This window comes from Blautia glucerasea (assembly GCF_020537505.1).
Lineage (GTDB): Bacteria > Bacillota > Clostridia > Lachnospirales > Lachnospiraceae > Blautia_A.
Genome location: NZ_JAJBMO010000019.1, coordinates 1 through 57,671 on the forward strand (window position 1 = coordinate 1; position 57,671 = coordinate 57,671).

Here is a 57,671-nt window from a genome sequence, read left to right on the forward strand (position 1 = left end):
CCCATTGTCCGAATGCGTCCCTCTTCGACGAACTTTTCAACCCACAAAATAGCAAAAAATCACAGCCCCGCCAAAAACGGGGCTGCCTTTAATATACATTTTAGATCAGCTTCTTCACCATCTCCACAATCTCTTCCTTCGTCACCCTGCTGCTGTTAATACACAGATCATACTGCAGCATATCCAGCCAGTTAGTATCCGTAAAATATTCATAATAAGCCCGGCGTTCCTTATCCGTACGTTTCACCAGCTTCCTTACACTCTTTTCCTCCCGGCCGGTACGTGCAATCACCGTCTTCACACGGTCTTCAAACGGAGCATAGATAAACAGACTCAGATGCTTATCCTTATTATCCTGTAAGATATAATTGCCACATCGCCCAACAATCACGCAATTCTCTTTTTCGGCTGCCTCCAAAATGATCTTCTTCTGCAGATCGTAAAGCACATCATTCATGGGAACAAAATGGTACTCCGGATTCATCTGCAGCTCGTAATCCACCGGATACAGCCACTGGCTGGCTTTTCTCTCATCTACTCTGGCAAACTCATCAAAAGGAATATTCTTCTCCCTGCTGGCCATTTCGATCAGCTCCTTATCATAGAACTTAAATCCCAGTTCCTCTGCAAGAGCCTTTCCAATAATACGTCCGTTACTTCCAAACATACGATTGATTGTTATAACACGGTTACTCATAAACGGCGCCTCCTTTTGTGGTGGATTTGTAAATAATTTTGTTATAAAATAGTTTATGAGAACTATTTTCTGTTCTTTTTAGCATTATAACACAATTGTATGAAAACATCTATATAATTTGCATAAAATCAAAATAAAAAAATATTCTGAATACGTCATTTCGCTGGAAATTTGAACCCTTTCTTGTTATACTAAAAATAGCAATACGATTGCTGTTCACTGCATGTACAGATTGCAGAAAGCCTTTTTCAAACACGCTCTGTAAAAAGCGCATTTGGAAAACGATGAACAGTGATACAATATGAGAAAGGAATTGAATATGCTCAAAATAAAAAATTATGTGAAAGCAGAATCTCTGGAACAGGCTTATGAGTTGAACCAGAAGCGGACTGCCTGTGTGCTTGGCGGCATGGTGTGGTTGAAAATGGGTAACCGTATTGTAACCACAGCCATTGATCTTTCCGGGCTTGGTCTGGATACCATCACAGAAACAGAAAGTGAATTTGTGATCGGCTGTATGACCCCATTGCGGGACCTGGAACTCCATCAGGGACTTCATACATATACGAAGGGTGCCATAAGAGAAAGCCTGCGCCATATTGTAGGCGTACAGTTCCGCAATTGCGCTACTGTAGGTGGAAGTATCTGGGGACGCTTTGGCTTTTCTGATGTACTCACCATGCTTCTGGCACTTGATACGGAGGTAGAACTTTTTAAAGGCGGCAGAGTCTGTCTTTCTGATTTTGTGAAAATGCCAAAAGACAGAGATATTCTGGTACGCATTATTATAAAGAAAACTCCGTTGAAGGTTGTCTATTTAAGCCAGCGTAATAGCAAGACTGATTTCCCGGTACTGGCATGCTGTATCAGGCTGTCTGAGAATGGTGTGAGAGCAGTTTACGGTGCCCGTCCGGCGAAGGCACTTCTTCTGGAAGACGAAAAAGGTCTTCTTGCAGGTCTGGAAACCATGTCCGTGGAAGAGAAGAAGACAGCGGTTCAGAAATTTGCAGACTATGCAGCCCGGAAGGTTCCTACCTTTGGAAACATGCGAGGCAGCGCAGAGTACAGAACCCTTCTTGTGAAGGTTCTCACAAGAAGAGCATTAGAAGCAGTGGGAGGTATGACAGATGAAAATTAATTTCTGGCTGAACGGAGTCAAAAAGGAAGCGGAAATCAGTCCTGACACCATGCTTCTGGAGTTTCTTCGAAGCCTTGGCTGCTACAGTGTAAAAAGAGGCTGTGAAACTGCCAACTGCGGTCTTTGCACTGTTTTGGTAAATGACAAACCAATGCTGTCCTGCAGTGTCCTTGCAGCACGTATTGACGGCAAAAAGGTCATCACTATGGAGGGACTTCAGGCAGAATCAGAAGAATTTGGAACTTTTCTTGCCAATGAAGGTGCAGAGCAGTGCGGATTCTGTAATCCGGGATTTATCATGAATGTACTTGCGATGACAAAAGAACTGGAAGATCCGACTGAAGAAGAGATTAAGGAATATCTGGCCGGCAATCTTTGCCGCTGTTCCGGTTTTGTGGGACAGACCAGAAGTATCTTGAAATATCTGAAATATAAGAAGAACGAAAACAGCCAGGAGAAGGAGGTGCAGGCATGAGCTATGTAAATAAATCTTTGCAGAAAAAGGATGCCATGGCTCTGGTGACTGGAAAGCCAGTCTACACAGACGACCTGGCACCAAAGGACTGCCTGATCATCAAGATTTTAAGGAGTCCCTATGCCAATGCCTGGGTGGAAGAAATCAAGACGGACATAGCCATGAAGGTAGAAGGAATGGCACTGATCCTTACCTGGAAAGATGTTCCAAAGAGACGTTTCGCCTCTGCCGGACAGACCTATCCGGAGTTCAGTCCATATGACAGAATGATCCTGGATCAGCATCTTCGTTTCATAGGGGATGCAGTGGCAATTGTGGCAGGAGAAACAGAAGCTGCCGTAGACCTTGCCATGAAGCGCATTAAAGTGAAATACCGCGTGGAACCTCCGGTTCTGGATATGCATACAGCAAAGGATAATTCGGTTCTGGTTCACCCGGAAGAAGACTGGGAATCCAAGTTCCCGGTTGGTGCAGATAACAAGCGGAACCTTGCAGCAAAAGGCCATGAGGAAATGGGAGATATTGACAAGGTTTTGTCAGAATGCAAATATACAGTAGATGAAGTTTATCACACAAAGGCCAATCAGCAGTGTATGATGGAGACCTTCCGCACATATTGTACCAAGGATTATTTCGGCAGGCTGAATGTGGTTTCCTCCACACAGGTACCGTTCCACCTTCGCCGAATTCTTGGAAATGCCCTTGGAATCCCATCCTCCAGGATCCGCGTGATCAAGCCTCGTATTGGTGGCGGCTTTGGAGCTAAGCAGACAGAGGTCTGTGAAATTTATCCGGCAATTGTTACCTGGATGACAGGACGTCCATCCAAAATCGTTTACAGCCGTTACGAATCCTTAATCTGCGCTTCTCCCCGTCATGAGATGGAAGTACATGTAAAAGTTGGCGCAGATGAGAACGGAATCGTAAGAGGAATTAAAGTAGAGGCGCTTTCCAATGCTGGCGCATATGGAGACCACAGTCCTACAACCATCGGACTTACAGGCCATAAGGCAATTGCCCTGTACCGGAATCTGGAAGCCTATGCTTTTGACTATGAGGTTGTTTACACCAACGTGCAGGCATCCGGTGCATATCGTGGATATGGTGCCACACAGGGAATTTATGCAGTGGAATCCGCTGTTAATGAGCTGGCCCATAAGATGAATATGGATCCTGCAAGGATCCGTGAGTTGAATATGCCAATTGAAGGCGAGCCAATGTATGACTATGATGGAAACCTGACTCATACAGCAAGCTGTACGATGGATCGCTGCCTTGCCCGGGCCAAGGAGATGATCGGCTGGGATGAGAAATATCCATGCCGTGATATGGGAAATGGAAAGGTACGCGGTGTAGGCCTTGCCATGGCGATGCAGGGCTCCTCTATTGCCAATGTAGACGTGGGAGGCGCAACCCTGAAGCTGAATGAGGACGCATCCTATACACTTTCCCTTGGATGTGCAGATATGGGTACAGGCTGTGATACCATTCTTTCCCAGATGGCAGCCGACTGTCTGGAAACAGAATTTGAGAATATTGTTGCATTTGGTGTGGATACGGATGTTTCTCCATATGATTCCGGTTCTTATGCATCTGCCACTACTTACGCTACAGGCAATGCAGTTATTAACGCCTGCAATGAGCTGAAAAAGAGGATTATCCGGCTGGGTGCTGAAATGCTGGGTGTAAGTCCTGAGGAAGCAGACTTTGATGGAAAGAAAGTCTACGCAGGGGAAAAAGAGGTCAGTCTTCAGGAGGTTGCTTATAAGGGAACCTGCGGAAATACCCTGGAAATGCAGGTGACTGCCTCCTATTCTTCCCAGATTTCTCCGCCGCCTTATATGGTTGGGGCAGCAGAGGTGGAAATAGACAAAGAGACAGGAAATATTGATCTGATCGATTATGTGGCAGTTGTAGACTGCGGAACTCCTATTAACCCCAATCTTGCCCGTGTGCAGACAGAGGGCGGTGTTGCCCAGGGAATCGGTATGGCACTTATGGAGAATGTACAGTATTCCAAAGAAGGTAAGATTCGTGAAAATTCTTTCATGCAGTACAAAATCCCAAGCCGTGAGGATATTGGAAATATCCGGGTTGAGTTTGAGAGCAGCTATGAAAAGAGCGGTCCTTTTGGCGCCAAGTCCATCGGTGAGCTGGTAATTGATACACCTTGTCCTGCAATTGCGGACGCTGTTTACAATGCTTCTGGTGTGCGGGTGAGAGAGCTTCCAATCACCCCGGAGAAGGTGGCAATGGGTGTTCTGGAGAATCAGTTAAAAGGAGAAATTCATAAATGAGAGAGGTTTGTCTTGCGTGCATAGGATTTATTCTGGAAATGACGATATTTTTTGCAGCAGGCAGGCTTTTGTCAAAGGCATTAAAATTAAAAGAGGATATATCACTGCAGCTGATTTTGGGATATCTGGTATATTTTACGGTATTAGAAGTGGCAGTTGTACCAATGACGCTTTTATGGGTACCGCTTAACAGGGCAGCAGCCCTGTGGGTGGTGCTTCTGATAATCCTGTTGGCAGGTGGCTGTTTTCTTTTGGGACGAAACAGAAAAAAGGCTGCATCAGGAAAACAAAAGAAGATTCATTCGGTCAGACTGTTTGTGGGGGAGCTTTGGAATCGCCATTCCCTTATGCTTCTGGCAGTCGTTTTTGTGGTTCTCCTTCAGTGCCTGATCGTGATTTTATATGAGGATACCACCGTTGATGCCACTTATTATGTTGGAACTGTAAGCACATCTGTGTACACGAATACTTTGGGCCGGTATGATCCGTTTCGGGGCGGTATTCTGAAGCGTTTTCAGGTGCGCTATATTTTATCAGCATACCCAATGAACAATGCAATCTGGTGTAAGCTTCTGGGAATCCACCCCATTGTTCAGGCAAAGATTGTGATGTCCTGTGTAAATGTAATTGTTTCCAATCTTATTATCTACCAGATTGGAAAGCGCCTGTTTGATGAAAACAGAAAAAAAGCAGATCTGATGTTGATTTTTGTCTGTGTTCTTCAGTTGTTTTGCGGAACTATTTATACAGCAGGAACCTTCTTTTTTACAAGAAGCTATGAGGGAAAATCCATTCTGGCGAATATTGCGTTCCCGGCAGTTCTGATGTGTGCACTGTGGTTTTATCAGAAAAAGGACGAAAAGACCGTCTGGCTTATATTATTTCTCACAGCTGCAAGTGCACTGTCCTTTTCCGGATCTGCGATTATTTTCCCGGCAGCAATTCTGGCAGGGATGGTACCGGTAATGTTTATGAACCGGAAATTTTCTGCAATACCTTATTGCATTCTCTGCATGGTTCCTTCCGGTATATATGCGGCAGTTTATTTTGCATGTAAGCTTGGTCTTATCAGGCTTGCCGCATCATAGAAAGGAGAAATCGTATGGCAGGAGTGACAATTGAAGAGCTTGGTCTGAAATTCGTAAAGGTTTGTATGAAGCTGTACTGGGGGTCCTGGTGGTATCCGCTTCTTTTTGCTATAGGATTGTTATGCACCTTGATCTGGGGGCGAAAAAAAAGCTCTAGGATTTTTATTGGATATACCGCCTTCCTTTTTCTGACTGTATACAATCCTATAGTAGTAAAATATGTAATTGCCAGACTGGATTTTGAAAATGAATACTATCGGCTTATATGGATTCTGCCGGTAATTCCGGCAATTGCCTATTACGGAGTAACCTTTGTTTCGGCTTTTAAGAAAAAATGGCTGAAAGCAGCTGCAGTTCTTGCAGTTCTTGGTGTTCTGATTGTTTCCGGGAATCCGCTGAACCAAGTGGTGAAGAATTTTGCACTTGCAGAGAATATTTACAAGGTTCCCAATGAGTTGATTGAAATTTGTGAGATTCTGCATGAGAATATGAGCAATCCTGATGGACGCCCGAGGGTGGTATTTGATGCAAGTCTGAATAATGTTGTAAGGCAATATGATGCCCAGCTTCGTCTGACAATTGACAGAAATGCAAGCATCTACAGGGCAGGAAGTACAGTAGCAGGGGAATTTGATGAAAACAGCAGGCGCTATAAGCGCCAGAAAGCTATTTTGGATGTGATTGATTATCAGATTTATGATCATCCGAAAAAGTTTCGAAATGCACTGGGAAAGTCGAAAACAAAATTTGTAGTTGTTTTAAAAAATGAGGAATTACAGGCTTTTCTGTTAAAAAATGGTTGTGAACAAATTGCAGAAACGGAATCCTATAATATTTTTCGCTATAAAGGTCTGAAAAAGACTTAACAAAAAAATCGACGAAAAAGAAATAAAGGGTTGCATTTGCAGGAAAAAGCTGATACAGTGAGTTTGTGAAAAATAAATACGGGAAGTTATGATAGAGGCGCGGGCTTCATCAGTAGTTTCTGCTGTAAAGAGGATTACAGTGTTTATGACATTGCTCTTTAATCACCTGGCAGATTGGCTGGAATGAAAGGGGAGACCGCCGAAGGATTTTCTGCTTTGCCATGAGAGTGGAATCCTGGGCTGAAGCAGAATATGCGGCAGACTGTCACTGTTGTGGAGCGCTATCGAAGGTATGGATCCTGTGAAGAGAATAAATGCCATGAATGTGTCCCATGATGGGAATCGCATTCATGGCTTTTTTGTGTGAAAAGGGAGGAAAGAAAAATGAAGTACAATCGAAGAAAATTATCTGTACTCTTTGCGGCAGTTATGCTTTTTGTTCTGACATGTCCGGTAACGGTTCTGGCAGCTGCTGAAGAGGAAACAGCACCAGCACTGTATGCCACATTCTGGTCGTTGGTACCGCCTGTTGTGGCAATCGTTCTGGCACTGATCACAAAGGAGGTTTACAGTTCTCTGTTTCTTGGAATTTTAGTTGGAGCACTTCTGTACTCCGGTGGCAATTTTGAGAAAACGGTTAACCAGATCTTTTCCGGAGGAATGATCAGTGTATTGTCATCCAGCAGTAATGTAGGTATTCTGGTATTTCTGGTAATTCTCGGAACAATGGTCTGTCTGATGAACAGAGCCGGAGGATCTGCTGCATTCGGGCGCTGGGCAGGTAAGCATATCAAAACAAGAGTTGGAGCAGAGCTTGTCACTATTTTACTTGGTGTTCTGATTTTTATTGATGACTATTTTAACTGCCTGACTGTAGGTAGTGTTATGAGACCGATCACAGATCAGCACAATGTATCACGTGCAAAACTGGCGTATCTGATTGACGCTACAGCAGCACCAATCTGTATTATTGCACCGATTTCTTCCTGGGCAGCTGCAGTTAGCGGTTTTGTTCCGGGAGAAGATGGAATGTCTGTATTTGTCAGAGCTATTCCATATAACTACTATGCCCTTCTTACCATTGTTATGATGGTATCTATGGTTTTGATGAAAGAAGAATTTGGTGCTATGGGTGTGCATGAATCAAATGCCTTAAAAGGAGATCTGTTTACCACTGCTTCCCGTCCGTATGCCGCGGGGGAAGGAGAGGGATCTGTAAATCCAAGGGGAAAGGTCATGGATCTTCTGATCCCGATTTTTTCACTGGTTATCTGCTGCGTTATCGGCATGATCTATACAGGAGGATTTTTCAGCGGCACTGATTTTGTAACTGCTTTTTCCCAGAGCGATGCTTCCGTTGGCCTGGTGCTTGGAAGTTTCTTTGGTCTGGTCATCACAATTCTTCTTTACATGATCCGAGGGGTATTGTCTTTCCGCGACTGTATGGCATGTATCCCAGAAGGCTTCAAATCCATGGTTCCTGCAATCCTGATCCTTACTTTTGCGTGGACCTTAAAAAGTATGACAGACAGCCTGGGTGCTGCTGAATTTGTTGCTGAACTGGTAAAATCATCTGCAAGTGGTCTGGTGAATATGCTTCCGGCAATTATCTTTCTGGTGGCATGCTTCCTTGCGTTTGCCACAGGAACTTCCTGGGGAACGTTTGGTATTTTGATTCCTATTGTGGTACATGTATTTGAAAATACACCAGGTGACCTGATGATCATTTCCATTTCTGCATGTATGGCAGGTGCTGTGTGCGGAGATCACTGTTCTCCGATTTCCGATACAACCATCATGGCCTCTGCAGGAGCTCAGTGCGATCATGTTAATCATGTATCCACTCAGCTGCCTTATGCAATTGTGGCAGCAGTTGTATCATTTGTAACGTATATTTTCGCTGGCTTTATCCAGAGCCCGCTGTGCCTGATCATCGGAGTGGCATTGATGATGGGCGTTATGCTGGTGGTGAAAATGAAGTTCTCGGATTTGAAAACGGAATAAAGGCAGTTTCTTCTTGAAAAAAGAAGACGCATGGAAGCCAGAATGAATTTGACTGTGTGATATTTGCAGAACTGTGAGAGAACTCAGAGTGTGAGCAGAGGATTACCGGGAAATTCGCTCTGGCTTTTCTTTGGCTTTTCTTTGGGGAAGGTTTACCTTGCATCTGTCCGGGAAAAACTATATAATGGAAAAATGGACGAAAAAATTAGAATCAACAAATACTTAAGCGAAGCAGGATTCTGCTCAAGACGGGAAGCGGACAGCCTGATCCAGGACGGAAGGGTGACTGTGGAAGGCCACACGGCAGAACCAGGAGAAAAGATTACAGCAGATACAGTGGTATTCGTGGATGGCAAGCCAGTGAAAAAGGTGGAGAAGAAGGTTCTACTTTTGTTTCATAAGCCCCGGGGCATTGTATGCAGCACTAAGAAGCAGCGCCAGGAGACCACGGTCACCGAATATCTGAACTATCCGGTGCGGATTTATCCAATTGGCCGTCTTGACAAAGAATCCGAAGGGCTTTTGCTTTTAACAAACCAGGGAGACCTGGTGAATAAGATCATGCGCGCGGGGAACTATCATGAGAAGGAATATCTGGTGACCGTGAATAAGCCTGTCGATGGTGGGTTTGTAAGAAAAATGTCATCTGGTGTGCCCATTCTGGATACTATTACCCGCCCCTGTTTTGTGGAAAAAACAGGCGGGAATTCTTTCCGAATTATTCTGACCCAGGGCTTGAACCGGCAGATCCGCCGGATGTGTGAGTATCTGGGCTATCAGGTGCTTACCCTGAAGCGTGTGCGCATTATGGAGCTGACGCTGGATGGTCTGAAGGAGGGCGCGTACCGGGAAGCTACCAGGGGAGAGTGGGAGAAGCTGGAGCGAGGAATCTCAGGTTCTTCTCAGCAGCCTGCAGCCATGAGAAGCGGTAAATCTGTCTTTTTCAATTCCCCTAATAGAGGTAGATCAGAGGTTGGGGCGGTGGGAGAAAGGAAGCAGCATACTTCTACTGAAAATAGTTTAAAAAAACAGCAGCCTGCTTTACAGGGAAAGACTGCTTACAGCAATCATAACAGGAAAACAGGAGGACATCATGGAAAATTCTCTACAGCGAATGAAGGAACTGGTAGAAAAACTGGACCAGGCCGCGAAAGCCTATTACCAGGAAGACAGGGAAATCATGAGCAATCAGGAGTACGACGATCTGTACGACCAGCTGGAGCAGCTGGAAAAAGAAACCGGAACCGTACTCACAAATAGCCCTACCATCCGTGTAGGATACGAGGCAGTCAATGAGCTTCCGAAGGAAGAGCATCCAAGCCCCATGCTGTCCCTTGATAAGACAAAGGACAGGGAAGTGCTCCGTGATTTTATTGGAAGCCACAAATGCCTTTTGTCCTGGAAACTGGACGGATTGACTATTGTTCTTACTTATGAGAATGGGGAGCTTGCAAAAGCAGTCACAAGGGGAAACGGAGTAGTTGGCGAGGTGATCACCAACAATGCCCGGGTGTTTAAGAACATTCCCCTTCGCATTCCTTATAAGGGACAGCTGGTACTTCGTGGGGAAGCAATCATCACTTATTCTGAGTTTGAACGGATCAACGAGACCATCGGAGATGCGGATGCGAAATATAAGAATCCCCGAAATCTTTGCAGCGGCTCTGTGCGTCAGCTGAACAATGAGATCACAGCGAAACGAAATGTGAGGTTTTATGCCTTTGCCTTGGTAAGCGCCCAGGATGTGGATTTCTCCAATTCCAGGGAACAGCAGTTTCTGTGGCTGAAAAAGCAGGGCTTCGAGGTTGTGGAATATAAAGTGGTTACGTCTGAAACACTGGATGAGGCTATGGACTATTTTTCCACTGCCATTATAAACAATGATTTTCCTTCAGATGGGCTGGTGGTAACCTATGATGATATTGCTTATGGAGAGTCCTTGGGAAGTACGGCGAAGTTTCCGAGAAATTCTTTTGCTTTTAAATGGGCAGATGAAATGCGGGAGACCAAACTAGTGGATATGGAATGGAGCCCTTCCAGAACCGGGCTGATCAATCCAGTGGCAATTTTTGAGCCGGTGGAGCTGGAGGGTACCACAGTAAGCCGTGCCAGTGTACACAATATCAGTATTGTAAAGGAATTACAGTTGGGAATCGGGGATACCCTTAAAGTCTACAAGGCGAATATGATCATTCCCCAGATTGCAGAGAACTTAACCAGAAGCGGCAATCTGGTGATCCCGGACAAATGCCCGGTGTGCGGCCATGAGGCACGTATCCGCCAGGAAAATGACGTGGAAACTTTATATTGCATGAACCCGGACTGCGTGGCCAAGAAGATCAAGTCCTTCAGCCTTTTTACCAGCCGGGATGCCATGAACATTGACGGACTTTCCGAGGCAACCTTAGAGAAATTTATTGCTATGGGATTTATCCATAATTTCGGGGATATTTTCGAGATTGGAAAATATAAGGAGCAGATCGTGGAGATGGAGGGCTTTGGCCAGAAATCCTTCGATAATCTCATGGCAAGCCTTGAAAGGGCGAAGGAGACCACTCTTGCAAAGGTGATCTACAGTCTTGGAATCACAGGAATCGGTCTTGCCAATGCAAAGGTGATCTGCAAATATTTTGATGATGACATTGAGAAAATCCGTCACGCGGATGTGGAAGAAATCAGTTCCATTGAGGGAATCGGTCCGGTGATCGCTGGAAGTCTTGCAGATTATTTTAGCAGCGAAGAGAATAATAAGAAACTGGATCATCTGCTTGGGCATCTTCATCTGATCCATGAGGAGACTTCTGAAGAACAGGTATTTGCAGGAAAAACCTTTGTGATCACAGGAAGCGTGGAACATTTTTCCAATCGTTCTGAGGCAAAGGAATTTATTGAAGCCCGGGGTGGAAAGGTGACCGGATCTGTGACGAAAAAGACAGATTACCTGATCAATAATGATAAGATGTCTGCTTCATCCAAGAACAAGAAGGCACAGGAGCTTGGAATTCCAATTCTTTCGGAAGAGGATTTCCTGGAACTGGCGGGGGAGAAGTAGGGTGCGTTTGTTTTACAGTGCTGTTTTTCATTGTTTTTGTCTGACAGAGTTTCGTTAAGAATAGGATTGTTATGTGGATTTTATAAATGAAATCAAGTGCTTTATCCTGTGATGGAAAAAGTACTTATAGATACAGGAGGAAATGGTAATGCCAATTAAAATACAAAGTGATCTCCCGGTTAAGGAGATCCTGGAAAAAGAAAACTTATTCGTTATGGACGAGAATCGTGCTATGCACCAGGATATCCGTCCAATTTACATTCTGATTTTGAATTTAATGCCGTTGAAGGAAGAGACCGAGCTGCAGCTTCTTCGTTCCCTTTCGAATACGCCGCTGCAGGTGGATGTGAGCTTCATGGCCGTGGAGTCCCATCAGGCAAAAAATACTTCCAAGAGCCATCTGAATAAATTTTATCAGACTTTCTCTGAACTGAAGGATAAGAAATTCGACGGAATGATTATCACCGGAGCTCCGGTAGAGCAGATGGAGTTTGAAGAGGTGGATTATTGGGAAGAGGTAACACAGATCATGGACTGGTCCGAGACACATGTAACCTCTACGATTTTCCTTTGCTGGGCGGCCCAGGCCGCACTTTACCACTTCTATGGCCTTAAGAAACGGAAGCTGGATAAGAAAATGTTCGGCCTGTTCTGGCACAAAGTAATGAACCGCAAGATCCCACTGGTACGTGGTTTCGACGATGTATTTCTTGCTCCTCATTCCAGACATACGGAAGTACCCATCGAGGATGTACATGCCTGCAAAGACTTGACTGTTCTTGCTGAATCTGACGAGGCTGGCCTTTTCCTTGCCATGGCAGAAGATGGCCGCAAGATTTTCGTAATGGGGCATCCGGAATATGACCGTGTCACCCTGGATGGTGAGTATAAACGTGACCTTGGAAAAGGTCTCCCCATTGAAATGCCCGAAAACTACTACCGCGACAACAATCCGGAAAACGGTCCGCTGCTGCTGTGGAGAGCCCATGCCAATAACCTGTATACCAACTGGCTCAATTATTACGTTTACCAGAGCACCCCGTATGACCTGTACGGAACACCTGATTTTTCCCGCATTTCCAAGGATTGAGAGCGGTTTGTATCCGGTTGAAAAGTCGATTTGCAGGTATGTGGAAAAATCATAATCGTGTGATTGGCAATATAGTGGAAAAATATTGAAAAGAAAAATCACAGGGAATAAGGAAACTGGACTGCCACGTTTGGGGCGGTCCTTTTTTTTATATAAAAGAGAAAGGAAGGGATTTACGAAGCTGGTAATAGTATTTGATGTCAGCAGAGCGAAAAATAGAGATATAGACATTGCTGATATAGATATGAATAATGTTACAAATGATATGTTTGTATGTTTTTATACTGGATTTATTGAGGAAGAAGGATATGAAACGAAAAAATATTTTACAGAACATCCTCAGCTTTCCAATGAATTGCTTGAAGCACTTTTGCAGAAAAAAGTGTCTATTGTTGATGTGAATTTTGCAGGTGTGAGGAGAGGCAAAGAACATACACCTATGGATCAGTATTGTGCAGATCATGGGGCTTTTATTATTGAGAATTTATGCAAGACTTGCGACGCGAAATCATGCAAGGCATGATTTCTGTGCATCGCGAAGCGTGTAACTGTTAAGGTACTGAACAGTTGGACAAATTCTATAAACAGAATCTGGAAGCTGGTATTATCAGCATTATTTCACAATTAGGCACAACTATTCAACCAAAAGAAAAAACTTTACATCTTGTGGATATTGTGCTATACTTTTTAAGTCGAAGTGGTTGTACATTGATAATTCAACACTCGAATTTTTATGCACCTGTAGCTCAGTGGATAGAGCAGTGGTTTCCGGTACCATGTGCGGGGGTTCGATTCCCTTCAGGTGTATTGCCTGGAACGATCGGGCGTTCCGGTGCTTTGTATTAAGGAGGACAAGAACTTGGATAATTTCAGAGAATGGTTATCAGATAACCTTCGCTATTTTATGCTTGGCGGAGCGATTCTGTTAATCGTGGTTGTCCTGTTTTTTGGTGTCCGTGCATTTATGGGAAGCGGGAAGGGCGATTCCAGCAAGGATACAGCCGAGAATCAGGAGACAACAGACAACGACCAGGGAAATGTTCCTTCTTCTCCGGCAAATGATGGGGAGACTGACGGGAAGAAAGACGCCAATCCCATGGAAACAGCAAATGAAGAGATTACTTCATTGATCAAGAGCTATTACAAGGCTCTGGGGGATAAAGATATTACCACATTACGTACATTGGTAGATAATCTTGCACCAGCAGATGAGTCTAAGATTACCAATGCCAAGTATATTGAAGGGTATGAAGCAGGTGATATCTACACAAAAAAGGGGCTTGATGACGATTCCTATGTAGTATATTCCTGTTTTTACTACATCTGTCAGGGGATTGATGCAAAGGTGCCTGCGCTTGCTGAGTTCTATGTAGTAAAGGACACAGACGGAAATTGGAAGATTGATGGCGCTGCCCATAGTGACAGTGACGAGATAACGAAATATGAGGTTTCTCTTCGTCAGGATGATGATGTTAAGGAACTGAAGTCCAAAGTACAGAAACAGTACGAGGACGCCCAGAAAGCAGATTCTGCACTTGCCGCATTCCTTGAGGGGCTTGGGGATGACGTTGCAGGATCCACCCAGACAGCAGATGGAACTACACTGGTTGTAACAGAAGACTGCAATGTCCGCGCAGAAGCAAGCAGTGATGCAGATGTGATCGGTGGTCTTGCCGCCGGCACAGAGGTTGTCAAAGAGGGTGAAAGCGGAGACTGGATTCAGATTGATTATGAAGGAACTACAGCCTACGTTCACAGTAGCCTTCTGGAAGAGAAAACTGAATAATGTAGAAAGAAGAAAAGACCAGAAAACCTAAATTTACAATTCACAGTAAATTAGTTTTCTGGTCTTATTTTGGTTATTTATGAAAAAGATCCGTAAGAAACTCCATTTTCCAGTGCGATTCCCCTGGCAGCCGCCAGCTCACTGACCGTTACCAGCTGGTAGCCCTCCTGAAGCAGCTGTGGGATAAAAATCTCCGCTGCATCTACCGATTCTTTGAAAATATCATGCATTAAGATGATCTGCCCGTCGGCGGCATTGTCCATTACATTTTGTACTGTGGCGTCCACATTCTGCGTTTCCCAATCCAGGGTGTCTACAGACCACAGGATCAATGGCCTTGCAGCGATACCTGCTACAGTATCGTTAAAAGAACCGTAAGGCGGGCGGACAACTGTGGCAATATGACCTGTCAGATCCTTGATCAGCTGATCAGTACGGGAAAGCTGGCTTGACACATCATCTGCGGAAAGGGTGGCAAGATCGGGATGATCATAAGAGTGGTTGCCAAGCTCGCATCCAAGCTCTTCCATACGCGTTACTGGCTCCTGAAAATATTCCACTTCCTGACCGGCCAGGAAAAAAGTGGCTTTTACGTTATTGGCTTCCAGACAATCCAGAAGACGGTCGGTAAAATCACTGGGACCGTCATCGAAGGTAAGGGCGATCATTCCCTTGGGCTTAGGTGTAGCGGTAGGCTCAGGCGTGACCGTGGGAGTTGTCTGGAGTGCTGGTGCTTCCTGGGAGTTATCTGTTCCGTCAGAAGCAGTATCTTCCCCAGAGGAAACATCAGCTTCTGCGGCAGATGCCCTGGCATCTGCCACAGAAGCTGTGAGATTGTCAGCTGTAGAAGCTGCTGCAGTATTCATATAGAACACCAGTGCCTTGTCAGAACTGTCATCTGCTGCCGTAGGATCTCCCTGCTGGGCTCCGTCAGCACCAAAATGATAGATTTTACCATCTATGGTCATATGACCAGTCTGCAAAACACCGTCTGCATTGAAATAATAGCGGTTTCCATCAAGCTCAAGCCAACCGGTGTGCATGACACCATTTTCATCGAAATAATAACGATGTCCATCTGTATCTGTGAGCCAGCCTTTGTATCCCTCACCATTTATCATGAAGTACCAGCTGCTGTCGACTGGTGTCCATACACCCTGGGAAGCTTCCGGAGAGACTTCAAAAGAAGTATCCTGCGCTTGGTCAGAAGTGTCTGGGACAGGTGAAGGTGTATAAACAGGCGTTTCCGTAGGAACAGCTTCCCCGGGTGTAGTCTCACCCTCTGTATTGGTAGTTTCAGCTGCCACACCATTTGATTGAAGCTGAGAATTATCTGTATTTCCAGCTACGAACATATCAGGAGTCTGGGTGTCAGCAATTGGTGAGTGGGATGCGGAAGACTGGGTAAATGTAACTCCGCAGGCCAGGCACATGAGAACTGCAGCCACTGCCAGCCCCTTATTTGTCCGAGGTTTATGGCCAGGCATATAATTCCTCCTTTATGTAGCGATTTCATGATGGCGAAAGAACAGTAATTAAAATCTGATTTCTTTCCTGCCATCTCATTCTTTTTAATCATACAATATATGACAGAAAAAAACAAGACCGGCTTAATTTATGACAGAAGATAATCTGCCGAGAAGAGTTTAATAAGACTGATAAAAGTTAGCTCAATATTGTGCAATCTGCATATTTTATGACAAATAATTCACAGAAAATCAGGAAATGTTCATTTGAAATTTACGCAACATTCTGCTATATTAAATTATGATAACTATAATTCAAAAAGCATGTACAAAAGCTTTTTACAGTTTAGTGTTTCTTATTTGCTACAATAGATAAGAACAGGAAAGAAGAGGAAGCGGTTGCGTAAAAAATCCCATATACTGGTAGCCAGATATCTGGCAGACCAGATGCCTGCTGATAAGAGTCTGCAATCCCACAGAAAGGCATTTTGCCTTGGAAATATCCTTCCAGATATCAAGCCCTCATTTCTGACCAGGAAGCATGAGTACTTCGGTACCTTTGAGGAAATTCAGGAGAAGATGAAGGCGCTTATTAACAGCAGTCCCCAGGAAGGCAAGGAACGCGTTTACTGGCGTAGATTTGGTGAAGTCATGCATTATATGGCAGATTATTTTACTTTTCCACATAATAAGAACTTTACCGGTAATCTGTATGAGCACAATAAATACGAAAAGCACCTTAAGAATCACCTGAAGCGCTACATAGAGAGCGGCGCTGCATGCCAGATGGTTATTACATCTGTGTATTTTGAGAGCTTTCAGGATCTTGTAGAATATATTCGGAAGGTTCATGAGAGATATCTTCTTAAGGAGCGCAATATCGCAGAGGATGTTCAGTATATTCTCAGAACCTGTTCACAGGTGATTCGTGGAATCCTGCAGCTGTCTGCAAGGCGGCTTGGCAGGGAGAATATTCTGTTTCCGGCTGCATGCTGATATGAGGAGAAGCCAGTGCCGGGAGACCACAGCATGAGATCTGTGGAGTCGGCACTGGTATTTTTTTGCTCTGAAAAGCAGGGGGCAGAGGAATGACTGCAGTTGCTGGCCAGGTTCTGGACCGTAACTTATTGCTGCTTAGATCGTGGACAGTAACGGTTGATTTAAGCAGGTGTTTATGCTACAATAATGTATGTTAATGATTTAATACGAACTGCCTTTGAGGTAAGAATGCATACCTTTATATAGGGGAGTAAAGGGATGTTCATAGATAGAAGGGAGCATCTTTTGAATATGAAGAATAAATATCTGACAAAGTGTTTATGTATCACCATGGCAGCTGCCGTGTCCATGAATGGTCCGGTAGGAATTTTTGCCGCAGACGAGGCATCCTTGTCAGGAACCGAAACAGTTATACAGACAGATGAGACACAGGGGAAGACCACAGCAGACGAGACTGCACCTACGGTTTCGGAGGCTCCAGCAGAAGCAGACGAGCCATCTTCGGAGCCAACAGAAGCACCGTCAGAACCGGCGGAGCCAACAGAAGCGCCGGCAGAGCCTACGGAAACACCAGATCCGTCTGAACCAAGTGTGACACCGGAACCAAGTGACACCCCAGATCCAAGCGTGACACCGGAACCAAGTGACACCCCAGATCCAAGTGTGACACCGGAGCCAAGTGACACCCCAGATCCAAGTATCACTCCAGAACCAAGTGATACCCCGGATCCCAGTGTGACTCCTGTCTTGCCGACAGAGAGCCAGCAGAAGGTAGAGGCTCTGATCAAGGAGATTGATGCTGCTTACGCGCTGGAGTTTAATGATGCGAAGAAGACCAAGGTGGAAGAACTTCGCAAGACATATGACAGTTTTTCCGATGAAGAGAAGGCGGCTGTTACGAACTATAAGCTGCTTACGGATATGGAAAAGACCATCAGCCATATGTCAGAAGCAGCAGATGATCCGGCCAATGGTTTTACAGATGGAACGGATATTCAGGCAATTAACGGTGTGCCGGTTTATTATGCATCCAATCTTCATGCAGGTAAGGAATTTTATCTGAATAGCCTGCAGGAGAATTATCAGCTGTCATTTTCGGATGATTTTGCAGATATTATGGATCAGATCGAGAAGGAGTATAAGGAACAGAATCAGCTTACAGATGTATCAGACACCACAGGCGGTGTTACCACATCTGCAGATTCCCTTCTTGTGCGCAACTGGCAGGATATTCTGGCAGTATATGTTTATGAGCAGAGCCTTAAGGGAGTTACTTCTTATACCCTGGATGCCTCCTGCAAAGATGACCTTGCAGCTATTTTTGCCCAGATGAATCCGGTTATCCGTGATGAGAATGATTCCAGCAGGGTTACGTATGGAAATTACCATATTAATCATTACATTAAGAAGAATAAGATTCCCAAGTCAGAGAGAGGAATCCTTAAGAAATATCTGGAAACAGACTGTGAGCTTCTCTGTGCCACAGTTACAGCTGCCAAGGGCTTTGTAAGGCAGAGTGTGGGAGAAGATGTATCAGAGGAGCGTGTAAATGTGATTGCCGCTGCATATTCCCTTGTGGGAAAGATTGGTTATTTCTGGGGCGGTAAATCTACTGTGATCGGAATGGATCCTGAATGGGGAGCTGTTGAACAGGTTACTGCAGAGGGAAGTCAGAGTACCGGATCTTTGCGGGCATATGGCCTTGACTGCAGTGGTTTTGTTACCTGGGCAGTGATCAATGGATATCAGGATCAGGCTATGATCGCAGCGGTTGGAAGTGGTACTTCTGATCAGTGGGAGAGAGCCAATGTAGTAAGCGAAGCAGATGCGCAGCCTGGAGACCTTGTTTTCCAGCGCGGTCCGGAAGCTGGAAGCTCCAATCATGTAGGTATTATCTGTGGTAAGACAGATGCAGGCGACTGGATCGTTGTGCATTGTTCTTCCGGTAAGAATGGTGTTACAGTAGGTGAGGCTTACAGTGCAAGCTTCCGCTATATCCGTCAGCCATCCTTCTATCCGAACGCAGATCAGGTAGCACAGATGCGAGGAAGCGGTGAGGCGATCACCACAGCACAGTTTATTACTGGTATTGATGTAGCCAATAATCTTCAGGATCTGATCAATGCGAACCTGTCTACCTCAGGAGATATGGATACGGTTACCATCGATCCTTCCGGAAATGGAACTGTTTCACCGGGAAGCCTTTATGTTGCAAACAGCCTTCAGGAGCTGTTTGAGGCTGGACAGCATGTAAGTGTATTCAGCCAGGTGTCTTATGGAGATGCAGCAGAGGTTGGCAGCCAGGATGGTGGAATAGCAGGCAGCGCGAAGGCGGCTCAGACAGCAGAGACAGACTTCTCGGGAATTATGGTTACCAATTCCCTTCAGGAACTGTTATCTGCCACAATTGGAATTCAGTGACGTAAAAAGTGCTTCCACACCCGGTTTCGGGCAGGAAGCACTTTTCATATACTGCGTCAATATAGCAGATACTTAATTTTCCACTGTACCAGAGCTAACGGTTGATTCCAGACAATACATCCTCAATCCATTTGTCTGTATTGTAATTATCATCAAAGAATTTTACAATTACCCCATAAGGCTCCCTTTCATTGGAAAAAGCATTGGCCTCGTCTGTATCTACATGCATGGCAAGACGGTAGCTCCAGTCCACACGGACAACCACATCTGCGTAAATAAGGGCCCGGCCGAAGCTTTTGGTGAGGACAAAGACTTCGTCGTTATCTTTTACCTTAAGAGTAACTGCATCGGCAGGTGTCATGTGGATGTGGCGCTTAGCGACGATCACTCCATGGGAGATGGTGAGTTCGCCTTTGGGACCGATAAGGGTACATCCCGGAGAACCGGCGGTATCACCAGACTGGCGGATCAGACCGGGAAGTCCGATTTTGCGGGTGTCTGTGAGGGAAAGCTCAATCTGGGTTTCCCTACGGAAGGGACCCAGGATGGCCATATTCTGATATTCGCCTTTTGGACCTTTTACCGTGAGCCGTTCCTGACAGAGATACTGTCCAGGCTGGCTTAATTCTTTTATGTAATGAAGCTGGGCATCCTCTCCGAAAAGAAAATGAAAATCTTCCTGGGAGATGTGGATATGCCGGGCTGAGGTTTCAATTGGGATCTTGATGCTCATGGGAATTCCTCCAATGTAAATTATGATTTCATACAAGTTTAATCTTAATGAAAAAAAATATCAAGCATTTTTTACGTTACTGTGCACAGAGTGAACAGTAACCAGTAGCCTTTTTGCAGGAGTATACATAGGAGCGTGTAAAATGAAAAAGCATACAGACAACGGTTTTACCTTTGACATTAAGGAAGATCATGCTGTAGTAACAGAAATTGAGGGAGATCCGCAGATCGTAGAAATTCCGGAACTGGTGGATGGAGTGCCAGTGACAGAACTTGGGGAATATTTGTTCTCGGGGAAGAACTGCCAGCTGATTCGGATTCCCTCCGGTGTGAAGAAGATAGGAAGGTATGGATTTTATAATTGCCGCAATCTGGAAGAAATCTGGTTTTCCAGTGACTTTACAGATCTTGGAAGTGGAGCCTTTACAGGCTGTCACAGGATCCGCAGGCTGGAGGTGCTGATGAACAGCGAACAGTCCGGACTTAAGGAGATCCTATCTGAGGTCGGGGAAGAACTCAGGGTACATCTTTATGGGGACGTGGAGGCCATGCTCTGGTTCCCGGAATATTATGAGGAAGGTGTGGAGAACACACCTGCCAGAATCCTGATGACGGAGGTTCATGGAAGCGGTTTATATTACCGGAACTGTTTTCAGGGAAAAGTATTCCACTTTCTGGAGTATGACAAGCGGTTCGAAATGGCAAGAGCCCAGGAATCTGCTGATTTTCTAAGAGAAATGGTTTACGGCAGACTGCACCTGCCAACCGGACTGACTAACCAGGCGAAGGTACAGTATGAGCAGTATCTAAGAGCACATACGGAGCAGATCGCCTCCGATTTTATCCGACAAAAAAGAGAAGAGGAGCTGGAATGGCTTCTTCATACCTATCCTCTTACAAGTGACCAGAAAGAACTGTTTACAGGGCTTGTGACCCTGGCAGACACGGTGAAATCACCGGAGATCCTAAGTATGCTTATGGAATATCAGAGAGTGCATTTTCCATCCAGAAGGAGAAGTTTTGATCTATGAGTGATCCACAGGAAAGAGAATTGTATAAAGTGAATCCGGTTCATGATGCGCAGGAACGGGCATTAGCTGCGGAAACGATCTGTCAGGATATTTTATCCAGTTCCAGAAACCGGCTTTATCTGAATATGCGGTTTATGGACTGTGCCCTTTCATCCCTTGGCTTTCAGGGGGATATGGGAGTGCATCCTGTGGGAACAGATGGCATGGCTCTGTATTATCAGCCAGAAGAGCTGATGGAACTGTTTCGGCGAAGCCAGGAGAAGGTGAACCGGATTTATCTTCACAGTCTTTTGCACTGTATTTTTCTCCATTGCTTCCCGGAGCGGGATGGGGAGGGAAATCCAGCTGTAGATGTGCAGTACTGGAATCTTGCCTGTGACATTACGGTGGAAAATATCATCGACGGGCTTTATCTGAAATGTGTGCACCTGCCAGTGTCCATGGTGAAGCGCCAGGCATTGCAGCTGATCCTGGAGGAAGGAAAGGTCCTGACAGCTCAGAGAGTATACCGGAAGCTTCAGTCTCTGCATCTGCCTGAGAACAAAATGCAGGAGCTGCGCAGGGAATTTGTCCAGGATGACCATGTGAAGTGGTACGAAAATCACCCAAACAGTCCCCGGATGTCCCAGCGGAAAAAGAACTGGGATGACATCCGGAACCGCATGCAGACGGAGATGGAGACTTTCTCCAAGGAAGCGGGAGAGGGCGGTGAGACTCTTGTAGAGCAGCTTCGTGCCCAGAACCGCAATCACTATGACTATAAGGAATTTTTGCGAAAATTTTCTGTTTTAAAAGAAGAAATGAAAGTGGATATGGACACTTTCGATTATATATTTTACAATTATGGAATGAACCTGTATGGCAATATGCCGCTGATCGAGCCGTTGGAGACAAAGGAAGAGCGGAAGGTGGAGGATTTTGTGATCGTCATCGACACTTCCATGTCCTGTAAAGGAGAACTGGTCCAGAAATTTCTGGAGGAAACCTACAGTGTGCTAAGTGAATCGGAGAGCTTTTTCAGACGGATCCATGTGCACATTCTTCAGTGTGATGAGAAGGTCCAGTCTGATGCAGTGATCGAAAATGCCATGCAGTTAAAAGAATATATGTCCCATTTCACTGTGAAAGGAGGGGGCGGCACTGATTTTCGCCCTGCTTTTACTTATGTGGAACAGCTTCTTAGGGCAAAGAAGTTTACAAAGCTTCGGGGACTGATTTATTTTACAGATGGGTATGGAATCTATCCAGCGAAAATGCCGCCTTACGAGACCGCTTTTGTGTTTATGAAGGAGGATTACCAGGATATTGATGTGCCGCCATGGGCGATCAAGCTGATTCTTGGGGAAGAGGATTTAAAGGGAACAGAAATCCTGTAGGGAAACAAAAAGGGCTGTTTTAAAAGAAATGCCAATCTGTAAAGACGAGGAGAACATTATGAATATCAAACGAGCAAAAGAAGAGATACGCAACACCATAGAGGCCTATCTTTTAAAAAATAAATATGGGGAATATGAGATCCCCACCATGGCCCAGCGTCCGATCTTCCTCATTGGAGCGCCAGGAATCGGTAAGACGCAGATTATGGAGCAGATTTCCAGAGAGTGTAAGGTAGGGCTGGTGTCCTATACGATCACCCACCATACCAGACAGAGTGCCATTGGCCTGCCTTTTATTTCAAAGAAAGAATTTGATGGTAAAGAGATGGCTGTGACAGAATATACCATGAGTGAAATCGTGGCATCCATCTATGAGAAAATCCAGGAATCCGGCCTTCGGGAAGGAATTCTGTTTATTGATGAGATCAACTGTGTTTCCGAGACACTGGCTCCTGCCATGCTGCAGTTCCTTCAGTGCAAAACCTTTGGAAGCCATAAGATCCCGGAGGGATGGCTGATCGTGGCAGCAGGAAATCCGCCGGAATATAACAAATCTGTCCGGGAATTTGACGTGGTGACCATGGACCGTGTGAAGAAGATTCTGGTAGAGCCGGATTTTGACGCATGGAGAGAATATGCTTATGCAAGAGGCATCCATCCGGCGGTGATCTCTTATCTGAATACAAGGCCCTCTAATTTTTATAAGATGGAGAGCACAGTGGATGGCAAGAATTTTGCAACGCCCCGAGGCTGGGAAGACCTGTCCAGGCTAATCCAGGTTTATGAGAAGCTGGACAAGACCGTGGATAAGGACGTGGTAGTCCAGTATATCCAGCATCCCCAGATCGCCAGGGATTTTGCCAACTATCTGGAGCTTTTCTATAAGTATCGTACCGATTATCAGATCGATGAGGTACTAAATGGCCATATTGATGATATTCTGGTGAAAAAAGCAGCGCATGCTTCCTTTGACGAAAAGCTGAGTGTTACCGGACTTCTTCTTTCCAGACTGAATAAAGTCTTTGGAAAGGTACAGGCAGAGGAAGAGAAGCTTGCCACTGTGTTTGATCTGTTAAAAGAAGCCAAAGAGCCTCTTATGGGCGTTCAGAAGGACCAGCCGGTTGTTTATCTGGAGGATGTGAAGAATGGTTATCTGGCAGATTCCGGGATGAAGAAAAAGGCAGGACTTTTGTCCAGAGAGGATCTCCATCATGACCAGCAGGTCCTGGATACTCTGGAGAAGTATGTGCTGAACCTGAAAAAAGAGAACGTTCAGGCTGGCGAAGCTGCCTTTTCCTTTCTCAGAGGCTGGTTTAATGAGGAAAAAGAAGGCTATGAGGAAGACTTTGACCAGGCAGCAAGGCAGCTGGAATACGCCTTTGACTTTATGGAGAGTGCCTTTGCAGGCGGTCAGGAGCTGGTGGTGTTTATCACAGAGCTGAATACCAGCAGCCCGGCGGTTTCTTTCCTTCAGGAGTATTCCTGTGAGAGATATTACCGCTATAATAAAGAGCTTCTGTTTCGGGAAAATACCAGAGACATTCTGGAACGGATCCGCCAGCTGGGATAAAAGTGATTGTTTGCCGGATTTGCAGCAATGATAAGGAGACGGAATGAGAAAAAGAAAACCCTGGAAAATTATTTTTATTATTTTGCTTGTGCTTGCAATTTCCCTGGGCGTATTTATTTATCAGCAGCAGTATGAGTCTTCTGATCTGCTTGTAAAGGTAGGAGAGGGGCTTTTGGACAACGCTCCTGAGATTTTCTCCGGGGAGCCTAAGGAGGTCCGGGATCTGCGGAAACAGGAGGTGGCAGATACAGATACGGAGGGAACCAGTCAGGAATACTATTTTGGGCTGCTGAACGAAGAAGAGCAGCGGGGCTACCGGGAAATGATAGATGGGATCAAGGCAAGGAAGAAGGAATTTTATCTTACCATCTATGATGACGATACGGTCAATAAGGTTTATCATGCAGTTTTGATGGATCACCCGGAGCTGTTCTGGGTACATAACCGGAAGCAGGTGTATAAAACCACCTTCTCAGATGCCAATTATTGCATGTTTTCGCCTGGTTACAGCTATACGGATGAGGAAATACAGGAGATTCAGGCAGCAGCAGAGAATGCCTGTCAGAATGTAAGCACACTGCTTCCGGAAGGCGCCGATGATTACGAAAAGGCGAAAACGGTTTATACGTATCTCATTGACAATGCAGAATATCAGGAATCTGAGGATGACCAGAGTATGGCTGGAATCTTCTGGAAAAAGCAGGCGGTCTGTGCCGGATATGCAGGGGCAGCCCAGTATCTGCTGGAATATCTTGGAGTTCCCTGTATTTATGTGGAGGGAAGTACCGCAGGAAGTACAGAAGGACATGCCTGGAACATTATCACCCTCAATGGGGAGTACTATTATTTTGATGCTACCAATGGCGACCAGCCGGAATTTCTGGAGGGAGATGCGGTTCAGCTTGCAGAGCATAAGACGATCATATATGATTATCTGTGTCCGTTTCCTTCTGAGTATGAGATGACGTACACACCATCTGAGGAGTTTCCGGTTCCGGAATGTACTGCCACAGCCATGAATTTCTATGTGCTGAACCAGGGCTGCTTTGACAGCTATGATTATCAGGAAATTCTTGCATACTGTCAGATGCGGTTAAATAACGGGGCGGCAGTAGTGCGGTTTAAGTTCTCCAGTCAGGAGGCTTTCGACCAGGCGAAGGCAGAATGGATCAACGGAGATGCCATTCAGGAGGCAGCCAGATATTATATGACCTTGTATGGTATGAGTCAGGTAGAGTACCATTATGGAATTCTGGAAAATCTGAAAACGATTTATTATATGTTTTGAAAATCTATCAACCATTAAAAGAATGATTTGCCAGGCGGATTCTGGCAGATGAAGGCTGAAGTGGAATGTGACTTCAGGGAGGAGGTAAAACTATGATTGATATTTTGAAAAATGTGATGAACATTGCAGGAAGAGTACATGACATGCAGATTGCAGGCACCTTATTCATGGTGATTTTTGGAGTGGTGCTTGTGTTTGGAATCATGAATTGTGTTCTTGGTTACCGGCTGCTTAGATTCTGGATGATGATCTTTGGATTTCTGATCGGAGCAGGCATTGGTCTGTTTGCCGTCTATCAGATCGGATTTGGAGAGAAGCTCTACTATGCAGTGGGAATGATTGGTGTGGGATTGATCCTTGCGATCCTTTCCTTTGCGGTGTTTAAGGCTGGTATTTTTATTATGGGTGCTGGAATCGGGCTGACGCTTACGGTTTATATTATCCATCCAACGACCTCCTTTAGCTTTTTTATCTGTCTTCTGGCAGGTGTGGGGCTTGGAATGCTGGCTCTTCGCTATGAGCGGGAAGTGATTATTGTGGGAACCAGTATCTTGGGCGGTATTTTAAGCGGCTTTGCCACAGCCAAGCTGGCCAATATGGAAGAAATCCCCTTTGGAATCATCTTTTCCGTTGGTTTTGCCCTTGTAGGAATGCTGATCCAGTTTACGATCAATAAACCGAAATATGAGGATGATTACGACGAGGAAGAGGAAGAAGTGCTCCAGGGAAAGAGAAGAAAAAGAGAAGCTGATGGGGATGAGGAAGAGACAGAGCCAAGGCGCAGATCTTCTAAAGAAAGAAACGAAAAAAATGCAGATAATCGCAGCGGAGAAAAAAGGGCCAGCAGAAACTCTGCAGGTGGTAAAGCTTCCAGAAAGAAACCAGACATGGAAATGGAAACTGGAAAAAGCGGCAGAAGGAAACGTGCAGCTTCTTATGATAACGAGGAATATGATTTCGATGATTCTCCGGCTGCAAGAAGAAAATCCCGTGAGCAGCGCAGAAAACGTCTGGAAGATTACGAACAGGAAGAGGATTACAGCTATGAATCTCCTGAGGAAGAGGCTGACGGCAGATACGCCAGAAGGAACCCGGTAGAGGATCTGGATGATGATCTTTCCAATGCGGATGACGAAGAAATTGATGAGATTCTGGACGAGTATGGTGTGGATGAGGATGATGTGATCGAGGAATATCTGGAAGACTACTATGGCGAGAACAAGAAGAAAAAACAGAAAAGCCAGAAAAAACGAAAAAACGGCGCCAGTCCCTATCAGAAGAGAAGATAATAAAGATTAAAAAACGCAGCTGATTTCAAAATGTTAAAATTGTTATAAAAACAATGCATTTTGAAACCAGCTGCATTTTATTATGCGATTTATGTGAGTGGCGAGCCAAAGTCCATGCCTGCATGAGACCCTTGCGGCTGCCGTGCTAACGAATCCTAAAACTCAATCTCTTTCAGATATCTTGCCAGTGCATCCTGCCAGGTTGGAAGAGGTGTGAAGCCGTTTTCTACCAGCTTCTTCTTATCCAGGCGGCTGTTAAATGGACGGGCAGCCTTGGAAACACCGTACTCAGCAGTGGTAACTGGAAGAACTGTCACTTTATCCTCGGCATACTCGGTATGTCCAAGCTCTACAGCCTGGCGGAAGATTTCCTTTGTGAAATCGTACCAGCTGATATAACCACCCTCATTGGTTGCATGGTAGTAACCGTATTTGTCCGTGAGTATCATATCGATCATCAGGCGGGCAAGGTCATAAGTATAGGTAGGAGTACCGATCTGGTCGTTGACAACCTTTAAGGTATCGTGTGTTTTGGCAACGTTTAACATGGTCTTGATAAAGTTCCTGCCGTTTTTGCCAAATACCCATGCAATACGGATGATGAAGAATTTGTCAACATTGTTATAAACTGCGAGCTCGCCGTCCAATTTGGTCTGGCCGTAAACGTTAAGCGGTTTATAGGCTTTGCAGTCCGGCTCCCATGGAGTGGTGCCCTGGCCGTCAAATACATAGTCTGTGGAAAGATACATCATTTTGATGCCAAGTTTTTTGCAGACCTTTGCAATGTTTTCTGTACCAAGTACGTTTACCTTGCGGACGATTTCCTGCTTGTCCTCATCTTCAGCTGCATCTACAGCAGTCCAGGCTGCACAGTGAACTACACCATCCACACCAGCTTCTGTAATGGCTTTTTCCACGGCAGCAGCGTCTGTAATATCCACAGACACATATGGCATTGTGGTAACTGCAGTTCCGTCCTGGATTCCGCTATACTCCGGGGCAAGGTCAGAGCCTACCCCCTTGTATCCGCGTTTGTTAAGTTCGTTCATTACATCATGACCAAGCTGACCGGCCACACCTGTTACAAACAGTTTCATAAAAACAGCCCTCCTTAGCGGTTGCCGTACATTTTCTCGTAATAATTCTGATATTCTCCGGAAATGATAGTCTCCCACCACTCCTTGTTATCCAGGTACCACTGGATGGTTTTCTTGATACCGTCTGCGAATTTGGTCTCCGGCAGCCAGCCAAGTTCATTGTGGATCTTGGTTGGGTCGATGGCATAACGCATGTCATGCCCCTTACGGTCTGTGACATATGTGATCAGGCTCTCTGGTTTGCCAAGCTCTTTGCAGATAATCTTAACAATGTCAATGTTCTTCATCTCGTTGTGTCCACCAACGTTGTAAACCTCGCCTACACGTCCTTTATGGATGATCAGGTCGATAGCGCGGCAGTGATCTTCAACATACAGCCAGTCACGAACGTTCTCACCCTTTCCATAAACGGGAAGTGGTTTGTCGTTTAATGCGTTGGCAATCATAAGCGGAATCAGTTTTTCCGGGAAATGATATGGGCCGTAGTTGTTGGAGCAGCGGCTGATGGATACTGGAAGTCCATAGGTTCTGTGGTAAGCAAGTACCAGAAGGTCAGCAGAAGCCTTGGAAGAGCTGTATGGGCTGCTTGTGTGGATCGGAGTCTCCTCTGTGAAGAACAGGTCCGGTCTGTCAAGAGGCAGATCTCCGTAAACCTCATCTGTGGAAACCTGATGGTAACGTTTGATTCCGTATTTGCGGCATGCGTCCATAAGAACAGCAGTACCGATAATATTGGTGTTCAGGAACACTTCCGGGTTCTCGATGGAACGGTCAACGTGGCTCTCAGCTGCGAAGTTTACAACCATGTCCGGATGTTCTTCTTCGAAAAGCTTGTAAACAGCCTCGCGGTCTGTGATGCTCTCTTTTACAAAACGGAAATTCGGGTTGTCCATAACTGGTGCCAGTGTGGAAAGGTTACCTGCATAGGTAAGGCAGTCCAGGCAGATGATCCGGTAATCCGGGTATTTTTTTAACATGTGGAAAATAAAGTTGCTTCCGATAAATCCGGCACCGCCGGTAACGATAATGTTCATTTCTTGTTTCTCCTTTGCTTTTTATAGAGCCTGAATATGGTGTGCAGATGGACCATGGTTATATGACAAGCTGCAAAGGCTGTTCAGGCTGTCAGGGGGTCGATAAAAAAATAAAGTGTATAAGTGAATTATTGCTTAGTGCAGCACATCCATATACTTGCCATCCAGTACATCCTTCAGATACTGGCCGTACTGGTTTTTCTTCAGCACGTTGTAAACTTCCATAACCTCTTCTTTGGAAATCCAGCCGTTTAAGTATGCAATCTCCTCCAGGCAGGCAATCTTACGATGCTGATGTGTTTCTACCGTTTTTACAAAGTTGGTAGCATCTACAAGGCTTTCGTGCGTACCAGTGTCAAGCCATGTGAAGCCCTGTCCCAGAAGCTCTACATTTAACTGGCCTTTTTCCAGGTAAATACGGTTCAGGTCTGTGATCTCAAGCTCTCCGCGGGCACTTGGTTTTAGGTTCTTTGCATATTCTACCACCTTGTTGTCATAGAAGTAAAGTCCGGTTACACAGTAGTTGCTCTTCGGTTTCGCTGGCTTCTCCTCGATGGAAATTGCCTTGCCTTCCTGGTCGAATTCTACAATACCGAAACGCTCCGGATCGTCTACATAGTAGCCGAATACAGTAGCACCTTTTCCTGTGCTTGCATTTTCAACAGCGGCTTTCAGACGTTTTTTTAGGCCGTGTCCTGCGAAAATATTATCTCCGAGAACCATGGCTACGGTGTCATTTCCAATAAATTCTTCACCGATGATAAAGGCCTGGGCAAGTCCATCCGGGCTTGGCTGTACGGCGTAGGTAAGATGAACGCCGAACTGATGTCCGTCACCAAGAAGATCCTTGAAACGGGGAGTATCCTGTGGTGTGGAAATGATCAGGATATCGCGGATTCCTGCGTTCATAAGAACGGAGAGGGGATAGTAGATCATTGGTTTATCATAAATTGGAAGCAGCTGCTTGGAGGTAACCATGGTTAACGGGTAAAGTCTGGTACCGGATCCACCGGCTAAAATAATTCCCTTCATAATATCATTCTCCTTTTGTGGAATTATGTTACGGCTTATATAATATAGAAACCGTAACAGATCTGATGGTGTCAGGGACGTAATTGCTCAGCCGTCCGTGAATACTGTTGGTACAGCGATTCTATTGCCCTGACCGGTGTCTGTGAATGTATTATAAAAGGTTACCTTACGTCACCTTCAAGGGCTTTTTCAAAATTATTTTAAGTTTGTTACTTTTTCACAAAGAAATACTCCGGCATCCTTGGTAATATGGAAGCCATTTTCTGTTTTCTTCTTAACAAGAGCCCGAAAATCCTTGTAACGGTCCGGCAGGTACTGATTTTGGTTGCCGTGGCAGGATAGAATATAGGAGATAAGCGGCTCTGCATCGGTGACGATCAGCTCATCTTCATATGTCTTCCATGTGATCTGCTGAAAATAAGGGGAAAGGATCTGGGCTCCGTTTTCCCGTCCGAAGCGCTCGTACAGTTTGTCTGCAGAAAGAGCGATCCGCTCGTCAAAGGACTGGACCAGAAGACTGACCTCCCGCATGTGCCGGGAACCATAGGTGCTGCAAAGAAAACGGCCTCCTGGCTTCAGCAGCTTCTGGACATTCTGGCAGACCTTTCCAATATCCTCACAGTAAAAGAGAACATGGTTGGCGATTACCAGGTCGAAGGTTCCAAGTCTTGCCGGAATGGTATGGCAGTCAAAGGCTTTGAAGGAAAAACGGGAATCGCTGCCTCCGATGGCACGTCTGGCGTCACGAAGCATGCCCTGTGAAATGTCGGACAGGGTGATATGTACCCCCTCAGGCAGCCGTTCCAGATTCTGGGTCCACAATGCACCATCTCCGCAGCCCAGCTCCAGGATGTTCATGCCCTCATGGATCTGGCACTGCCGGAAGATCCATGGAAACCAGCCCTCCTGATTTACGGAATACAGGCTGTGCAGATTGATCCTGGAAGAAATATTGGAAGCGTTCTGGTATTGATTTTTCAGGCTCTTTTCCATAACTGTCAGATGGATCAGATCTAGCATACGGCTCCAGTCTACGGTGTGTTCCTCGGAAATCGCCCGAGCGGTGTCCTTTAAAGTTTTTTCTACCAGCTGCATCTGCTCGATCCGGTCCTGCACCAGCTTCAGCTGTACATTCAGGGCGTTGAGCATAAAGTGGCTGTCCGGATCCTCAATGGTCATCTCCCGGATGTCCTCCAGGGAAAAGCCAAGGTACTTCAAAAGCAGGATCTGCTGAAGTCTGGCGAAATCTCCATCTGTATAAAATCTGGCTCCGGAACCGGAGACAAGAGATGGTTTCAAAATATCGTGCTGATCATAGTAGCGGATGGTCCGCAGGGTTACCCCGGACATCCGGGCAAACTGACCAGAAGAGTAGTAGCCCTCTTTTTTCACAAAAATACCTCCCGGGCGGAATGCTTTGATGCGGTGTTCCAACCCTGTATATGCAATTTATTATAGGTGAAAAATTGCCTGGATGCAATGAAAATTGAATGGCTGCCATTTACACCCACGGAATGTTTCCAGTGAACCGTAATGGCTGTCATCTTCTGTCGGAAAGAGGCGAACGCTTTTTCTTGTACTTTTGACGGGCGTGTGCTACCCTTTAAGCAAGGTCGGTGAGACCAGAGAATATTCTTGGTTACTGGTTCGCTGGTGGACCGTAACGATTCTTGTAAACTGGCAGTTCTGCCAGCTTTTTTCCACAATAAAATGTAAAGAGGAGAAGAAAATGGACAGGAGGTTAAAATGAACCTATTCGATTTTACATACTGCGGAAACTATAACCGCCAGATACAGAATCTGGCCAGGATATCCCCGGAAAAGTGGAGCTTTGGAGAATCCGGGGATTATGGGATTTTAAAAGGATATCTGGAAAACACATTCCGCAGACTGTATGAAGAAGGAAAAGTGACAGAAGAAAAAGAATATGCACTTTTTCACACAGGACTCTTTAATCAGTATTATCAGCCGATTTACGCCTATTTCGTACCCAATGTTGTGCCAGACAGACAGAAATGGTATCTGGAAGGATTTTATACCGACTACTCACTTTTAAAAATTAAAATCAGAGATCTGCCTCCCAGGGCAAGTTATGTGGAAAATCCTTCGGATCTGGTGTTTGATACAAAGCTGCCGGTGGTTCCCCAGTATGAGCATATATTTGATGATGAGGAGAATGTGAGAAGACTGCCAGGCGCAGTCCGGGAAAGCGGCATGCGGGTGCAGCTTTTTGACGGAGCCCTGCAGCAGACCAGACGGATTCTGGAGTCTGACTATAAGGCTGCCATCCCCCAGTATTACAATCATTCCATTCAGCTTCTGATCCCCATCTGCCTGCAAAATCCCGGTATTCCGGATCTGGCGCTGGCCTGTATGAAAACTCCAGACGGGACCAAATATCTTGGGCGTACCTGCCTGACACTTCGGATGGCGTACCACAATGCAAGACTTCTGGCCCGGCTGGATGGGAGCTGGCTGCGGGCGTAGCCGTTGTAACTGTGAAAGAACTGTGACTTTATCCTGGAAAGTCTGTTCAAAATATGAAAAACGTGTTACAATTAAAAAATATTACGGAAGAGAAGCAGAGCACGGGAGAACATATGAGAATCGAGTTAAAAGACGAAAACCAGGAAGAACCGCAGAAAATCGACGAGAACGACATCCGGTACAAGCACGAATCGGACCTGACCAAGAAGGAGAAGCGGGAGCTTGAGAAGATGAAGCTGTCCAGCATGGGACTGGGAGGCAGGCTTCAGTATATCTGGGCATATTATAAGCCACAGATGGCAGCTGTGGTGGCGGTGATCGCCCTTGCCTTTTTTGTAAAAGATATGTACCAGAATTCCAAGATCCACACAGCCCTTACCGTTATGGTAATTGATTCCTACGGAATGAAACAGGAAGAAGCCGAGGAAAAGGTGCAGGAAGCCCTGGAGATCCAGGACGATCCCTATGAGGTTGTCACTGTGGATGAAAGCCTGCGCACCGGCGAAGACGGAGTGGCGCTGGAATCTTACAGCCAGATGGCATTTACCACCAAGGTGGCGGCTGGGGCAATGGATGTGTTGATTGGTTCTGAGGATTATATGGCTGGATTCCAGAATAAGGATGAGTATTTTATGGATCTGACAGAGCTTTTGCCAGAGGACGTTTATCAGGCTTTTGGCGAGCAGGAGGATAAATACAGCATCACCATCACTTCTGATCAGCTGGCAAGCGACCTGGAAGTAGCCTATGAACCGATTCAGATCGGTATCCTGGCAAATTCCGGGAATGTAGAAAATGCAGTGAAATGGCTGACAAAGCTTGCATCTGAACTAGAGCCTGTTTGAAAAATCATTCCTGCAATCTGCACGCCCCACTTTGCGGTATATTTTGCAGAAAGCCTTTTTCAAACATACTCTGGCATAAAGAAAGAGGGAACGTGTAAAAAGTGACACGTTCCCTCTTTTAAGGTGTTAACAGTTACCTTTTCCCTATCATTTTTTCAGATAATGTTTTTCAATAAATGCGAGAATCCCATAAAGGATCATGGCAATCATACACAAAATCACAATGGACATCAGTACCCAGGTAAGCTTGAAGAAGCGAAGACACATTCTGAAAGAAAAAAAAGAGGGATATGAGAAGTTGCTTTCGAATATGGGGTACCGTTTGTGGATTTCAGAGGCTGTCTGGAAAAATGAGGGACAAAGGGATTGCCTGCGGCTGAGCTGGAATAACGATGGGGTTGCCCCGTTTTATCAAAACTGGCCGGTATATCTGTATCTGGAGGATCCATCTGGAAAACTGGAAGAAAAGGCAGCGGTGAATATGCTTCTTTCTTCTGTTTTGCCTGAAACACAGCTTATTACGAAGACCGTATTTGAAACCAAAGATGTCCCGGCACTTTTGGAGAATGGATATACGCTGGCTGTTGGAATGGAAGATCCTATGACAGAAAAACCAGGCGTCAGACTGGCGATGGACTGTATTTACCAGGATGGTAAAAATGTGCTGTGGAAAATTGAAAAATGAAAGAATTGCCAGCTTCTGGCATTAAAGAAAAATTTATAAGAGAGGTAAAAAATGTCAGAGAAAACAGTAAAATACGAATATGAATATGGATTGTGCAAAAGAATGCATTACCGTGGGCTTTGGTGTGTGCGCTATGAAGGCATGCCTGGACATTTTGAGAAAGCGGGAATGGCCTGTGTCTGTGCAGTGGATGGATGTGATAAGGACTGTGCAGTACTGGAAACGGCTGACCCGGTGATCGACCCGGAATGGGAGTGGCACATGCTGGATAAGCCGCCAGTGGGATAGACGGTAAAAACGCAATCCTTGTGACAGGAAAAGTGGAAGCTACATAATATAAAACAAGGTTTATCAGCTGGTGATGACATATGTGTTTATCGGAATTCCGGAAGCCAGAATCCTTTGCTTTGGCAAAAGAACAGAAAGTCCTTGAGAAGCTTGTGGATATCCTGACAGAGGAAAACCAGATCACCCTAGCAGAAGGGGTGGGCTTGAAAGAAAGAATAAAGAAATATGGAGGCACTTTAAGATGCGGGCGGTGATTTACTGCCGGTGCAGCACAGAGGAAGAGTGCCAGAGGGACGCCCTGATAAGACAGGCGGCAGAGGCAAGAGAATGCGTCCGCCGCCTGAACTGGTCTTTGGAGGACGAATATATCGAGAGCCGGTCCGGTACCAGCACCAGAGGAAGAGAACAATACCAAAGACTTTTTGCAGATCTTCTTAGAGATAGGTTCGAGATTGTGGTGATAAAATCCCAGGACAGACTGATGCGGAACACCCGGGACTGGTATATTTTTATTGACCGTCTGGTAACAAGTGGAAAGCAGCTGTATCTGTATCTGGAAAACCGTTTTTACAATAAGGACGATGCACTGATCACTGGTATTAAGGCAATTCTGGCTGAGGAATACAGCCGGGAGTTAAGCAGAAAGATCAACAATGCCCACCGGAACCGCCAGAAAACAGGAAGCGCCCTGATGCTTACCTCCAATACCTATGGATTCCGGAAAATGCCGGACAAAAGCCTGGTGCTTGTGGAAGAAGAAGCCGCAGTGAAAAGAAAAATGTATGAGCTTTGTGCTGCTGGATTGGGCAGCAGAAGGATTTCCCGGATTTTGCTGGAAGAGGGAATCCGAAAACGCAATGGAAATCCCTTTTCGGATTCAGATATCCGCCGTATGATCCGGAACCCTATTAACAAGGGGACTGTAGTGATGAATCGGAAACATTATGATTTTGATACCAGAAAGACAGTGAAAAATCCGGAAGAACAGTTTTTCATTTACGAAAAATGCATTCCGGCTATTGTTCCGGAGGAATTGTGGGAAGCCGCAAACCGGGAAATAGATAGAAGAAGGAACATTCCGGAAGAACGGGAAAATGTGGAATATGGGAGAAACAAAGGAAAGTATACTTTAAGTGGAAAACTGGTCTGTGGTCTTTGCGGAGCGCCTTTTTACAGGACCACAAGAAGACGGAAAAAGGATTTGGTCCATGAATGGAAGTGCAGGACCTATCTGGAACAAGGGCGGAAAAAGGAGGGCAGGACAGGAGGTTGTGAGAATATTCATTTAAAAGAACCGGTCCTTTTTTCTGTTCTGGAAAATATGGACCTGGAGGAACACGTATTTTTTGCAGAAGCAAATAGTTCCCTGCGCTTATCTGCGGAATCAGGATCCAGCCTGTCAGAACCTGCGCTTATAGAAGCTTTTGTGCAAATTATGAAAGAATGTCTGGAAGAACAGGAAAAGAGCGCACGAAAGAATCTGGAACAGACAGAGAAAAAGATCAAGCATCAGCAGCGGCTCCTTCTGGATAAATATCTGGAAGGAATCATAGAAGAGCCGGTTTTCAGGGAAAAACAATATGAATTGCAGCGAAAATTAGAAAAAAGGATCCAGAAACCGGTGGAACGTGCAGAAAAGCATGGGCAGAATCTGGTACAGAATAACGGCGTGCCGGATCGTCCAGGACAGATCCGGCAATTCCTGGAGCAGGATCATTCCATTTCCAAAGCCTGTACCTTGTGTCTGCTGGAAGAAATAGAAAAGATCCGGGTTTATCCAGACCGCCTGGAACTGGTGCAAAAAGGTGGAAAATCCATTATTGCGGTGAAGATTTCCCATATGCTATACTAAAAAAACATATGGCAGCAAACTGGCCTGTTTATACAGGCTGGATTAAAAATGCCAATAACATATAGAAGCGAATGAAATCATATGAGGAGCATATCTATGAATATTAGAAAATCTACTGTACAGGATCTTCCGCAGATCCTGGAGTTATACAAAATCGCAAGAGAATTTATGAAAAACAATGGCAATCCCAACCAGTGGGAGGACCGTTATCCCGAGGTTTCCACTGTAGAGAATGATGTGAAACAAGGCATTTCCCATGTATGTGAGGAAAACGGGAAGATCGTAGGAACGTTTGTGTTTTTTATTGGGGAAGATCCTACGTACCGTGTGATCGAAAACGGGGCATGGCACAGCCGGCAGAAGCCATACGGAGTTATTCACAGGGTAGCTTCCGATGGAGAAACAAGAGGCGTAACGAAAGCTGCTTTTTCCTATGGTATGGAGAAATGCGGATATCTGCGCATTGACACCCATGAAGATAACAAACCAATGCAGGGAGCACTGAAGAAGTTTGGATTTCGGGAATGCGGCATCATCCATCTGGAAAGAGGGGCTGAGCGGATCGCCTTTGACTGTCTGAAAGAATGGATCTGAAAATTTGTAAATTTTATATCCTTTTTTGAAGACATACAGGAATGCGCTTCGTTATAGTAGAGTGGAAAGAAAAGAGAAAAGCAGTTTACCAAGAATTGCATAGAAACAGAGAATTGGAAAAGCAAAAAATCAGAATGCGTACCTGCTGGAATGTCTGGCTGCCATATATGATCAGGTAGCCAAGTCCCTGTCTGGCTCCGATGAATTCTCCAATGATCACACCCACCAGGCAAAGTCCGATGTTCACCTTCATGTTTGCCAGAATGAGGGGGACAGAGGAAGGCAGAACAATTTTTAACAGCTCTTCCTTTTTGCCGCCGCCCAGGGTACGGATCAGTTTTAACTTTTCCTGGCTGATCTCCCCAAAGCCAGTGTAAAGGTTCAAAATGGATCCGAAGATGGCAACGGACATACCAGCTACAATAATGGTGCGCTGGCGAGCCCCTAGCCATACGATCAAAAGCGGTGCCAGAGCGGATTTGGGAAGACTGTTCAGAACCACCAGATAAGGCTCCAGCACTTTTGCAAGCCGGGGACATCCCCATAGCAGAATGGAAATACCAAGTCCAAGTATCACTACGAAGAAGAAACTAAGAAGAGTTTCTTTAAGTGTGGCACCGATGTGGACAAAAAGGGACTGATCTTTTGCCATTTCCCAAAAGGTTTTGAAGATCATGGAAGGACTGCTGAAGATAAAGGAATCGATCCAGCCCATCCTTGCGGTGATCTCCCATTGTGTAAGAAAAATAAGAAAGACCAGAAGCCTTGCGCTTATCACCAGGCGACGGTCCCTTTTCTGACGGGCAAGATATGCTTTTTGCGCGTGGGAGAGTTCATGCATTCTGATTCAGCTCCTTCCAGATCAGGTTAAAGTAGGATTTGAAAGCCGGGGCATTTCTTGAGGTAAGAGGTGTACGGTCTTTCATATTCAGGTCGATGGGTATGATCTTTACCACAGTGGCTGGACGGTGGGAAAGGATTAGTATCCGGTCAGCCATGCTGATGGCTTCGGAAATATCGTGAGTGACAAGAATTGCCGGCTTCTTTTGCTTTTTCAGGATTTTTCCAATGTCATCACTTACGTTTAGCCTTGTCTGGTAATCAAGGGCTGAGAAGGGCTCGTCAAGGAGCAGAAGGTCAGGCTTCAGTGCCAAAGTGCGGATCAGTGCCGCCCGCTGGCGCATACCGCCGGAGAGCTGGCTTGGACGCTGGTTACGGAATTTGTCCAGCTCATAGAGCTTTAACATGTGGTCCACATAAGAAAGATTTTTCTTCGTAAGCTCCCCGCGGATTTCCAGACCAAGGAGAACATTGCGGTAAATGCTGCGCCACTCCAGAAGATGATCCTTCTGGAGCATATAGCCAATGCGGGCGCTGTCCCCGCTTATAGGATTTCCATTCATAAGAATGGTACCCTGTTCAGCGGTAAGAAGTCCGCAGATCAGATTCAGAAGCGTGGACTTTCCACAGCCAGAAGGCCCCACAACTGCCAGGAACTCTTCTGGCATCAGTTCAAAGGATATATGAGAAAGGGCAGCTGTCTCCCCAGATAGGCTATGGTAAGAAAGACTCACATCCTTCACTTCCAGAAGCGGATTCATAATCAAACCTCCATTTTTGTATAATTTATGATATGCTTTTGGAATAGGGTGTGTTATACTATAGAAGTGTATCTGTGCTGCGTACAGATACGCTGCGATGCGCGGACACAAAAAGTGGGGTTCGTAATTTTCGTATCGACAATTTTTTAGAAAGAAAATAAGATTATGAGCAAAAAGCAAACGGTTCTTAACCTGTTATTTCTGGTAATCGTTTTCGGGCTTACTATGTACCTGATTTTTCGTGGTAAGGATATCGGGGATATTATCAGCACTGCAAGGGAAGCAGATGGAAGATACCTGCTTCTGAGTCTTGTGTGCGTGGTACTTTTTATCCTGGGCGAATCGGTTATCATTTTTTATATGATGAAAACTCTTGGAGCCAGTGTGAAGATGAGCCACTGTGCATTGTACTCTTTTGTAGGATTTTTCTTCAGCTGCATTACCCCGTCTGCTTCAGGCGGACAGCCAATGCAGATTTTCTATATGAAAAAGGATAAGCTGCCCATTCCGGTCACCACGCTGGTCCTGATGATCGTCACCATCACTTATAAAGCAGTGCTGGTTGTGATCGGTATTTTGATCTGTCTTTTAGGCGGAGATTTCTTGAGAGGCTATCTGGGAGATTATATGTGGGTGTTTTATCTTGGCGTAGGGCTGAATGTGTTCTGCGTTACCTTTATGCTGATACTGGTGTTTGCTCCCGGTCTGGCTAAATGGATCATGGTAAAAGGCCTGAAGATCATTGAGCATATCCGGATCCTGAAGCCGAAGAAGACCAGACTGGAAAAGCTGGAGGCTTCCATGGACCAGTATCATGAGACGGCGGCTTTCTGGGCCAGCCATAAACGGATTATACTGAATGTATTTATCATTACATTTGTACAGCGGTGTATTCTGTTCACGGTAACCTACTGGGTATATCGTGCCCTGGGACTTCATGAGTATGGAATCCTGACCATTACTATTTTACAGGCGGTGATTTCCGTATCGGTTGATATGCTTCCGCTTCCGGGAGGTATGGGAATCAGCGAGACATTATATATGGTGATGTTTGTGCCAGTATTTGGACAGCTTCTTCTGCCATCCATGCTGCTCAGCCGTGGAATTGCCTATTATGGGCAAATGCTGATCAGCGCGCTGATGACGTGCGTGGCACATCTTACCATTGGACGGAAAAACAGAGAGATACAAGGAAGTTAACAATTGCTATGAAGGAAGAACGTTTTGAAAAGGAGAAACAGGATATGCTTGGATTTTATGATTATACAGTGGTGCTTACTTACATAAGCCTTACCATTTCCGTATTTGGAATGACAAGGGCGCTTGCAGGAAACTTTAAGGTTGCGATTTTATGTCTGGCGTTGTCCGGACTTTGTGATATGTTTGACGGCAAAATTGCCCGCACAAAGAAGAACCGGACAGAGGATGAGAAGAAATTCGGGATCCAGATCGATTCTCTGTGTGATGTGGTATGCTTCGGCGTATTTCCGGCAATGCTCTGCTATTGTCTGGGAATGGACCGGATTCCGGGAATCATTATTCTCTGTCTGTACTGTGTAGCGTCTGTGATCCGTCTTGCTTATTTTAACGTAATGGAAGAAAAAAGACAGAATGAGACTTCCGAGCTGCGCCAGTATTACCAGGGGCTGCCCATCACCTCTATGGCGATCATCCTGCCGTTTCTGTATCTTCTTCGCAGAGGCTGCGGAAATAATTTCCTGCTGGTGATCCATGTAGCTGTGATAGTAGTGGGTGTGCTGTTTGTTACGGATTTCAAGGTGAAAAAGCCCCAGAATCCAATGGTGATCCTTCTTGTGGCGCTTGTGGCACTGGCGCTTTCCATGATGTTCCATCTGCTGTAAATATAGGCAGAAAAGTTTTGCCCCGGCAGATTGCAAAGGTGGCCAGGGTGCATAGGATAGTTCGCAGCAGGTGAATGGAACAGCAATGGAGATTACGTGAAGAGCGGCTGGAAAACAGATACATATGATTTTGGGAGTCCAGGAGGTACTATGAAATATATTGACAGAAAAGGAAATATCACTATAGAAGAGAACGGACAGGATAAGTTTCTGCGCCATTTATATAATGACTGGGGCGGTCGTCTCTGTGTGAAAATCCTGGTGCAGCCATTTGTTACCAGGCTGGGCGGCTGGTTTTTGAACACCAGACTTTCTGCCCGTATGGTCCCTGGTTTTGTGGAGCGGAACAAGATTGACCTTTCTGTTTGTACCACGCAGAAATTTCACTCCTACAATGATTTTTTTACCAGACGGTTAAAAGAGGGACAGCGTCCGGTTGCAGAGGATGAAAGTTTGCTGGTCAGTCCCTGCGATGGGAAGGTTACAGTCAGCCGCATTGGAAGTGATTCCCGTTTTTTCATAAAGGATACCCCTTATACCCTTGAGCGCCTTCTGGAGAACAAAAAACTGGCAGAACGGTATCTGGGCGGTTATGCGGTAATCCTCAGACTGACTGTGGATGATTACCATCATTACTGTTATGTGGCAGATGGGGAGAAATCTCCAGCTGTAAAGATTCCAGGCGTTTTTCATACAGTAAATCCGGCAGCTAATGATGCGTGCCAGATCTACCATGAGAATAGCAGAGAGTACTGTCTGTTAAAAACAAAGCGGTTTGGCACCATCATCATGATGGAAGTGGGTGCCATGATGGTAGGGAAGATCACAAACCTGGAGCCGGGTGCCTGTGAAGTAAAAAAAGGCGAAGAAAAAGGCTATTTTGAATTTGGAGGTTCTACTATCGTTGTGCTTTTACAGCATGGGAAAATAAGGCTGGATGCCGACTTAATAGAGAATTCCGAGAGTGGATATGAAACGATTGTAAGAATGGGTGAGAGAATTGGAAAATGTAAACTACCAAAAAGAGCTTGAGAAATTAATTGAACAGCATCAGAAAGAAGGAAAGGTTCCAAGGCTTTTCCTTCATGCGTGCTGCGCACCCTGCAGCAGTTATGTCCTGGAATATCTTTCCAGGTTTTTTTCTGTTACGGTGTTTTTTTATAATCCTAATATTTCCCCAAAGGAGGAGTATGACAAGCGTGTGGCAGAGATCCGCAGGCTGATCAGCGAGATGGAATTTCTCCATCCGGTAACACTGGTGGAGGGAGCGTATAAACCAGAGGACTTTTACGCTATGGCAAAGGGGTTGGAGGATGTGCCAGAGGGTGGAACACGGTGCTTTAAATGCTATCGCCTTCGAATGGAGGCAGCAGCGAAGCTGGCCAGAGAGGGCGGATACGATTATTTTACCACCACACTTTCCATCAGTCCTTTGAAAAATGCAGGAAAGATCAACGAGATCGGACAGGAGCTTTCCCAGATTTATAAGGTGGAGCATCTACCTTCTGATTTTAAGAAGAAGAACGGTTATAAGCGCTCCATCGAGCTTTCCCACGAGTACGGGCTGTATAGGCAGAATTATTGCGGATGTGTGTTTTCCAAAAAGGAGAGCCTGGAGAGGGAGAAAAAGAAGCAGGAGAACAGCCTGGAATAATATGGGTTTTAGGAATATGGTAAAATTCATTGGGAAAGAGTCTTTGCAATTGAAAAAAAGTGTGATAAACTAGCACTTGATTGTAGTAAAGTTAGAAAGAATTTGCAAAGCGCCGGGGAATATGATCAGATTTCAAATATGGAATACAGATTGGATTTCGGAAGGCTTTTGCAGGAAATGAGGAGAAATATATGGCACAGCTTTGGGGCGGACGCTTTACCAAGGAAACCGACAAACTGGTTTACAATTTTAATGCGTCCATTTCATTTGACCAGAAATTTTATGAGCAGGATATCCGTGGAAGCAGAGCGCATGTAAAAATGCTTGCAAAACAGGGAATCCTGACAGAAGAAGAGAGAGACCAGATCTTAGAAGGCCTGGATGGAATCCTGGCAGATGTAAAGGCAGACAGACTTGCGATCACATCTGAGTATGAGGATATTCACAGCTTCGTGGAAGCAAACCTGATCGACCGTATTGGAGATCCAGGTAAGAAGCTTCATACTGGAAGAAGCCGCAATGACCAGGTTGCACTGGACATGAAGCTTTATGTGCGTGACGAGATCGATGCCATTGACCAGGAAGTGAAAGCGCTCCTTCTGGCACTTCAGAAGATCATGGAGGAGAATATACATACCTATATGCCAGGCTTTACCCATCTTCAGAAGGCACAGCCGGTCACCCTGGCCCATCATGTAGGGGCTTATTTTGAAATGTTCCGCCGTGACAGAAGCCGCCTTTTTGATATTCGTAAGCGAATGAATACCTGTCCTCTTGGTGCCGGTGCTCTTGCAGGAACCACCTATCCTCTGGACAGAGAATATACTGCACAGCTTCTGGATTTTGATGAGCCAACCAGAAACAGCATGGACTCTGTATCTGACAGAGATTACGTGATCGAACTGTTATCAGCCCTTTCTACGATTATGATGCATCTCAGTCGTTTTTCTGAGGAGATCATTCTCTGGAATTCCAATGAGTACCGTTTTGTGGAGATTGATGATGCATACAGCACCGGAAGCAGTATTATGCCCCAGAAAAAGAACCCGGATATTGCTGAGCTGGTAAGAGGAAAAACAGGACGTGTTTATGGAGCACTGACCTCTATGCTGACAACCATGAAGGGGATTCCGCTTGCATACAACAAAGATATGCAGGAAGATAAAGAGCTCACATTTGATGCCATTGATACAGTGAAGGGCTGTCTGGCACTCTTTACCGGTATGGTTTCCACCATGCAGTTTAATAAGGCAAATATGGAAGCAAGTGCGAAGAATGGTTTTACCAATGCCACAGATGCAGCAGATTATCTTGTAAATCATGGAGTGCCTTTCCGTGATGCCCACGGAATCGTGGGACAGCTGGTCCTGAAATGCATTGATAAAGGAATTTCCCTGGATGAGCTGTCTCTTGCGGAGTATAAGGAGATCAGCCCTGTATTTGAGCAGGATATTTATGAAGCCATCAGCATGAAAACCTGCGTGGAGAAACGAATGACTCTTGGTGCACCTGGCCCGGATGTGATGGAAAAGGTGATCGCAGGGAATAAAAAATATCTGGAAGAAAACTAAAGGGCAGGAGAATTCCTTGAATGGTTCTGTGTAAAGTTACCAAAGAATCCTGTTTTATGGGATTTTTTTGGTAATTTGAATGAATTTATTACTTTAATATGATAAAATTCAAGAAAGTACTTGCATTTTTAAAGGACATGGTATAGTATGTCATAGAAATACACATGTACGCAGAGGAAAGAATGAGGAGAGAACGTTATGAGTGAAAAGCTTAGAGTCGGTATTTTAGGTGCTACCGGAATGGTAGGTCAGAGATTTATTTCCCTGTTAGAGAATCATCCCTGGTTTGAGGTTGTAACAGTTGCAGCCAGCCCAAGAAGTGCAGGAAAGACTTATGAGGAAGCTGTAGGCGGCAGATGGAAAATGGATACCCCAATGCCGGAGGCTGTGAAGAAGCTGGTTGTTATGAATGTGAATGAGGTAGAGAAGGTTGCTTCAACAGTTGACTTTGTATTCTCTGCTGTAGATATGTCCAAGGACGAGATCAAAGCCATCGAGGAAGCATACGCCAAGACTGAGACGCCAGTTGTTTCTAACAACAGTGCTCACAGATGGACACCGGATGTTCCAATGGTAATTCCGGAAATCAACCCGGAGCATTTCGAGGTTATCAAATATCAGAAAGAGCGTCTTGGAACAAAGAGAGGCTTTATCGCTGTTAAGCCAAACTGTTCCATCCAGAGCTACGCTCCAGCCCTTACCGCATGGAAGGAGTTTGAACCATATGAAGTAGTTGCGACTACCTACCAGGCAATTTCCGGTGCTGGAAAAACATTCAAAGACTGGCCGGAAATGGAGCATAACATTATTCCATATATCGGTGGAGAGGAAGAGAAGAGTGAGAAAGAGCCTCTTCGTATTTGGGGTAAGGTTGAGGACGGTGTAATCGTTCCAGCTAAGGAGCCTGTTATCACATGCCAGTGTGTTCGTGTGCCGATCCTGAATGGTCATACAGCAGCTGCATTTGTGAAATTCAGAAAGAAACCTACCAAGGAGCAGCTGGTGAAAGCTCTTGTGGAGTTCAAGGGTGTTCCACAGGAACTGAATCTTCCAAGCGCACCGAAGCAGTTCATCCAGTATCTTGAGGAGGATAACCGTCCGCAGGTTACAGAGGATGTAAACTTTGAGAATGGAATGGGTGTGTCTATTGGAAGACTTCGTGAGGATACTGTTTATGACTGGAAGTTTATCGGACTTTCCCACAATACGGTAAGAGGTGCTGCAGGTGGTGCGGTACTTTGTGCAGAGACTCTGAAGGCACAGGGATATATTCAGGCGAAATAAGTAGAAGAAAAGAATGAATTGCAAGGGGAATGCTATCGGGAGTGGTGGCATTCCTCTTTTTTGTTTCCAACTTTCCAACGGATTCGTCGGATAACCAACAGAATCGGAAAACTGACCGTTTACGGAACCGGGGATTCATGTTAAAATAGATAGCACGTTAGAGAAGGAGGTGAGTCCATGAGTGACAGAGAGCGAATCCGTCTTACCCAGTATTCTCATACATCTGGCTGAGCGGCGAAAGTTGGTCCGGGGACCCTTGCCCAGGTTCTGGGTAAGCTGCCGAAGTTTTATGATTCTAATTTACTCGTTGGAACAGAGTCTTCCGACGATGCGGCTGTATATCGCATATCCGATGAACTGGCTATGATCCAGACGGTGGATTTCTTCACGCCGATCGTGGACGATCCTTATACCTTCGGACAGATTGCAGCGGCCAATGCGTTAAGTGATGTGTATGCTATGGGGGGAGAGCCTAAGCTGGCACTGAATATTGCCGCTTTTCCCAATTGTCTTGATCCGGAGATTCTGGGTGAGATCTTGCGTGGTGGTGCAGATAAGGTATTGGAGGCTGGTGCTTCCCTTGCTGGCGGACACACGATCCAGGATGATGAGCCGAAATATGGCTTGTGTGTTACCGGCTTTGTAAATCCAGCTTTTATGTGGAAAAATATTGGAGCCAGGACGGGGGATGTGCTGATCCTTACGAAGCCTCTTGGAACGGGAATCCTTTCTACAGCGGTGAAAGGAGAGATGGCATCCGAGGAAGAAACTGCCTATGCGGCTTCTGTGATGGCGACGTTGAATAAATATGCAAGGGATAAAGTGGCAGACCTTCGGGTTCATGCCTGCACGGATGTGACAGGCTTTGGCCTGGCAGGGCATGCCTTGGAGATGGCGAAGGGAAGTGAGAAGACTTTTTGTATTTCTCTTAGTTCCCTGCCAGTTATGAAAGGTGCGCCTGATTACGCATCTATGGGATTTATCCCGGCAGGTGCATACCGCAACCGTGAATTTGCAGGGGAAGAGTGTGAGTTTGCATGGAAGAATTGTGATGTTGGAAGCAAAGAGAAGCTTTCTGCACGTGAGGATCTCGTCTTCGATCCGCAGACCTCCGGTGGACTACTCCTGAGTATAGCTCCGCAGGATGCGGGAGAGGCAATTAGCAGGCTGTCTTCCTTGTCCCTTCCATGTGCTGTGATTGGACATGTGATTGATTTACAAAAGAAACATCTTGTTTTTGTGAAATAGTTCCTAATTGATAAAAAATATCAACTACTATTGTGAAAAATACGTCAAAGTGCTATAATTGTAAAAAACAAAACGGAGGTGTTTTTTATGAATTATGAAGATGTGCAAAAACTTTCAAACGCGGCCAAAAACAAAATCGGGCTGCTGAACGGCAATTTCCTGAAGTACTTTCTTCGTGCTGTAATGGCGGGCTTCTTTATCGATGTGGCAGTCATTTACAGTAACGTCATAGGAAGCGTATTCTCAGGATCAGATCCGGCATGGGGAAAGTTTTTAGGAGCTATGGTGTTCTCCATTGCGGTTCTTCTGATCAGCCTGGTGGGCGGTGAGCTGTTTACCGGCAATAACATGGTAATGGCATTTGGCGCCTTTGATAAGAGTGTATCCTGGGGGGATGCAGGCAAGGTATGGCTGGTAAGCTACCTTGGCAATTTTGTTGGATGTGCAATATTGGGGCTTCTTTTTGTAGGAGCAGGAGCATCCGGTACAGCAGATTATTTCGCAGGCTTTATCAACAACAAGCTGACAATCCCGATGGGACAGATGTTCATGCGGGCAGTTTTGTGTAACTTCTTCGTATGCCTTGGCGTACTCTGCGGAATCAAGCTGAAAAGTGAAACCGGTAAATTCCTTATGATCGTAATGTGTATCTCCGCATTTGTTTTCAGCGGATTTGAGCACTGCATTGCCAACATGGGAATTTTTGTAGTAAGCCTTGGCCTGGTAGATGGCCTTTCCGTAGGTCTCATGCTGAAGAGCATGCTGATTGTAACCATTGGAAATATGGTGGGAGGCGCTCTTTTACTGGCATGGCCATTAAGAAAGATGAGTGCAGATAAATAATATGTCAAAAGCTTTATACATAGCAGAGAAGCCCAGCGTGGCTCAGGAATTTGCGAAAGCTTTGAAATCTGGCGGCAGAAGACAGGATGGCTATATTGAGTCTGATACCTGCGTGGTGACCTGGTGTGTAGGACATCTGGTCACCATGAGCTATCCTGAGAAATATGATATGAAGTACAAAAGGTGGAGTTTAGATACCCTGCCTTTTTTGCCGCGTGATTTTAAATACGAGGTAATTCCTGGAGTGGAAAAACAGTTCCAGATCGTGAAAGGGCTTTTAAACAGACCGGATATTGATACTATCTATGTGTGTACCGACTCCGGGCGTGAAGGAGAATATATTTACCGTCTGGTAGCACAGATGGCGGGAGTGAAGGACAAGACGCAGAAGCGTGTATGGATCGACTCCCAGACAGAAGAAGAGATTCTTCGTGGAATCCGCGAGGCGAAGGACATTTCCGAATATGACAACCTTGCCGCCGCAGCCTATCTTCGGGCAAAAGAAGATTATTTGATGGGAATTAATTTTTCCCGTGTACTGACCTTGCGCTATGGAAACAGCGTAACCAATTATCTTGGAGGCAAATACCAGGCAATTTCCGTTGGACGTGTTATGACCTGTGTCCTTGGAATGGTAGTCCGTCGGGAGCGGGAGATCCGCGCATTTGTGAAAACACCTTTTTACAGAGTTGTGAGCAGCATTGCTCTTGAAGGAGAAAACTTTGAAGGAGAATGGAAGGCGGTGGAAGGAAGCCGCCATTTCCAGTCCCCTGTTTTATATAAAGAAAACGGCTTTAAGAAAAAAGAAGATGCCGAGAAACTGATCCGTGATTTAAGTGTATGTCAGCCTCTGGCTTGCACAGTAGAGAAAATAGAGAGGAAGAAAGAAAACAAGAATCCGCCTCTTTTATTTAACCTGGCTGAGCTTCAGAATGTCTGTTCCAAGCTGTTCAAGATCAGCCCGGATGAGACTCTTTCTATTGTACAGGATCTATATGAGAAAAAGTTGGTCACTTATCCCAGAACGGATGCCAGGGTTTTATCCACGGCTGTAGCCAAAGAGATTTACAAGAATATTTCCGGTCTCCGGAATTATCCACAGGCTGGGGAAGCTGTTCAGGGCGCATTAGAGCTTGGTGCATACAAAAACATCGCCAAAACACGTTACACCAATGACAAGCAGATAACGGACCATTACGCAATTATTCCCACAGGACAGGGACTTGGCGCACTAAAAGGACTTTCCCTGACTGCCCAGCGGGTGTATGAGACCATTGTAAGACGTTTTTTAAGCATTTTTTATCCACCGGCTGTTTACCAGAAGGTGAGCCTTGTGACGAAAATGGAGAATGAATCTTTCTTTTCTTCCTTTAAGGTTTTACTGAACGAAGGGTATCTGAAGATTGCCACGAATTCTTTTGCGAAGAAGAGTATGCCAGAACCTTCAGGAAAAGCTCCCGAGGGAGATGGAGAAGAGGAGGTTTCCTGTGACGAAGCTTTGTTAGCTGCATTGCAGAAATTGAAAAAGGGTGATATACTAAACATAAATGGTCTTGGTATCAAGGAGGGAGAGACCTCACCGCCAAAACGATACAATTCAGGTTCTATGATCCTGGCAATGGAGAATGCAGGACAACTGATCGAAGACGAGGACCTTCGTTCCCAGATCAAAGGAAGCGGAATTGGCACCAGTGCTACAAGAGCAGAAATCTTGAAGAAATTGTTTAATATCAAATATCTCTCCCTGAATAAGAAGACGCAGGTGATCACCCCGACTCTTCAGGGCGAGATGATCTACGATGTGGTGAACTGTTCCATTCGCCAGCTTCTGAACCCGGAATTGACGGCCAGCTGGGAGAAGGGGCTTACCTATGTTGCAGAGGGCTCGATCACAGAGCAGGAATATATGGATAAGCTGGAGCACTTTGTAAGACTTCGTACCAAACAGGTGGAGGCCAGTAACTTCCAGTATGCGCTACGGCAGTTTTTTGACACAGCGGCGCAGTACTATAAAAAGCCAGAACGGGCAGCAGCTGCGAAAAAACGGTAGATTTGAAAGCAGTACAGCCAAGTTATCGTTTAATGGCAGCACTACGTGTCATGCATAACAATGACATGGCTTGATGTGAGTTGTAATGCAAACTTTTGGATGAATGAACCTATTTATAAAATTAGATTTATATGAGGAGGAAATATTATGTTAAAAGATTTTACCATCGCCAATATGCTGGATATGAGCCAGACAATTGCAGGAGAGCTTTTTGCGGGGAAAACTTATCCATGGGAAGTTCTTCCAGAGATTGGAGATTTCATTGTAAAACTGGGAAAAACACTGGATCCGGAAGAGTATGATCATCTGGAGGGTGACATCTGGATCGCAAAATCCGCCAAAATTGCACCAACCGCATGTATTAACGGACCAGCTATCATTGGTAAGAACACAGAAGTGCGCCACTGCGCATTTATCCGCGGCAAAGCGATGGTGGGAGAGGGCTGCGTAGTTGGAAACTCTACAGAGCTTAAGAATGTTGTCCTTTTTAACAATGTTCAGGTTCCGCACTATAATTATGTTGGTGATGCAGTACTGGGATACAAATCCCATATGGGTGCAGGTTCTATCTGTTCCAATGTAAAATCTGATAAGAAGCTGGTTGTGGTAAAAGACGGCGAGGAGAAAATTGAGACAGGCCTTAAGAAATTTGGTGCAATGCTTGCCGATCATGTAGAGGTAGGTTGCGGCTCCGTATTAAATCCAGGAACTGTGATTGGACGAAACACCAATATTTATCCGCTTTCTCCAGTACGCGGATGTGTACCTGCCAACAGCATTTATAAGAATAAAGATGAGGTTGTAACAAAGAAATAAATAGCCAATCGCATGTAAGTGCGGACTTTGGTTTTGAACACGAATCAAACGGCTTGACGGAAAATTAATTCTGTCAAGCCGTTTTGTAGTGCGATGTGTATAGGAAATTGTTTTTGCAATCCATTCACCTAAATTCCGAACCACATCTTTCGGATGATGGTCAGAATTGCAATATGTACCGGATAAAAAGCGTAGAAGAAATATTTTGCCCATTTCCCCTGAATGAAACCTCGTTTGCCATTGTACATATTCAGGGAAAGAAAAGCAAAGCAGGCTTTCCACTCGTAGATCAGCCAACAGCTTCCGATGACAGCCTGGGCGGGCTTGTAAGAACGCAGCCAGTACATGATCAGAAGAAATACGAATCCCTTATATCCGTAATCAGCCTTTAGAAAATAGGAAACCGTCAGAAGAACCAGCATACTTACCAGCTGCATAGCGGCATTTTTTTCAAAATGTTCGATCAGGCAGAAGGCAAGATATCCAAGAAAAAGAGTGAAAAATACATTTTGCTTACCTGGATAGAGCAGTGTGCTGTTTTGTGCAAAATTCCATGGGATTTCCGAGATACATGCAAAAATCAGAAGATTTCGTCCATATTTAAACCGGTCATGGGTATGAAGAAAGCCTTCTACAAGCAGAAAACAGAAAATAGGAAAAGCTGCACGTCCTACATCGCGCATAACACGGTACAGAGAGTATGTGGTGCTGCCTATCTGAAACCAGGGAGCGATTGCAGGCGGATAGTGGCGCAGAAGAAAAGAAGCGGTATGGTCGATCAGCATGATCACCATAGCCAGTACCTTCAGGCTGCTTCCGCTTAGGATCCTGAGTTTTTCCGGCATAAAAGAAGTTGATGCTTGCGATGGCATATTATATAAGTCCTCCTGTTCTGATTATGGATACAGAGCATTGCCGGATGTTTTTTGAACGGCGTACAGTTCGCTCAGCAGCTATAATCGGAATGTTTTTTTGTAGTTTATCATGAAAATGAAATTCCCACAAGATAAGTCCCATAAATGGCACCAGCAATTTTTTCGTATTTTTTGCAAAATATGACTAGACGAATGGAGAATTTTGTGAGAAAATAACACTAGGTTGTTAGGTCTTTAACAACGATTAAGTAATCAACACTGAAAGGAGTCTTAAAATGATTTACACTACTGAAGTTGAAAACATGTGCCCAGTAGCTAAGGGCGCAAAACATGAGCCAGCTCCGATCCCGGAAGAAGGCCAGTGGGTCCATGCCAAAAAAATTGAAGATATCTCTGGTTTTACACATGGTGTAGGCTGGTGTGCTCCTCAGCAGGGTGCCTGTAAGCTGTCCTTAAATGTTAAGAATGGTGTAATCGAGGAAGCCCTTATTGAAACAATCGGATGCTCCGGTATGACACATTCTGCAGCTATGGCAGCAGAGGTTCTTCAGGGTAAGACAATTCTTGAAGCATTAAATACAGACCTTGTCTGTGATGCAATCAATACAGCAATGAGAGAGCTGTTCCTTCAGATCGTTTATGGCCGTACCCAGAGTGCTTTCTCTGATGACGGTCTTGCTGTAGGTGCAGGTCTTGAGGACCTTGGTAAAGGCCTTCGTTCCCAGGTTGGTACTATGTACGCTACCAAGGAAAAAGGAGTTCGTTATCTGGAGATGGCAGAGGGCTATGTAACAGGTATCGCTCTTGACGAAGACAACGAAGTAATCGGATATCAGTTCGTTTCTCTTGGAAAAATGACTGACTTTATCAAAAAAGGTGATGATCCTAACACTGCATGGGAGAAAGCAAAAGGTCAGTATGGCCGTGTAGCTGATGCTGTTAAGATTATTGACCCAAGAAAAGAGTAAGCCACAAGCGAAAGGAGACGAACAGAAATGGCATTATTTGAAGGATATGAGAGAAGAATTGCTCAGATCAATTCTGTATTAAATAGCTATGGAATCAGCTCTATCGAAGAAGCTGAGAAAATCACAAAAGACGCTGGTCTTGATGTTTATGATCAGGTTAAGAAAATTCAGCCAATCTGCTTTGAGAACGCTGCATGGGCTTACACAGTAGGCGCTGCAATCGCGATCAAAAAAGGCTGCAAGAGAGCTGCTGACGCTGCTGCTGCAATCGGAGAAGGACTTCAGGCTTTCTGTATTCCAGGATCCGTTGCTGACCACAGAAAAGTAGGTCTTGGACATGGTAACCTTGGTAAAATGCTTCTTGAGGAAGAGACAGAGTGCTTCTGCTTCTTAGCAGGCCATGAGTCCTTCGCAGCTGCTGAGGGTGCTATCGGTATCGCTGAGAAAGCAAACAAAGTACGTCAGAAACCATTACGTGTTATCCTGAACGGACTTGGAAAAGATGCTGCTCAGATTATTTCCCGTATCAACGGATTCACATTTGTTGAGACAAAATATGATTACAAAGAAGCTAAATTAAACGTAATCTATGAGAAACCATACTCTAACGGACTTCGTGCTACTGTAAAATGCTACGGTGCAGATGATGTTCAGGAAGGTGTTGCTATCATGCATCACGAGAATGTTGGTGTTTCCATCACAGGTAACTCCACTAACCCGACTCGTTTCCAGCATCCGGTTGCAGGTACATACAAGAAAGAATGTATCGAGCAGGGTAAGAAATATTTCTCCGTTGCTTCCGGCGGTGGTACAGGACGTACTCTTCACCCAGACAACATGGCAGCAGGTCCTGCTTCCTACGGTATGACAGATACTATGGGACGTATGCACTCTGACGCACAGTTTGCTGGATCCTCTTCCGTACCGGCTCACGTTGAGATGATGGGTCTGATCGGTATGGGTAACAACCCGATGGTTGGTGCTACTGTTGCTGTAGCTGTTTCTGTAGAGGAAGCTGCTAAGGCTGGTAAGTTCTGATAATTGAATAAAAAGTTATATAATATTTAATAAAAACAAAGCACTTTCAACAAAAATGGGAGTGCTTTTGTTTTGCCACAAAGTTAACACAAAGGAATTTAAATAGTTGTTTTTAAATCTTCTGAATTTGCATTGCAGCAAGAGTAATGATAGGGTAGTTATGCAGGAAACTGTGTAAGTACCCTTTTTTTCACTTTTGGTGGATTGACTTTTGTACTAGAGAGATTTACTATTATAGTACAGTTAATTTGATACTATAAGAGGTGGGAGGACACAAAGTATGAAGAAGAAAATTTGGGCTGTATTGTTATCATCAGCAATAGCACTTTCTGGTGTGCCAGTGAGTGTATTAGCAGCGGAAGATGCTGCTATAGAAAATGGTTTTTCCGATGGTCAGGAAGATTACGGTCTGGAATCAAATCGGGAAGATTTTCCTCAAGAAATAAGTGATAAAGAGTTTGATTTTACTTCAGACATAGATTCTTATGAAGGTAGTGTTTCAATTGATACTAATTCTATAAATAGCGGTAGCTGTGGTGATAATGTTACTTGGTCATTGTCTGGAAGTGTTGTCACTATTACAGGTAATGGTAAGATGAAGGATTTTTCATATGACGAAGTAAAACCCTGGAATGATGCAACTGAGGTAATTGTTGAAAATGGTGTTACTGGTATTGGAGAGTATGCGTTTCAAAATTGTCCAAAGTTACAAACTATTAAAATTCCAGCATCAGTTACTTTAATTGGAAGTATGGAAAGTTCAGATTATTTTCAAGGATGTATTGACGCATTTGATTATGACGGTGGCAGCTTGATTAATATTGAAGTAAGTGAAGATAATTCTATTTTTTCCTCATGGAAGGGTGTTTTATATAGCAAAGATAAAACCAAATTATTGTATTGTCCGCGTCAGATTACAAGCATTGAAATACCAAAAGAAACAAAAAATATTTATGTTTCTGCGGTTGCCTGTTGTGAAAAGCTGAGCTCAGTTGCCATTCCGGAAGGAGTAGAAAGTATTGGTATTTGCGCCTTTGAACATTGTTATGGATTGTTGGAAATAGTAATACCGATTTCTGTAAATTCAATAGGAACAAGAGCTTTTTATAAGTCAACACCTTTATTTAAAGTATGCGGAAACAGCTACGGGGAAAGCTATGCCAAACAGAATAATTATAAATATGAGGTGACAGAAACACATATTCATACCTGGGATGAAGGAACAATAGAGTATGAACCTAACTGCGAGGATGAAGGCAGCATATTATATAAATGTACTACATGTGGAACTGAAAAACGAGAAACGATTCCCAAAAGAGACCATGTACTTGTACGCGAGGATGCAGAAGAAGCTACATGTACAGAGTATGGATACACAGGAGATTGGTATTGTGCCTTATGTGATGAATTAATTAAAGAAGGAACCGTAATTCCGAAAAAGAATCATGCTTGGGATAAAGGGACAGTGACTAAAGCGGCAACGTGTGTAACAAATGGTGTTAAAACTTACACTTGTACAGTTGGAGGCGAAGAGAGAACAGAGAGCATTCCAGCAAAAGGACACGCATGGAGTGCGTGGAAGGTTGTTAAGGCTGCATCGGTATCAGGCGAAGGTTTGCAACAGCGCACTTGTAAAAATTGCAAAAAAGTAGAAAGTAAAAGTATTGCAAAATTAACATCTACTCAGACAATCCCATCTACGTTAACAGTAAAAGCAGGTAAAACATCTACTCTGAAACCAGCTTCCTCATGGAAGAATGTTAAGTATTCTACTTCCAACAAGAAAATTGTAACAGTTGATAAAAAGGGCAAGGTTAAAGGTATTTCGGCAGGCACTGCGAAGATTACAGTAAAATCAGGTTCTAAAAGGGCTGTGTGCACAATAACAGTACCAGGCACGACAGCAATTAAGAACATTAAATCCTCTATAAATGTAAAGAAGGGTAAGAGCACGACATTGAAACCTAAACTTTCATATGCTGGAAGCCCAGATACAGTTACATATAAATCCTCAAACAAGAAGATTGCGATTGTTAGTAAATATGGAAAAATAACAGGTAAAAAGAAAGGCACTGCAACTATTACGATTAAGTCTGGAAAGATTACAAAGAAGTGTAAAGTGAAAGTTAAGTAGTGAATATTGAGTATATTGGACATAATCTGGTATGCCCTGTTTTTTCAATTGATTTCTACATTGGTCTGACGTAGTATAGTATTATAAAAGTCTCCGTTACCAGAGAAGAAGATACATGTAAACCAGATAACTCAAAAGGAGGAATAAGCGCATGAAGAAAGCAACATGGAAGGAAAGAATCAATAAATTAATACTGGCAGTGCTTGTTGTTGGTGTCATATTTAGCTGCTCCAATGTAGAACAGGCGCAAGCTGCATCTAAAAAAGGTACATATTACTATGGAACTGTGCTTAATCGTACAAAGGGCGGTAAGAAATATGGTTCCTGGCAGCCTGGAACGAAAAAGGTGAAATACACCAGTAAGTCTATTACATTCTATGGCTCATTTATGAAGAGCAGCAAAGCATCACTGAAATTTAACAAAAAGAATTTCGTAAAGTACGGTAAGAAGACTTTTAAATTAACATCTAAGACCCAATATTATTGGACAGATGAATATGGTAGAATACCTGCTAAGAAATATGAGGCTTTAAGATGCTGCAAGAAATTGAATGGACTTATGGTGGTTCTAAAAGTAACAAATGGAAAAGTTGTATCATTAACGTTCTATTCATAAGAGATGGAGAAAGAGAGAATAATCAAAGTTCTTGAAAGAATTGCTTTTTCTTTTTCATACTTGCCAGGGCTTTTCACAAGCCCTGGCTCTCCTTTTTTCTGACAAAATCAGTCGGATACATTCCATTGACGAAAACGGAATTCTATGGTAAAACTTTACTATGTCAATACATTATAGGAGGTTGACCCGAAATGGCAAAAGAAGCAAAGACAAATGCAATGAGAATGCTTGACAGACAGAAGGTGAAATACGAAACCCTGGCCTATGAGTGTGATGAATTTATTGATGGAATCCACTGTGCGGACATTACAGGAGCTCCTTATGAGCAGTCTTTTAAAACACTGGTAATGGAAGGAAAAAGCGGCGGATATTATGTTTTTGTAATACCTATTGAGAAAGAAGTGGATCGAAAAGCAGCGGCAAAGGCTGTAGGAGAGAAGGCTGTGGATATGATCCATGTGAAAGATATTATAAAGATTACAGGCTATGTTCGCGGAGGCTGTAGCCCGATTGGGATGAAAAAGCCTTTTCCCACCGTGTTTGATGCTTCAGCAGGAAAATTTCAGGAGATTTATGTAAGTGGAGGAAGAATTGGACTGACTTTAAAGGTTCCGGTAGAGGATCTTCTGAAGGTTACTGGGGGAAAGCTGGCAGACATTACAGCGAAAGATGAATAAGCATATTTTACAGATACTAAAATGATATATGTTAAAATACATATGATAATAAGTTGGCTGCGTGATCTGTTGACAACGATTCCAGAGACAGCTTGCAAAGCATTTCTGACACGGGTGCAACAAGTAAATACTATAACAAGCCCGGTGTATGGGCAGTAAGGAGGATTTTATGAGAGAAGGAAAGAGATTAAAGAAGCTGCTGCTTGGACTTGCAGCGGCTGCGATGACGGTGATGTGCGCGATGCCTGTATCAGCAGCCACCAGATCATTTGGCGCAACACTTAAGAAAGGACAATGCATTCACATTGTAAATGAGAATATCAGTGGAAATGCGATCAGCAATTACACCCTGCGCATAACACCTAAGACATCTGGAAGCAGATATGATGTGGTATATGCTTATAGTGGAGAGGCTTTAGCACTTAAGAATTGCCGCAGGGATTCCGGCAATATAACCAATTCCACCTATTTCAAAGCAAACAAGACTGCTAACAGAGGAATCATTGCATGTGTGAAGGCTGTTTCTGGAACTGTCAATGTGAGAGTTACAATTACGTCCAGGAATTCGAACGCTGTAATTAAGAAAAGCATTATGAAAAATCACAGCCCATTAAAGTCTTTTGCAGTTCCGAAAGGCCGTAAATTCTGGATGAAACGAAGAAGCAGTAATATCACTACACTTCCGGTTGTAATTGCAGCAAAGAGTGGAGCATCTATGAAGCGGACACTGACCAAGAGCTCTTATGAAAAATATGATTTTAAGAATAGCAAAGTTCTTCTGAGAAGATATGTAAATGGAAAGAGGAACTTGTATAAGAAGCGTTCCTATTCTTCCACATATGGCAAGACAAGATACTATTCGTTCCTTGTTCCTGCAAATTCTAAGGGAACTGCCTATACAGGAGAGATGGCAACTACCAAGGGAAGTATTACGTATTATTATCCATCTGATTATGTAAATGTACTTGGCGGTTGGAGTTATGTGAAATAAATATTAGAAAATATAGCGGACGAAACGCTATAAGTAAAAGAGGAGATTCTGAATCTGTGTCAGAATCTCCTCTTGATTTTATAAAAGAACTGATAAAGATTAGTTATCCTGTGCATCTTCTTCATTGATCTCGAAGATGTGACGTTTCTTAGCCATTTCATCGCTTGCAAGATACTCATCATAAGTTGTGATTTTATCGATCATAGTACCGTTTGGAAGAATCTCCATAATGCGGTTTGCAGTTGTCTGAACAAACTGATGGTCATGAGAAGTGAAAAGGATAACACCCGGGAATTTGATCAAACCATTGTTCAGTGCAGTGATGGACTCCATATCCAGATGGTTGGTAGGCTCATCCAGAATTAGGATATTCGCACCGGAAATCATCATCTTGGAAAGAAGACAGCGAACCTTCTCACCACCGGAAAGCACGCGGACACGCTTCACACCGTCCTCGCCTGGGAAAAGCATACGTCCAAGGAAGCCACGCACATAAGTTGCATCCTTGATCTCGGAATACTGGGTCAGCCAGTCTGTGATAGTAAGGTCATTGTCGAATTCTTTTGTGTTGTCCTTCGGGAAATATGCCTGTGTAGTGGTGATTCCCCATTTGTAATTACCCTCATCCGGTTCCATTTCACCAGTGATGATCTTGAAGAAAGTGGTGATCGCCTGTTCGTTTGCACCAACGAAAGCTACCTTATCTTCGCGGCCAAGAGTAAAGGAAATGTTATCAAGAACCTTTACACCATCGATCGTCTTGGAAAGATTCTCAACCATGAGAACTTCGTTTCCAATTTCGCGGTTAGGACGGAAGTCGATATATGGATATTTACGGCTGGAAGGACGCATGTCATCCAGCTG

52 protein-coding genes, 1 tRNA gene, 2 pseudogenes and 1 riboswitch (1 of these 56 running past the window's edge) are annotated in these 57,671 nt (G+C 44.7%); of the genes and pseudogenes, 43 read left to right on the forward strand and 12 right to left on the reverse strand.

The window, feature by feature from the left end; translation table 11 throughout:
* Nucleotides 1–100: 100 nt before the first annotated feature.
* The gene (locus tag LIQ05_RS13755) at nucleotides 101–697 is read right to left on the reverse strand and encodes an AAA family ATPase (RefSeq protein ID WP_173719024.1); all 597 of its coding nucleotides are present in this window, start codon (nucleotides 695–697) and stop codon (nucleotides 101–103) included.
* Nucleotides 698–1,016: 319 nt separating this feature from the next.
* Between LIQ05_RS13755 and LIQ05_RS13760 the strand changes: the two genes are divergently transcribed.
* The 12 genes and pseudogenes from LIQ05_RS13760 to LIQ05_RS13815 all read left to right on the forward strand — a co-directional run bounded on the left by LIQ05_RS13760 (nucleotide 1,017) and on the right by LIQ05_RS13815 (nucleotide 14,493).
* Nucleotides 1,017–1,835 carry an FAD binding domain-containing protein gene (locus tag LIQ05_RS13760; RefSeq protein WP_226821465.1) on the forward strand — a complete coding sequence of 273 codons (819 nt, stop codon included), beginning with the start codon at nucleotides 1,017–1,019 and terminating at the stop codon, nucleotides 1,833–1,835.
* Nucleotides 1,825–2,310 carry a (2Fe-2S)-binding protein gene (locus LIQ05_RS13765; protein ID WP_226821467.1) on the forward strand — a complete coding sequence of 162 codons (486 nt, stop codon included), beginning with the start codon at nucleotides 1,825–1,827 and terminating at the stop codon, nucleotides 2,308–2,310. The genes LIQ05_RS13760 and LIQ05_RS13765 overlap by 11 nt, the downstream gene beginning before the upstream one ends.
* Nucleotides 2,307–4,607, forward strand: a complete 2,301-nt coding sequence (locus LIQ05_RS13770; RefSeq protein WP_226821469.1) for a xanthine dehydrogenase family protein molybdopterin-binding subunit — start codon at nucleotides 2,307–2,309, stop codon at nucleotides 4,605–4,607. The genes LIQ05_RS13765 and LIQ05_RS13770 overlap by 4 nt, the downstream gene beginning before the upstream one ends.
* Nucleotides 4,604–5,695, forward strand: coding sequence for a DUF6077 domain-containing protein (locus tag LIQ05_RS13775; RefSeq protein WP_226821471.1), 1,092 nt, complete (start codon nucleotides 4,604–4,606; stop codon nucleotides 5,693–5,695). The genes LIQ05_RS13770 and LIQ05_RS13775 overlap by 4 nt, the downstream gene beginning before the upstream one ends.
* A gap of 14 nt (nucleotides 5,696–5,709) precedes the next feature.
* On the forward strand, nucleotides 5,710–6,561 hold the full coding sequence (locus tag LIQ05_RS13780; protein WP_226821473.1) for a hypothetical protein: 852 nt from the start codon (nucleotides 5,710–5,712) through the stop codon (nucleotides 6,559–6,561).
* An 84-nt stretch (nucleotides 6,562–6,645) separates the two neighbouring features.
* A riboswitch (Lysine riboswitch) is annotated at nucleotides 6,646–6,853 on the forward strand.
* Between the two features lie 92 nt (nucleotides 6,854–6,945).
* On the forward strand, nucleotides 6,946–8,565 hold the full coding sequence (locus tag LIQ05_RS13785) for a Na+/H+ antiporter NhaC family protein (RefSeq protein ID WP_226821475.1): 1,620 nt from the start codon (nucleotides 6,946–6,948) through the stop codon (nucleotides 8,563–8,565).
* Nucleotides 8,566–8,757: 192 nt separating this feature from the next.
* A pseudogene (locus LIQ05_RS13790) lies at nucleotides 8,758–9,468 on the forward strand (pseudouridine synthase); the annotation flags it as partial.
* A gap of 190 nt (nucleotides 9,469–9,658) precedes the next feature.
* Nucleotides 9,659–11,617, forward strand: coding sequence for an NAD-dependent DNA ligase LigA (gene ligA, locus LIQ05_RS13795; RefSeq protein WP_226821477.1), 1,959 nt, complete (start codon nucleotides 9,659–9,661; stop codon nucleotides 11,615–11,617).
* A 148-nt stretch (nucleotides 11,618–11,765) separates the two neighbouring features.
* Nucleotides 11,766–12,707, forward strand: coding sequence for a homoserine O-acetyltransferase MetA (gene metA / locus LIQ05_RS13800; RefSeq protein WP_226821479.1), 942 nt, complete (start codon nucleotides 11,766–11,768; stop codon nucleotides 12,705–12,707).
* 85 nt (nucleotides 12,708–12,792) lie between these two features.
* Complete coding sequence (locus tag LIQ05_RS13805; protein ID WP_226821481.1) at nucleotides 12,793–13,230, forward strand: cyclase; 438 nt, start codon at nucleotides 12,793–12,795, stop codon at nucleotides 13,228–13,230.
* 212 nt (nucleotides 13,231–13,442) lie between these two features.
* Nucleotides 13,443–13,514: transfer RNA gene (locus LIQ05_RS13810), tRNA-Arg, on the forward strand.
* A 52-nt stretch (nucleotides 13,515–13,566) separates the two neighbouring features.
* Entirely contained in the window at nucleotides 13,567–14,493 is a 927-nt protein-coding gene (locus LIQ05_RS13815; protein WP_226821483.1) for an SH3 domain-containing protein, read from the forward strand.
* Nucleotides 14,494–14,570: 77 nt separating this feature from the next.
* Here LIQ05_RS13815 and LIQ05_RS13820 read toward each other — a convergent pair whose 3' ends face one another.
* Nucleotides 14,571–15,980, reverse strand: coding sequence for a polysaccharide deacetylase family protein (locus LIQ05_RS13820; protein ID WP_226821486.1), 1,410 nt, complete (start codon nucleotides 15,978–15,980; stop codon nucleotides 14,571–14,573).
* A 378-nt stretch (nucleotides 15,981–16,358) separates the two neighbouring features.
* On the opposite strand from LIQ05_RS13820, the gene LIQ05_RS13825 reads away from it, so the two are divergent.
* Nucleotides 16,359–16,955, forward strand: coding sequence for a zinc dependent phospholipase C family protein (locus LIQ05_RS13825; RefSeq protein WP_226821488.1), 597 nt, complete (start codon nucleotides 16,359–16,361; stop codon nucleotides 16,953–16,955).
* Between the two features lie 176 nt (nucleotides 16,956–17,131).
* On the opposite strand, the gene LIQ05_RS20700 is transcribed toward LIQ05_RS13825, so the two are convergent.
* Entirely contained in the window at nucleotides 17,132–17,662 is a 531-nt protein-coding gene (locus LIQ05_RS20700; protein ID WP_416386001.1) for a hypothetical protein, read from the reverse strand.
* Between the two features lie 919 nt (nucleotides 17,663–18,581).
* Between LIQ05_RS20700 and LIQ05_RS20705 the strand changes: the two genes are divergently transcribed.
* Nucleotides 18,582–19,379, forward strand: a complete 798-nt coding sequence (locus LIQ05_RS20705; protein ID WP_416386002.1) for an NlpC/P60 family protein — start codon at nucleotides 18,582–18,584, stop codon at nucleotides 19,377–19,379.
* A gap of 94 nt (nucleotides 19,380–19,473) precedes the next feature.
* On the opposite strand, the gene pduL is transcribed toward LIQ05_RS20705, so the two are convergent.
* Nucleotides 19,474–20,112: a PduL/EutD family phosphate acyltransferase gene (pduL, locus tag LIQ05_RS13840; protein ID WP_226821490.1), complete on the reverse strand. Its 639-nt coding sequence runs from the start codon at nucleotides 20,110–20,112 to the stop codon at nucleotides 19,474–19,476.
* Between the two features lie 142 nt (nucleotides 20,113–20,254).
* Here pduL and LIQ05_RS13845 point away from each other — a divergent pair, with 142 nt between their 5' ends.
* The 5 genes from LIQ05_RS13845 (at nucleotide 20,255) to LIQ05_RS13865 (ending at nucleotide 26,665) form a co-directional block, all read left to right on the forward strand.
* Complete coding sequence (locus LIQ05_RS13845) at nucleotides 20,255–21,142, forward strand: leucine-rich repeat domain-containing protein (RefSeq protein WP_226821492.1); 888 nt, start codon at nucleotides 20,255–20,257, stop codon at nucleotides 21,140–21,142.
* On the forward strand, nucleotides 21,139–22,518 hold the full coding sequence (locus LIQ05_RS13850) for a VWA-like domain-containing protein (RefSeq protein WP_226821494.1): 1,380 nt from the start codon (nucleotides 21,139–21,141) through the stop codon (nucleotides 22,516–22,518). The genes LIQ05_RS13845 and LIQ05_RS13850 overlap by 4 nt, the downstream gene beginning before the upstream one ends.
* A gap of 58 nt (nucleotides 22,519–22,576) precedes the next feature.
* Nucleotides 22,577–24,088 carry an AAA family ATPase gene (locus tag LIQ05_RS13855; protein WP_226821496.1) on the forward strand — a complete coding sequence of 504 codons (1,512 nt, stop codon included), beginning with the start codon at nucleotides 22,577–22,579 and terminating at the stop codon, nucleotides 24,086–24,088.
* A 43-nt stretch (nucleotides 24,089–24,131) separates the two neighbouring features.
* Nucleotides 24,132–25,376 (forward strand): transglutaminase domain-containing protein, encoded by a 1,245-nt coding sequence (locus LIQ05_RS13860; protein WP_226821498.1) that lies wholly within the window; start codon nucleotides 24,132–24,134, stop codon nucleotides 25,374–25,376.
* Nucleotides 25,377–25,468: 92 nt separating this feature from the next.
* Nucleotides 25,469–26,665 (forward strand): DUF4203 domain-containing protein, encoded by a 1,197-nt coding sequence (locus LIQ05_RS13865; protein ID WP_226821500.1) that lies wholly within the window; start codon nucleotides 25,469–25,471, stop codon nucleotides 26,663–26,665.
* 155 nt (nucleotides 26,666–26,820) lie between these two features.
* Here LIQ05_RS13865 and rfbD read toward each other — a convergent pair whose 3' ends face one another.
* From rfbD to LIQ05_RS13885, 4 genes are all read right to left on the reverse strand, one after another.
* A complete protein-coding gene (gene rfbD / locus LIQ05_RS13870) occupies nucleotides 26,821–27,762 on the reverse strand; it encodes a dTDP-4-dehydrorhamnose reductase (RefSeq protein ID WP_226821502.1) in 942 nt (313 codons plus the stop codon).
* A 14-nt stretch (nucleotides 27,763–27,776) separates the two neighbouring features.
* Nucleotides 27,777–28,796 carry a dTDP-glucose 4,6-dehydratase gene (gene rfbB, locus LIQ05_RS13875; protein WP_021926781.1) on the reverse strand — a complete coding sequence of 340 codons (1,020 nt, stop codon included), beginning with the start codon at nucleotides 28,794–28,796 and terminating at the stop codon, nucleotides 27,777–27,779.
* 135 nt (nucleotides 28,797–28,931) lie between these two features.
* On the reverse strand, nucleotides 28,932–29,828 hold the full coding sequence (gene rfbA, locus LIQ05_RS13880) for a glucose-1-phosphate thymidylyltransferase RfbA (protein WP_226821504.1): 897 nt from the start codon (nucleotides 29,826–29,828) through the stop codon (nucleotides 28,932–28,934).
* Between the two features lie 195 nt (nucleotides 29,829–30,023).
* On the reverse strand, nucleotides 30,024–31,220 hold the full coding sequence (locus LIQ05_RS13885) for a MerR family transcriptional regulator (protein ID WP_226821506.1): 1,197 nt from the start codon (nucleotides 31,218–31,220) through the stop codon (nucleotides 30,024–30,026).
* Between the two features lie 354 nt (nucleotides 31,221–31,574).
* Here LIQ05_RS13885 and LIQ05_RS13890 point away from each other — a divergent pair, with 354 nt between their 5' ends.
* From LIQ05_RS13890 to LIQ05_RS13925, 8 genes and pseudogenes are all read left to right on the forward strand, one after another.
* Nucleotides 31,575–32,315, forward strand: a complete 741-nt coding sequence (locus LIQ05_RS13890) for a DUF3825 domain-containing protein (protein WP_226821508.1) — start codon at nucleotides 31,575–31,577, stop codon at nucleotides 32,313–32,315.
* 113 nt (nucleotides 32,316–32,428) lie between these two features.
* A complete protein-coding gene (locus LIQ05_RS13895) occupies nucleotides 32,429–33,160 on the forward strand; it encodes a hypothetical protein (RefSeq protein ID WP_226821510.1) in 732 nt (243 codons plus the stop codon).
* Nucleotides 33,161–33,183: 23 nt separating this feature from the next.
* A pseudogene (locus LIQ05_RS20710) lies at nucleotides 33,184–33,258 on the forward strand (hypothetical protein); the annotation flags it as partial.
* A gap of 101 nt (nucleotides 33,259–33,359) precedes the next feature.
* Nucleotides 33,360–33,845 carry a DUF4832 domain-containing protein gene (locus tag LIQ05_RS13905; protein ID WP_318289527.1) on the forward strand — a complete coding sequence of 162 codons (486 nt, stop codon included), beginning with the start codon at nucleotides 33,360–33,362 and terminating at the stop codon, nucleotides 33,843–33,845.
* A gap of 51 nt (nucleotides 33,846–33,896) precedes the next feature.
* Entirely contained in the window at nucleotides 33,897–34,133 is a 237-nt protein-coding gene (locus tag LIQ05_RS13910) for a hypothetical protein (RefSeq protein ID WP_226821514.1), read from the forward strand.
* Between the two features lie 80 nt (nucleotides 34,134–34,213).
* Nucleotides 34,214–34,387, forward strand: coding sequence for a hypothetical protein (locus LIQ05_RS13915; RefSeq protein WP_226821516.1), 174 nt, complete (start codon nucleotides 34,214–34,216; stop codon nucleotides 34,385–34,387).
* Nucleotides 34,375–35,985: a recombinase family protein gene (locus LIQ05_RS13920; protein ID WP_226821518.1), complete on the forward strand. Its 1,611-nt coding sequence runs from the start codon at nucleotides 34,375–34,377 to the stop codon at nucleotides 35,983–35,985. Before LIQ05_RS13915 ends, LIQ05_RS13920 begins: the two co-directional genes overlap by 13 nt.
* Nucleotides 35,986–36,081: 96 nt before the next feature.
* Nucleotides 36,082–36,579 carry a GNAT family N-acetyltransferase gene (locus LIQ05_RS13925; protein WP_226821520.1) on the forward strand — a complete coding sequence of 166 codons (498 nt, stop codon included), beginning with the start codon at nucleotides 36,082–36,084 and terminating at the stop codon, nucleotides 36,577–36,579.
* A gap of 85 nt (nucleotides 36,580–36,664) precedes the next feature.
* On the opposite strand, the gene LIQ05_RS13930 is transcribed toward LIQ05_RS13925, so the two are convergent.
* Both LIQ05_RS13930 and LIQ05_RS13935 read right to left on the reverse strand, forming a co-directional pair.
* Entirely contained in the window at nucleotides 36,665–37,420 is a 756-nt protein-coding gene (locus LIQ05_RS13930; RefSeq protein ID WP_226821523.1) for an ABC transporter permease, read from the reverse strand.
* Entirely contained in the window at nucleotides 37,413–38,180 is a 768-nt protein-coding gene (locus LIQ05_RS13935) for an ABC transporter ATP-binding protein (protein WP_226821525.1), read from the reverse strand. Before LIQ05_RS13935 ends, LIQ05_RS13930 begins: the two co-directional genes overlap by 8 nt.
* A 162-nt stretch (nucleotides 38,181–38,342) precedes the next feature.
* Here LIQ05_RS13935 and LIQ05_RS13940 point away from each other — a divergent pair, with 162 nt between their 5' ends.
* The 10 genes from LIQ05_RS13940 (at nucleotide 38,343) to LIQ05_RS13985 (ending at nucleotide 49,508) form a co-directional block, all read left to right on the forward strand.
* Nucleotides 38,343–39,380 (forward strand): lysylphosphatidylglycerol synthase transmembrane domain-containing protein, encoded by a 1,038-nt coding sequence (locus LIQ05_RS13940; RefSeq protein ID WP_226821598.1) that lies wholly within the window; start codon nucleotides 38,343–38,345, stop codon nucleotides 39,378–39,380.
* 44 nt (nucleotides 39,381–39,424) lie between these two features.
* Complete coding sequence (locus tag LIQ05_RS13945) at nucleotides 39,425–40,042, forward strand: CDP-alcohol phosphatidyltransferase family protein (RefSeq protein ID WP_226821600.1); 618 nt, start codon at nucleotides 39,425–39,427, stop codon at nucleotides 40,040–40,042.
* Nucleotides 40,043–40,192: 150 nt separating this feature from the next.
* On the forward strand, nucleotides 40,193–41,074 hold the full coding sequence (locus LIQ05_RS13950) for a phosphatidylserine decarboxylase (protein ID WP_226821528.1): 882 nt from the start codon (nucleotides 40,193–40,195) through the stop codon (nucleotides 41,072–41,074).
* Nucleotides 41,043–41,696 carry an epoxyqueuosine reductase QueH gene (locus LIQ05_RS13955; RefSeq protein ID WP_226821530.1) on the forward strand — a complete coding sequence of 218 codons (654 nt, stop codon included), beginning with the start codon at nucleotides 41,043–41,045 and terminating at the stop codon, nucleotides 41,694–41,696. The genes LIQ05_RS13950 and LIQ05_RS13955 overlap by 32 nt, the downstream gene beginning before the upstream one ends.
* A gap of 191 nt (nucleotides 41,697–41,887) precedes the next feature.
* Complete coding sequence (gene argH, locus LIQ05_RS13960) at nucleotides 41,888–43,267, forward strand: argininosuccinate lyase (RefSeq protein WP_226821532.1); 1,380 nt, start codon at nucleotides 41,888–41,890, stop codon at nucleotides 43,265–43,267.
* A gap of 198 nt (nucleotides 43,268–43,465) precedes the next feature.
* On the forward strand, nucleotides 43,466–44,551 hold the full coding sequence (gene asd / locus LIQ05_RS13965; protein WP_226821534.1) for an aspartate-semialdehyde dehydrogenase: 1,086 nt from the start codon (nucleotides 43,466–43,468) through the stop codon (nucleotides 44,549–44,551).
* 177 nt (nucleotides 44,552–44,728) lie between these two features.
* The gene (selD, locus tag LIQ05_RS13970) at nucleotides 44,729–45,799 is read left to right on the forward strand and encodes a selenide, water dikinase SelD (protein ID WP_226821536.1); all 1,071 of its coding nucleotides are present in this window, start codon (nucleotides 44,729–44,731) and stop codon (nucleotides 45,797–45,799) included.
* Between the two features lie 87 nt (nucleotides 45,800–45,886).
* Nucleotides 45,887–46,642, forward strand: a complete 756-nt coding sequence (locus LIQ05_RS13975; RefSeq protein ID WP_226821538.1) for a formate/nitrite transporter family protein — start codon at nucleotides 45,887–45,889, stop codon at nucleotides 46,640–46,642.
* A 1-nt stretch (nucleotide 46,643) separates the two neighbouring features.
* Nucleotides 46,644–48,692 carry a DNA topoisomerase gene (locus LIQ05_RS13980; RefSeq protein WP_226821540.1) on the forward strand — a complete coding sequence of 683 codons (2,049 nt, stop codon included), beginning with the start codon at nucleotides 46,644–46,646 and terminating at the stop codon, nucleotides 48,690–48,692.
* A 147-nt stretch (nucleotides 48,693–48,839) separates the two neighbouring features.
* Entirely contained in the window at nucleotides 48,840–49,508 is a 669-nt protein-coding gene (locus tag LIQ05_RS13985; RefSeq protein ID WP_226821542.1) for a UDP-N-acetylglucosamine pyrophosphorylase, read from the forward strand.
* Between the two features lie 128 nt (nucleotides 49,509–49,636).
* On the opposite strand, the gene LIQ05_RS13990 is transcribed toward LIQ05_RS13985, so the two are convergent.
* Nucleotides 49,637–50,380 (reverse strand): TraX family protein, encoded by a 744-nt coding sequence (locus LIQ05_RS13990; protein WP_226821544.1) that lies wholly within the window; start codon nucleotides 50,378–50,380, stop codon nucleotides 49,637–49,639.
* 278 nt (nucleotides 50,381–50,658) lie between these two features.
* Here LIQ05_RS13990 and LIQ05_RS13995 point away from each other — a divergent pair, with 278 nt between their 5' ends.
* The 6 genes from LIQ05_RS13995 (at nucleotide 50,659) to LIQ05_RS14020 (ending at nucleotide 56,807) form a co-directional block, all read left to right on the forward strand.
* Nucleotides 50,659–51,351, forward strand: coding sequence for an iron-sulfur cluster assembly scaffold protein (locus tag LIQ05_RS13995; RefSeq protein WP_118581434.1), 693 nt, complete (start codon nucleotides 50,659–50,661; stop codon nucleotides 51,349–51,351).
* Nucleotides 51,352–51,378: 27 nt separating this feature from the next.
* Nucleotides 51,379–52,389: a GGGtGRT protein gene (locus LIQ05_RS14000; RefSeq protein ID WP_118581437.1), complete on the forward strand. Its 1,011-nt coding sequence runs from the start codon at nucleotides 51,379–51,381 to the stop codon at nucleotides 52,387–52,389.
* Between the two features lie 280 nt (nucleotides 52,390–52,669).
* Nucleotides 52,670–54,523 carry a leucine-rich repeat protein gene (locus LIQ05_RS14005; RefSeq protein WP_226821546.1) on the forward strand — a complete coding sequence of 618 codons (1,854 nt, stop codon included), beginning with the start codon at nucleotides 52,670–52,672 and terminating at the stop codon, nucleotides 54,521–54,523.
* A gap of 151 nt (nucleotides 54,524–54,674) precedes the next feature.
* The gene (locus tag LIQ05_RS14010) at nucleotides 54,675–55,139 is read left to right on the forward strand and encodes a hypothetical protein (protein ID WP_226821548.1); all 465 of its coding nucleotides are present in this window, start codon (nucleotides 54,675–54,677) and stop codon (nucleotides 55,137–55,139) included.
* Between the two features lie 191 nt (nucleotides 55,140–55,330).
* Nucleotides 55,331–55,816, forward strand: a complete 486-nt coding sequence (gene ybaK / locus LIQ05_RS14015) for a Cys-tRNA(Pro) deacylase (protein ID WP_226821550.1) — start codon at nucleotides 55,331–55,333, stop codon at nucleotides 55,814–55,816.
* A 169-nt stretch (nucleotides 55,817–55,985) separates the two neighbouring features.
* A complete protein-coding gene (locus LIQ05_RS14020; protein WP_226821552.1) occupies nucleotides 55,986–56,807 on the forward strand; it encodes a hypothetical protein in 822 nt (273 codons plus the stop codon).
* A gap of 99 nt (nucleotides 56,808–56,906) precedes the next feature.
* Here LIQ05_RS14020 and LIQ05_RS14025 read toward each other — a convergent pair whose 3' ends face one another.
* A protein-coding gene (locus LIQ05_RS14025; protein ID WP_226821554.1) for an ABC-F family ATP-binding cassette domain-containing protein crosses the window boundary here: on the reverse strand, nucleotides 56,907–57,671 show its final stretch. 876 nt of this gene lie beyond the right edge of the window; only the last 765 of its 1,641 coding nucleotides appear in the window; its start codon lies off the right edge, out of view; the stop codon is at nucleotides 56,907–56,909.

What these genes read in the sequence shown, in the direction of transcription:
- LIQ05_RS13845 (WP_226821492.1), top strand. Translation starts at nt 20,255, where the DNA reads ATGAAAAAGCATACAGACAACGGTTTTACCTTTGACATTAAGGAAGAT.
- rfbA (WP_226821504.1), bottom strand. Translation starts at nt 29,828, where the DNA reads ATGAAGGGAATTATTTTAGCCGGTGGATCCGGTACCAGACTTTACCCG.
- LIQ05_RS13980 (WP_226821540.1), top strand. Translation starts at nt 46,644, where the DNA reads ATGTCAAAAGCTTTATACATAGCAGAGAAGCCCAGCGTGGCTCAGGAA.
- LIQ05_RS13755 (WP_173719024.1), bottom strand. Translation starts at nt 697, where the DNA reads ATGAGTAACCGTGTTATAACAATCAATCGTATGTTTGGAAGTAACGGA.
- LIQ05_RS14000 (WP_118581437.1), top strand. Translation starts at nt 51,379, where the DNA reads ATGGCATTATTTGAAGGATATGAGAGAAGAATTGCTCAGATCAATTCT.
- LIQ05_RS20705 (WP_416386002.1), top strand. Translation starts at nt 18,582, where the DNA reads ATGGATCCTGAATGGGGAGCTGTTGAACAGGTTACTGCAGAGGGAAGT.
- LIQ05_RS13910 (WP_226821514.1), top strand. Translation starts at nt 33,897, where the DNA reads ATGTCAGAGAAAACAGTAAAATACGAATATGAATATGGATTGTGCAAA.
- LIQ05_RS13990 (WP_226821544.1), bottom strand. Translation starts at nt 50,380, where the DNA reads ATGCCATCGCAAGCATCAACTTCTTTTATGCCGGAAAAACTCAGGATC.
- LIQ05_RS13920 (WP_226821518.1), top strand. Translation starts at nt 34,375, where the DNA reads ATGCGGGCGGTGATTTACTGCCGGTGCAGCACAGAGGAAGAGTGCCAG.
- LIQ05_RS13945 (WP_226821600.1), top strand. Translation starts at nt 39,425, where the DNA reads ATGCTTGGATTTTATGATTATACAGTGGTGCTTACTTACATAAGCCTT.
- LIQ05_RS14010 (WP_226821548.1), top strand. Translation starts at nt 54,675, where the DNA reads ATGAAGAAAGCAACATGGAAGGAAAGAATCAATAAATTAATACTGGCA.
- LIQ05_RS13975 (WP_226821538.1), top strand. Translation starts at nt 45,887, where the DNA reads ATGAATTATGAAGATGTGCAAAAACTTTCAAACGCGGCCAAAAACAAA.
- LIQ05_RS13775 (WP_226821471.1), top strand. Translation starts at nt 4,604, where the DNA reads ATGAGAGAGGTTTGTCTTGCGTGCATAGGATTTATTCTGGAAATGACG.
- LIQ05_RS13820 (WP_226821486.1), bottom strand. Translation starts at nt 15,980, where the DNA reads ATGCCTGGCCATAAACCTCGGACAAATAAGGGGCTGGCAGTGGCTGCA.
- ligA (WP_226821477.1), top strand. Translation starts at nt 9,659, where the DNA reads ATGGAAAATTCTCTACAGCGAATGAAGGAACTGGTAGAAAAACTGGAC.
- rfbD (WP_226821502.1), bottom strand. Translation starts at nt 27,762, where the DNA reads ATGAAACTGTTTGTAACAGGTGTGGCCGGTCAGCTTGGTCATGATGTA.
- asd (WP_226821534.1), top strand. Translation starts at nt 43,466, where the DNA reads ATGAGTGAAAAGCTTAGAGTCGGTATTTTAGGTGCTACCGGAATGGTA.
- LIQ05_RS13950 (WP_226821528.1), top strand. Translation starts at nt 40,193, where the DNA reads ATGAAATATATTGACAGAAAAGGAAATATCACTATAGAAGAGAACGGA.
- LIQ05_RS13890 (WP_226821508.1), top strand. Translation starts at nt 31,575, where the DNA reads ATGAACCTATTCGATTTTACATACTGCGGAAACTATAACCGCCAGATA.
- LIQ05_RS13985 (WP_226821542.1), top strand. Translation starts at nt 48,840, where the DNA reads ATGTTAAAAGATTTTACCATCGCCAATATGCTGGATATGAGCCAGACA.
- LIQ05_RS13930 (WP_226821523.1), bottom strand. Translation starts at nt 37,420, where the DNA reads ATGCATGAACTCTCCCACGCGCAAAAAGCATATCTTGCCCGTCAGAAA.
- LIQ05_RS13765 (WP_226821467.1), top strand. Translation starts at nt 1,825, where the DNA reads ATGAAAATTAATTTCTGGCTGAACGGAGTCAAAAAGGAAGCGGAAATC.
- LIQ05_RS14005 (WP_226821546.1), top strand. Translation starts at nt 52,670, where the DNA reads ATGAAGAAGAAAATTTGGGCTGTATTGTTATCATCAGCAATAGCACTT.
- LIQ05_RS13760 (WP_226821465.1), top strand. Translation starts at nt 1,017, where the DNA reads ATGCTCAAAATAAAAAATTATGTGAAAGCAGAATCTCTGGAACAGGCT.
- LIQ05_RS13785 (WP_226821475.1), top strand. Translation starts at nt 6,946, where the DNA reads ATGAAGTACAATCGAAGAAAATTATCTGTACTCTTTGCGGCAGTTATG.
- LIQ05_RS13850 (WP_226821494.1), top strand. Translation starts at nt 21,139, where the DNA reads ATGAGTGATCCACAGGAAAGAGAATTGTATAAAGTGAATCCGGTTCAT.
- argH (WP_226821532.1), top strand. Translation starts at nt 41,888, where the DNA reads ATGGCACAGCTTTGGGGCGGACGCTTTACCAAGGAAACCGACAAACTG.
- LIQ05_RS13915 (WP_226821516.1), top strand. Translation starts at nt 34,214, where the DNA reads ATGTGTTTATCGGAATTCCGGAAGCCAGAATCCTTTGCTTTGGCAAAA.
- metA (WP_226821479.1), top strand. Translation starts at nt 11,766, where the DNA reads ATGCCAATTAAAATACAAAGTGATCTCCCGGTTAAGGAGATCCTGGAA.
- LIQ05_RS13855 (WP_226821496.1), top strand. Translation starts at nt 22,577, where the DNA reads ATGAATATCAAACGAGCAAAAGAAGAGATACGCAACACCATAGAGGCC.
- LIQ05_RS13995 (WP_118581434.1), top strand. Translation starts at nt 50,659, where the DNA reads ATGATTTACACTACTGAAGTTGAAAACATGTGCCCAGTAGCTAAGGGC.
- LIQ05_RS13925 (WP_226821520.1), top strand. Translation starts at nt 36,082, where the DNA reads ATGAATATTAGAAAATCTACTGTACAGGATCTTCCGCAGATCCTGGAG.
- LIQ05_RS13935 (WP_226821525.1), bottom strand. Translation starts at nt 38,180, where the DNA reads ATGAATCCGCTTCTGGAAGTGAAGGATGTGAGTCTTTCTTACCATAGC.
- LIQ05_RS13780 (WP_226821473.1), top strand. Translation starts at nt 5,710, where the DNA reads ATGGCAGGAGTGACAATTGAAGAGCTTGGTCTGAAATTCGTAAAGGTT.
- LIQ05_RS13905 (WP_318289527.1), top strand. Translation starts at nt 33,360, where the DNA reads ATGGCAATCATACACAAAATCACAATGGACATCAGTACCCAGGTAAGC.
- LIQ05_RS13860 (WP_226821498.1), top strand. Translation starts at nt 24,132, where the DNA reads ATGAGAAAAAGAAAACCCTGGAAAATTATTTTTATTATTTTGCTTGTG.
- LIQ05_RS13770 (WP_226821469.1), top strand. Translation starts at nt 2,307, where the DNA reads ATGAGCTATGTAAATAAATCTTTGCAGAAAAAGGATGCCATGGCTCTG.
- pduL (WP_226821490.1), bottom strand. Translation starts at nt 20,112, where the DNA reads ATGAGCATCAAGATCCCAATTGAAACCTCAGCCCGGCATATCCACATC.
- LIQ05_RS14020 (WP_226821552.1), top strand. Translation starts at nt 55,986, where the DNA reads ATGAGAGAAGGAAAGAGATTAAAGAAGCTGCTGCTTGGACTTGCAGCG.
- rfbB (WP_021926781.1), bottom strand. Translation starts at nt 28,796, where the DNA reads ATGAACATTATCGTTACCGGCGGTGCCGGATTTATCGGAAGCAACTTT.
- LIQ05_RS13865 (WP_226821500.1), top strand. Translation starts at nt 25,469, where the DNA reads ATGATTGATATTTTGAAAAATGTGATGAACATTGCAGGAAGAGTACAT.
- LIQ05_RS13895 (WP_226821510.1), top strand. Translation starts at nt 32,429, where the DNA reads ATGAGAATCGAGTTAAAAGACGAAAACCAGGAAGAACCGCAGAAAATC.
- ybaK (WP_226821550.1), top strand. Translation starts at nt 55,331, where the DNA reads ATGGCAAAAGAAGCAAAGACAAATGCAATGAGAATGCTTGACAGACAG.